Origin of the sequence: Alicyclobacillus kakegawensis NBRC 103104, from assembly GCF_001552655.1 — a bacterium.
In the GTDB taxonomy this organism is placed as follows: domain Bacteria; phylum Bacillota; class Bacilli; order Alicyclobacillales; family Alicyclobacillaceae; genus Alicyclobacillus_G; species Alicyclobacillus_G kakegawensis.
This window is the reverse complement of sequence record NZ_BCRP01000007.1, coordinates 113446-171116: the sequence shown is the minus strand read 5'-3', so window position 1 is coordinate 171116 and position 57671 is coordinate 113446. Positions and strand designations below refer to the sequence as shown.

Below are 57671 nucleotides of genomic sequence, written 5' to 3'. Positions count from 1 at the left end.
GAGTCGGTGCGGCTGATTGACGTGTTGCTGGGCTTTATGGCGGAGTGGTGTTATCTGGAATCTGTGGAGTTGGCCAAGGAGAACGGGCCGTTTGAGCGGTTTGACGCCGAGAAATTCCTGCAGTCCGGGTACATGCGGCAAATGGCGGCGGAGCGTCCGCATGTGGCTGAGGCCGTGCGGCGGCATGGGGTGCGGAACGTGACGACGATGACCATCGCGCCCACAGGCACCACCGGCACCATGGTCGGCTGTTCGACCGGGTGTGAACCGTATTATGCTTGGTCCTACTTCCGCAACTCGCGGTTGGGCATGTTTGAGGAGAACGCCGCCATCGTGCAGGAATATTTCGACACGCATCCGCAAGCCCAGGAGTTGCCCGATTACTTCGTGACGGCCATGGACTTGACGCCGGAGGAGCATGTGCGGGTGCAGGCGGCGCTGCAAAAGTGGATTGACAGTTCCATCTCCAAGACCTGCAACGCGCCCAACTCCTACACCGTCGAGGATACCAAGCGGCTGTACGACCTGGCCTACGAACTCGGCTGCAAGGGTGTGACCATCTACCGCGACGGTTCCCGCTCGGAGCAGGTTCTGTCGCTGAAGGCTGAGGAATCTGCCGAAGCCGCACTAGCGGACGAGGACGCAGAGGCGAGGCCCGCTCCGGCAGGCGGCGACGGGCAAGGCGCAAAGTCAGCCTCGCCGGCTCCGGCAGCCGTTGGCTACGTCAAACGCCGCCGCCCTGATGTGCTGTACGGCGCCACGTACAAGAAGGAGACGCCGCTCGGCAAGGCGTATATCACCATCAATGACGATCCGGACGAACACGTGGCGCTGGAGATTTTCGTGAATATCGGCAAGGCGGGCAGTGATGTGTATGCCGCCAATGAAGCGCTGGGTCGCGCCATTACCTTGTACCTGCGCGATTCCAACAACCCCAACAAAGAAGCCGAATTGGTTAAGCATTTTTCGGGGATCGGCGGATACAATTCCGTCGGGTTTGGCGACCGCCGCATCACGTCCGTGCCGGATGCGATTGCCAAGGCGTTGATTGAACACGCGGAGACGTTCCCGATGCGTCGCCGTGGATTTGCCGAATGGGCGTCGGGACAGGAAACGGCCACTTCCGAGGGAGCCGCTGCCTTGCCACTGCGCTCGTACAGTGTAGCCAAGGACCTGTGTCCAAACTGTCACCAGCTGTCGTTGGTCCGCACTGGCGGCTGCTACGAGTGTGAGGCGTGCGGATACAGTAAGTGCTGACGCCTGCGGCGGAGTCGAGGAGCCGCATGAATGTGGCAACATCATCTTGACACTGGCCGTAAGGCCATTCATACTATAGAGCGAGACAGCTTTACATAGTTAAGTTGATAACGCTCTGTAAGTTAAATCCGGTGGACAGGGAGGGAGCGTACATGGCGTTGGATCGATGGACGGTGGATGTGGACCACAGCAGCATCGATTTTTCCGTTCGTCACATGATGGTTTCAAAGGTGAAAGGGACCTTTCAACGGTTTTCGGCGGAGATTCAAGCAGACCCCGACGACCTGACCACGGCCAGCGTTCGCTTCGAGATTGACGTGAACAGCGTGGACACCCGCAATCAGGACCGCGATAAGCACTTGGTGTCGCCTGACTTCTTTGATGCTGAAAACCACCCGAAGATCACCTTCCAGTCGACGCGCATCGTCAAAAAGAGCGACGGCGAATACGAAGTGACAGGCGACCTGACGATTCGCGGTGTCACCCGTCCGGAGACGTTTCTCGTCACCTACGAAGGCCAGGGAAAAGACCCCTGGGGCAACATCAAGGTGGGCTTCAGTGGACGTGGAACCATCAACCGCGAAGAGTATGGTCTGAAGTGGAATGCTGCGCTGGAGACGGGCGGCGTCTTGGTCGGCAACGAGGTGCAGGTCTCGATTGAATTGGAAGCGTCCAAACAGGCCTGAGGGTGTTGGCATCACAGCCAAAGGACCCGGCTATGCCTGATTTTGCGGTCGTCATGACCAAGCACCCGCATGACGGTCCGACGGGTTGAATGGCGGGGGGCAGATGAACTGCCCTCCTTTTTTGCTGCTTTTTGATGGGACTGGGCTGGCGGAGGGGGGACCGGCCCTCCGCCAGCCCCGTAAACCGTGGATGGTGTATAATGAGGATGTTGTGCGCTGTTTGGTCAGGCGAAAAACGACGCCTCAGAGACGTTGAACATGACGGTTCGTCATTGTAAGGGGAGTTATACGTTGACATCATCGGCTAGGATCGTGGTAACGGGATTGGGGGCTGTCACGCCGCATGGAGTGGGAGTTGAACCCTTTTGGAACGGAATCATCCAGAATCGCTCCGCAGTGCGCACCACAAAAGACCCGGTGCTTGCGCCTTGGGCACCTGTGGTGGCCGACGTGCCGGACTTCCAGCCATCCGATTTTCTCTCCCGAAAGACGGTCCGGGACACGGCCCGGTTCAGTCAGATGGCGTTGGTCGCGGCCATGGAGGCGGTCCGTGACGCAGGTTTGACTGCCGATGAGGGGTGGAATCCCGGGACGAGTCCGGAGAGGACCGGGGTTTTCATGGGCACGAGCTTTGGTTCCATTCGCAACATGGACGACGCCGCTACGGAGCTGGCGAAGGACGCGCTGGCGAGGGTGGAGCCGAGGTTGGTTTCCAAGTCCATCCCGAACGCGGCCGGCAGCTCGGTAGCGATTCATTTTAATATTCAGGGGCCTGTTCTCACCTACACCACGGCCTGCGCCTCCTCGGCCAATTCGATTGGTGAGGCGGCCAGCTGGATTCAAAGCGGCCGCGTGGATGTGGCCTTGGCGGGAGGCAGCGATTGCCTGTTTGCGTCCACACTTCTGGCGGGGCTGCGGGCGTCGGGGGCGCTGGTGAGCCACGGCCCGGACGACCACTCGCGCTGGTCGCGCCCGTTCGACATCGACCGCTCCGGGATGGTGATGGGAGAAGGCGCGGCCATCTTGGTCTTGGAGCCGTTGGAGCGGGCGTTGGCACGAGGCGCGCACATCTATGCGGAATTGGTTGGGTACGGCACATCGAACGATGCATTCCACCAGATTGCCCCGCATCCCGAGGGAATCGGGGCGATGGCGGCGATGCGGATGGCTCTGGCGCAGGCGGGGGTGCAGCCGGCAGACATTGATTACATCAATGCCCACGCCACTTCCACCAAGGCGGGAGATACAGCCGAGATTAAGGCGCTGTCGGCGTTGTTCGGCGAGGCGCTCGACCATATCGCGGTCAGCTCCATCAAAGGTTCGATTGGCCACCTGCTGGGGGCGGCGGGAGGCGTGGAGAGCTTGGCCTGCGTGAAGGCCTTGGAAACGGGATGGCTGCCGCCGAACTTGCACTGTGACCATCCGGAACCCGGGACACCCAGAGGGCTGGTTCAGGAGGCACGCCCGCAGGCCATCCGCTACGCGTTGAGCAATTCTTTCGGATTCGGCGGGCAAAATGGCGTTCTCTTATGGAAACGGTACGAGGAATAAAGTGGGGAACCACAAGCAGGGCAGGGCATTATGCCTGCCCTGCTTGTGTGTTCTGAGTGATAGAGGTCCGATCTCAAACCATGGTCAATCCGCCGGAGACAGACAGCACCTGTCCTGTGATCTGGGAGGCTGCATCGCTGGCCAGGAACACGATAGCCTCCGCCACGTCCCGTGGCTCGGCAATCTTGCGCAGGGGAATGCGGCGTATCATCTTGTCAATCAGCTTCTGCGCGTCTTCATGTTCGCTGTTGATCTCCAGGATGCGCGTACGCGTGGGACCAGGGGAGACGCAGTTGACTCGGACGTGGTATCGCGCCGCCTCCTGGGCAATGGATTTGGAAAACGCCACCACACCGCCTTTGCTGGCTGCGTACACTGCTTCGCCCGCCATGCCGACGCGCCCGGCATCCGACACCACGTTCACGATGCTGCCAGATTCGGCCGCCACCATATCGCCCAGCACCGCCCGCGTTGTATAGATGACGCCCCACAGGTTGGTATCGACAACGCGTCTCCAGTACTTGGAATCTTCGTCAAGAAACCGGGATGTCAGGGTGTAGCCGGCGTTGTTGACTAAAATGTTGACGATGCCGAACTCGTCCACCAGCTGCTGATAGGCTGCCTTTACCTGCTCTTCACTGCCGACGTCGACGGTCTGTCCGAAGACCCGTTCACCGAGGGCCGCCACCGCCCGCTGCACGCTGTCCGCGTGCAAGGCCCAGATGGCGACCTCGTACCCTCGTTCCAGGAACAGCTCGGCGGCCGCAAAGCCGATGCCCTGGGCTCCTCCGGTGATGAGAACTCGTTTTTTCTGCGTCATCAGCCAAGCTTCCCTAATCGCGGCCAGGCGGCATGCAGTGCCTGGCGCTCTCTTTCATAGATGCTGACAAACCGCTCGGCGGCTTCGGGCCCAGAGAGAAGCTCCAGCTTGCGGACCTCGAGCGGATCGGCATCGCGGATGATTTGCACATCTTCCTCAGTCGGGGGGTCTGTCACCGGTATCGAGCCGGGGGCGTGGATCTCGAAACCGCTCTTCTCCTGCACTTCCTCCAACGTGACGCCGGGATGCAGGGAGCGGACGGCCATGGTGCCGCCAGGGCCGGTGAAGTCAAACACGCCCAAGTCGGTTACCAGGACGCTTGGGGCCCCGTGCGCTCCCAGCGTAGCGTCCCGATCCGGCCCCGTGCCGGCCCCGCTGCGGAAATCGACCTGTTCCACGACCGTGCGCCTGCTGTGCGTCAGGACGTAGTAAAAAATCTGCGACAGGTGGCTCGTATCTTCCGGGATGCCGCGCGAACCGACCATTGCCACCTTCGGCTGGTGCCAATCGCCAATCACGCTGATGTTCGTGTTCCCGTGCCGGTCAATCTGCGCCGGGTTAATCCAGATGCGAAAGTGGTCGGTGAAGATGGCGTCGAAAATCTCTTCCATGGTCAGGGGAATGCCACGCTGGGCGTCGGTGAGAAACTGCCCCAAGCTGAGCGTGGGCATCGGTGTGACCTCCATCCCTGATTCCGGCGTGGCCAAGACGGCCAGGTCGGGCGCATAGCGAGCCTTCGCCAACAGCGCGGCCAGCGCCCCGAAGGCCGTGACCGAGCTGACCATGACCTCGCCGCTGAACTGGCGGGCCATGGTGGTGATGAGGAATTCGTCGAGCGCGTACCTCTCATCCAGTGGCATCGTGATTCTCCTTTCCAGACGGGTGTGCCCTAACCTCAGACCTTCAGGCGGGCGAGCAGCGCCTCGACGCCGCCCTGCCGTTCGAGGTAGCGGGACGGGTCTGTGTAGATGTATTGATCCGCATACTCACGCCACGCATCCTCGTTGGCTGAGTGCTTCAGGTAGTCTTGCAGGTGGCGCAGGTCCGCTCGGTAGTCGGGTGCGCAGCCGGTGGGATGCGCGCCCCACGGGAGCTCGACGACGCCGGTGGTATGCACGCGCAGGATCTGGACGTCACGCCCGTAACGCTGCAGCTCGTCGGAGGAGATGATGCGTTCGCACGACATGTACGTCCGGCGCGCCGCCTTCGCGCAAAGCACATCCACGTGGCCATCGCCAAGGATCACGCCGTTGCCCTTGGCGTCCGCATAATTCACATGGATGAGAGCGACGTCCGGCTTGAGGGCGGGCACCGCGACCAACTCCTCGCCGTGGAACGGGTCTTGGAAGCGCCGGAAGGAGGTGTTGACCGACAGTACGTCGGTAGCCAACCCGGCGTGGGTGGGGAGAAAGGGGACCCGTTTGATGGTGGCATCCAGCCCCGCCATCACGGTGTATTCGGTCCACTCCTCGAAGCGGAGCGCCTGTTGTTGACGGGCGCGGCGAAAGTGGGGGGCGAGCCCCAAAACCTCAAAACCGACGAACGCGTAAATGACTTCGGATACAGATCCAGTGCCAATCAGCAGGTCCACATCCGGTCCGCCGACATCGACGATCAGGCGCAGGTCTTTCACGGAGCTGCGCGCGAGTGCTCGTATCAGGGCCATCGGTTTGCGGGAGAGCGACGACCCGCCGATGGCCACGGTGGATCCGCTCGGTATATCGGCCACCACCTGGTCAACGGTCATCCGCTTGTCCAATCGGGTCACCTTCCTTGGCACACTGAAATATCGGCTGTTGCAGGGCGTGACAGGTTGGCCTGCAACAGCCATAGGCTGTCGAGCAGCCGTTTTACGGGCGCAGGTCCTTAGTGGTCTCAAACGGCCCGGAGGTATGGGTCAGTCCACCGTCCACCCGTATCACCTGGCCGGTGATGAAGCGGGACAGGTCGCTGGCCAAAAAGACGGCGACGTCGGCCACGTCTTTCGGTGTGGCCAACCGTCCGAGCGGGGTCTGCCGGCTCACCTCGCGCTCAAACTCGGCGTACGAATCGCCCATGTAGTAGCGGGCCGAATCGGTTGCCACGACACCAGGAGCCAATGCGTTGCAGGTGATGCCGTGCGGCCCCAGTTCATAGGACAGGTAGCGAGTCAGGGCCTCCACGGCCGCCTTGGCCGATCCGATGGATCCGTACAGCGGCAGGGTGAAGTCGGTTCCGTGCCCGGTGACGGTGATGATGCGGCCTTCCCGACCCTGCATGAGCGGTACCGCCAGTTGGACAGAGGTTACGAGTGCGTTGATCAACAGACGGTAGGTTCGGTCGATGTGATGCGGCTTCATCTGCAGCACCGGTTTGAACGCGGTGGCGGCGGCGTTGGCCATGAAGACATCAAGCCGGCCGTAGGTTTCGCCGACCACCTGAAACATCCGCTCGATGTCCTCGCTGGATTCCAGGTTGGCCTGGACCGCCACGCTGCGCCGGCCTAGGGATTGAATCTCCTGGACAACCTCCTGCGCCAAGTCGGCCTGCCGATTGTAATGCACCACCACGTCCGCGCCCGCCTGCGCCATGGCGATCGCGGAGGCGCGGCCAATACCGCGTGAACTCCCCGTGATCAGGGCAATCTTTCCAGTCAGCAAGTCGTTCATGAGGTCAAACCCTTTCCGAGCCATTCTCCACCGTCAATCACAAAGACCTCTCCGTTGACAAAATCCGCGTAGGGAGAGAGCAGATAGGTGGCGGCGTTGGCGATTTCGGACGGATCGGCAAAACGGCCGACCGGGATCTTGGCCTTCAGGCGCTCTTCGTCGGCCGGATCGGCCCACAGCGGACGTGCGCCTTCGGTGTCGGTCGGACCCGGGCAAACGGCGTTCACTCGGATACCATAATGCGCCCACTCCACAGCCAGTGTGCGCGTCATGGCGACGACCCCCGCTTTGGCCGCCACCGAATGAACGGTCCGCGGGCCGCCGGTCCACGCGTAGCTGGCGACGATGGAGAGGATGCGGCCTCCGTTTTTCGACTCAATCATCTTGAGGCCGGCCGCCCGCGTGCAGTAAAAGGTGCCGTTGAGCACGGACCCCACGACGGCGTTCCAGCCGTTGACGGAAAGCTTCTCGCTGTCCACGATGAAGTTCCCGGCTGCCGAGTTGACGAGGATGTCCAGCCGTCCGGTTTTCTCCACCGCCGTGTTCATCAAGCGGTCGACCTGCTCCGGGTCGCGGACGTCGGTCGGTACGGCGAACGCTTCGCCCCCGGCGTCCTGGATTTCCGCGACGGCTTTGTCCAGGTGTTCGGCCTTGCGACTGGCCAGGACCACGCGCGCTCCCAGGTTCGCCAGATATTTGGCGATTGCGAAGCCGATGCCCGTGCCGCCGCCGGTAATCACGGCGGTCTGGCCACGGAACGTGTCATTGGGCAGCATGGGTTTGTGCATGTGATTTTCCCCTTTCCGATGTGTTCCCCGCGTTGGGCGATGGTTCATTGGCCCGTGAAGTGGGGCTCGCGTTTTTCCAGAAACGCCCTGACCGCCTCTTGGTGATCCTGTGTCCTCGCCAGTCGGTCTTGGGCTTCCCGTTCGAATACCACGGTTTCCTCCAAGGAATGTGCAGCTGCCAGGTCGTACAAGCGGCGGATTTCTGCATAAGCCCGAGTCGGACCAGCCGCCAGCTCGGCCAGCAGGGTGCGCGCCTCCTCCCACGCCTCATCCAGAGAAGCGTTGACTTGGGCCGCGAGCCCCAGATCGACAGCCTCCTCAGGCTTCAGTGCGCTGCCACGCAGCGTGAGGGACAGGGCGCGGGCGTAGCCGATGGCACGGGAGAGCAGGAAGGTGACCGCCGTGTCGGGGGCCAGTCCCACTTTCACGAACACCGGCGAGAGAAGGGATTTGCTGTGCAGGATGCGAAAATCTGCGGCCAACACCAATGCCAGGCCGCCGCCGACAGCCGCGCCGTTGACCAGAGCCACAGTGGGTTGTGGCAGCGAACGCAGGCGCCGGACAATCGGTATGTACTCCTCCTCGACCACGCGGCCCAGCTCCGGACCGTTGGCCTCGTAATAGTCAGCCAGTTCCCGCACATCCTGGCCGACGCAAAAGGCGCGTCCGGCTCCCGTTATGAGCACAGCCCGAATATTCGGGTCCTTGGCCACCCGGTCCAGCGCGTGCAGCAACTCGCGGCGCATGGTTTGCGTCAGCGCGTTCAAGGCGTCTGGACGGTTCAAGGTCACAGTGGCAACGGCGCCATCGACCTGATATTGAATTTCCTGATAATCCATTCGCAACCTCCCCAACATGACAGACGTGCACCCAACGGCTTGTCCCCTGGCCGCGCGAACGCGTTCGAAGGGCTCGGGGAACCATTCCTATTTTATTATAAAAGCCGGGCCCGTGGACAACCCGGGGGTCGAGGGGCAAGCAGCGCCTTGGGCGGCCTGTGCCTTGCCGAGGCCGGACCGGCCGACGCCCCGGGCCAATCCGCGGCCGGGCCGCGGGGTCAGGTTTGATAGGCGGGTTCCCCGAGCAGTTCGGAAATGGTGGAAAACGTATAACCCTCTCGACGGAGCACCTGAACGATATGGGGCAGAGCGTCCACTGTGCCCTGCAAGCTTTCCCCTCGTCCACCGGCGGAGTGCATGAGGACGATGGCTTCTGGCGTAATGTGCGACAGCACGTTGCTCGCCACTTGGGCGCTGGTTAACCCCGACCAATCGAGACTGTCGACATTCCAGAACAGCAGTTTCATGTCCAGTTCCTGAATCACGTCGATCACGGTGCGATTGATGGCCCCATAGGGCGGACGCACAAATCGTGGGCTCAGGTTGACTGTGCGCATGATGGCCTCGTTGGTTGTGGTGATTTCAGTGCGAATACGCTCTTTGGGCAGTTTGGTCAGGTTGGGGTGGTGATAGCTGTGGTTGGCCACCACGTGTCCCGCGCGCACGATTCGTTTCAGGACATCGGGATGGTCCTTCACCCGCTGTCCGACACAGCAGAACGTCGCCTTCACCCGCAAATCGGACAACACAGACAAGATGCGTGGGGTCCATTTGTCGTCGGGTCCGTCGTCGAAGGTCAGGGCCACGGTCCGCCGCTGGTCGGGGCCGTTTAGCAGGACCAGACCGGGATATCGGCCGTGCCAGTCAATGTGCTGCGACCTGGGAGGGCGCTCGCTTGAGCTCTCTGTGCCGTGTTCATGCGGCACGGGCTGCTGATGGTGCCATACCCATCCGTCGCCTGTGACCAATTGCAAAACCTCCTTATTATCGCCTTTAGGATATGGGCGTTTTCCTGGCGAGGTTCCACACTTTTTTGTCTGAACGCTAATTTTTCTCTCGACCGGCCATGGTCTGAGGTAGTAACCTATACACGTGTGTGACGCAGGTCGCGGTGGACACCGAATAGGGTTCTGAAAGATTTCCGGAATGGTGGGTGCACGAAGACATGGAATGGATGCATGGTGGCGTGACGGCGCCGCAAGGGTTCTTGGCCGCGGCCGCGCGGGCGGGAGTCAAGGATTCGGGGGCAGATGACCTGGCTGTGGTCTTGAGCGAGGCAGAAGCGAGCGCAGCAGGCGTGTTTACGACCAACGTTGTACAAGCCGCGCCCGTTCATTGGTCCCGCTCCATCGTCCATAGGCGCGGCCGCGCGCGTGCCGTGCTGCTGAACAGTGGCAACGCGAACGCCTGCACGGGCCGGCGAGGCGATGCCGACGTCCGGGTGATGGCGGAAACAGCGGCCCGTCTCCTGTCCGTACAGCCGGAGGAAGTGTTGGTGGCCTCCACCGGCGTGATTGGCGTGCCCCTGCCCATGGATCTCGTATTGGAAGGAATGGGACGTTTGGGTGCTGCCTTGGCGCGGGGGCCGGCTGTAGACGCCCGGGCGGCGGACGCGATTCGCACGACCGACACGGTGATGAAGCAGGCGGCCATCCGTTTTCCGCTGCAGGGCAGAACCGTGACCATAGGGGGGATGGCCAAGGGGTCGGGGATGATTCATCCCAACATGGCTACGATGTTGGCCGTTCTCACGACGGATGCAGAGGTGGCGCCCGATGTGCTGCAGACAGCCCTGGCGGACGGGGTCGACGTTTCCTTCAACATGCTTTCCATCGACGGCGACACCAGCACCAATGACACTGTGTTTGTCCTGGCCAACGGCGCGTCCGGGGTGGCCATTGCCCGAGAATCGGAGGCCTATGCGGAGTTTTCGCGGGCGTTGACAGCGGTCATGGTCTCGTTGGCGAAGCAGATTGCCCGCGATGGGGAGGGAGCCACCAAGCTGCTGGAGGTCAAAGTTGTCGGCGCCCAGGACACCGAGGCAGCGCGGCGTTTGGCCAAATCGGTGGTGTCCTCGAATCTGGTCAAGTCTGCGATGTTTGGTCGCGATGCCAACTGGGGACGGGTGCTGGCGGCTCTCGGATACAGCGGGGTGCAATTCAACCCGCAGCGGGTGCGCGTGGAGTTTGTGAGCCCCTATGGCCAGGTTTTGCTGCTGGAGAAGGGGGAACCGGTGCCCTTCTCGGAAGCAGAGGCTACGCGGGTATTGAGCGCCGACGAAGTGCAGGTGTGTGTGACGCTGGACGCGGGGGACGGGACGGCCGTCGCCTGGGGGTGCGACCTGACTTACGACTACGTGCGCATCAACGCCGATTATCGCACGTGAGCAGATGGTCCCGAGGTTTGACGGCAGCCAATAAGGCAGAATATAATGTCGAAATGGCAGCAATACGAGGAGGCGAGGTCCATGATCAAGACTTATTTTTACAACCATCAAGATCAGCGAATGTATCATGACGTGGACCTTTCGCGCCTGCAGGATTTGCTCGCCGACGAAAACAGCTTGTTATGGATAGACCTCTACAATTGCACCCTGGATGAACTGAAGTGGGTGGCCGCCAAGTTTGATTTCCATCCCTTGGCCATTGAAGACTGTTTGCACGATTCGCCGCGATCCAAGGTGGATCGGTATGATGAATATTATTTTTTTACGTTTCACGCCCTGAAGTACGATGAAGAGAGTGAACGCGAGGTCACCACGGAAGAACTCAACGTATTCTTGGCGAAAAACTACATTGTCACCGTGCATCGGCACCCCGTTCAGCCTATCGGCCGCATTGCCGCCCAGTCGCTGCGGGATTCGTTCCACATGAACAAGGGACCGGATTTTCTTCTGTACTCGATTGTCGACGGGATAACCGATGAGTACTTTCCCATCATGGAACGGATTTCCGCCCGTATCGACGAGTTGGAGGACGAGATGTATGAGCACCCGGCCATGGAAATCACCGAGGAGTTTCTGTCTCTAAAACGAACGATTGTCCTGATTCGTCGGGTGGTGCAGCCCAAGAAGCGAATCTTTCAAAACGTGGGTTCGGCATACTCGTTCGCGGTCAAGGAAGAGAACATTCCTTACTATATGGACCTCACGGATCATCTCGAACGGATCTCCGACTCTATCGAGGTGTTCGGCGACTTGGTTTCAGGCGCGTTGGACACGTATTCGTCGTTGGTCTCGGCCAAGACCAACGAGACGATGCGGGTGTTGACGGTCATTACCACGGTGACTGCCACCCTGACGCTGATCACGGGTTACTTCGGCATGAACGTGCCGATTCCGTTCCAAAGGCGTTGGCTGGCAACTGTGATTGTGACCGCCGGGCTCCTGGTCATCACCTGGATCATGATTCGGGCATTCCGACGGCGGAAATGGATCTAGCCCAGGTTCACTTTGCGGGTATCAGGCCGTCGTGGACTGCCATACTGGAAATAAGCGCTCCCGGCTCCTCGTGTCTGGAGCCGGTCTTTTTTTGTCGTTCCTGTCCCCGGAGGGACGTGGGACAGTTGCTTCCAGGATTGTTTGGTTGCTAAAATATATAGCGAGAAAGCGTGGGAGTGGTGAACGCAAATGGATGCGGGGGCATACTGGATTCGCCAGTTCGAGGACATCATGTCTCGGTTTCAGCAGATAGCGCATGTACACTCGCAGGTGAAAAAGTTCGGTTTGACGACCAGCGAGATGTTCATCTTGCGCTATCTCGACGCGTGTGACCGAGCCAAGGCTTCGGATTTGGCCCGTGTCGTCGGGTTGAGCCCGGGCGCTGTCACTCAGGTATGCGACGAGTTGGTGAAGTCGGGCTTTGTCGACAGGACGCGGTCCGAGGAAGATCGACGCGTGGTATACATCGCCATAACCAATCAAGGCAAGCAAAAGCTCGAACATATCCGATCCGTTCGCATCCAAAAGTGGCGCAGTATCTTGGAGCAACTGGGGCCTGATGACGCGGCGACGCTGCTCCGCATCCTGCAACGTGTGGTCGATTTGATAGAAGATGCCGTCAAGGAGAATGAATGGGAACAAGATGGTGTGCGTTCGGAGGCGCCAGAGTATCCGTGCAAGTGATGTGCGCGCGATTTGTGCCGGCCTGCGTAGGCTCGGGGAACCCGATTGCCGTCTCCTGACATAGGCTACAGAGAAACTGACCCATCGCTCGCCGCGATGGACAGGGAGGCGCAGGGAATGTTTAAGGTTCGTCCGGGCTGGGCTACCGGGTACATGCCGGAATCCAATGAATGGGCACCCACCTGGAGTTATCCGTACTGGTACGGGCGACCGGTGGATCTGATGCCTTGGTGGCTGCGCGCCCACGCCTATGAACCCCATCGCCGGGACGGGGCAGCCGCCCAGTGGGCGCGAGCGAAGTCCCTCGCGAAGGCACAGGCGGCTGCTGCCTATCCGGTGGGGGGGCCTTGGTATCCGCTTCCGGTGGTTCACCCGGAATGGTTGGACCCATGGAGCATGCAGGTGTATCACGGGAGCTGGTGGCCGTGAGGCCTCTGGCGCCTGCATCGCGTTGTTTGACGGGACGGCGCGCCAAGAAAGCGGTGGCGGCAGGGCTTGGAGCGTGCTATCGCTTTCGTGCCCCTGTCACGGGCTTGGTCGCAGCAACCAGCTGGCCACGTAGCCGATAGCTCCCTCGGGCAGTTGAATCTTGTCCCATCCGTTGAACTCCTCGAGTTTCCAAACCACTTCCCCGGCCGCGGCCGACGCCACCACCGCATAATTGGTTCCCGGTCCTGAACGCACATTAATGGCTTGTCCGGTCACCACCATCTTGACCGCCCCTGGATACGGCGGAGTTCCTCCCGCCGCGTTTGGGTTGTCGTTGGAAGCGTCTGAATTTGTGCTGACCGAGGTTGTGTTACCATTTGGCTGTGTTCCAGCGGTTGTGGCAGCCGAGCGGAGGCGGGCCTGTGCGCCCATTCCGTCCGCCGGGCTCCAATGCTCTGTGATGTACGGGTCTTGCACCGGGTTCGTGACATGTATTCCGTTGTCCAGCAGGCCCTTGGCGGCATAGCGCGCTTCCGCCGGATTGACAATCCAATAGCTGGCGTCATGGGGGATGTTGGGATCTGGGTTGTGGAACGACCCCGGCAGGGTTTCACTGACCACTGGATACTGCTTGAAACTTGTCGCTTGGGTGGCTAGGTGTATCACCTGGGCCAGGCTCATGTCGGTGTCAATCGTTCCCCAAAACTCCCGGACCAATTGCGGCAGACGCACGATGTTGGCTGGATCCATAAGCTTGTGGGAGAGTGCCTTCAAGAATTCCTGCTGCCGCTGGGTGCGCCCGATGTCGCCGAGACGGTCGTGGCGGAAACGGACGAACCCCAAGGCTTGGGCGCCGTTGAGGGTTTGCACCCCGGGTTGAAGATTGATGACGCCGTATTCTTTGTCTCCCGTGCGGTAGTACATGCGCTCCGGGACATCAATCCGGATGCCGCCGAGCGTGTTGATGATTTTTACCAGGCCGCCGAAGTGGGTGAGCGCATAATTGTCAATATGTACGTCTAACAGTTGGCTTACCATTCGTTCTGTCAGGGCGGGGCCGCCGAGAGAAAGGGCTTCGTTGATCTTGCCCTGCGTGCCATCGGGGAAGGTGACCTTCGTGTCCCGCGGGATGGAGAGCATCTCAATTCGGTGATGGGCCCGGTCAATGCTGCATAATATCAAGACGTCGGTGTTGCCACCCACCTGACCCGGGCGCGTGTCGGAACCGATGAGCAAGATGTTGGTTCTATTTGGATCCGCAGGGATTTTTGGTTGTTCCGCCACGTCCGTGTATTTCGAACCGCTCGGAGCGGAAACTGTTTTCAACGGCCGGTGCAGCGCGTAATACGCCCCGCCGGCCACACCGGCGCAGGCCGCCACAGTGACGAGGACGATTGCGCGCTTCCACCGACCGGATCGGCCGCGGCCGGTGGAATGGGGGGAATTGTGCCGCCGTGGACGGCCTGCCATGATTCAGTCACTCTCCCAACATGACCAAAGTCGAGAACTGTCGAAACCGCGTTCAATCCATATGATACACGACACAAAAAATTGAGTATTATGATAATATGCCCCCAGTGCAAACCTGATGACGGGGAAAGGACGGCGGGGCGCCGTCTGGAACCGGTCCGACGGCCCTATACCGTCGGACATGGCTTCGGCTCCTGTCAATCGTGGTGCCCTTTCCAGGGCTCGTCCAGGATTTGATTGCAGTTCACGCAGACGTATCGATACGTCACATTGGTTGTCCGTCCCTCGACAGGTAATGACGATTGAATGACGACGCTGGCGTCGAGCTGAACAATTTTTTCTTCTCGGAACCATGTATGGTTGCAGTTCGGACAAGCGTGCACGTGTCCGTGATGGGCCATTCTCACTCACCTCGTTCATGATTATATAGAAGGAACTGGCATGCACGCAAACCCATGTGAGGATGTGCAGAGTGTACATAAGTCGATGGCCGCCTGAGCTCTCCCTATCCGTGTTATAATGTGGGCAATGCTAGGGTACGGTCATTTGCATGGGTCGCGATGTGGGGAGGATGTCCTTGAATCCTTTTTTGCCCGATTGGATGTTTGCTGCCTTCGCTATTGGCGGCTGGGAATTGTGCCGAACGTTGGGGCGAATGTTTCACATGATGGCGTTGATGACCCGCATTGGGGCCGCCATTGTCGGTGTGTGCGCCATGGTACTGGCGATCCGCTATGCGGTGCGGCTGCTGCGCAGGATTCGACACCCGGAACAGCCAGATCCCGATGAATGGAAGCGGTATTGAGCAGTCGGTATCTTCGTCCTTTGTGGCGCTCTCCGATAGAACTGCGCGCGGCATACATAATCAGGGAGAGGAGATGCCAAAGTGGCTCAGGTACATATGGAAACCCGCGACGGTGTGGCGGTGTTGACGCTGGATAACCCGCCGCTCAACGTGCTGAGCGCGGAGATGGGCGATAAAATCCGTGCGGAGGTAGCGCAGGTTGCGGCAGCGGAGGATGTGTTCGCCGTGGTCGTGACAGGTCAAGGTGAGCGGGCTTTCATGGCCGGCGCGGACATCAAAGAGTTTCCGCAATATGTGGAGCAGGGTATCGCCGAGGAGATGGCGCTGCGGTTCGACGAGACGATGAACCAGCTCTCTCGATTGGGCAAACCCACCGTGGCGGCGCTCAACGGTGTCACGCTCGGGGGCGGGTTGGAGCTGGCCTTGGCGTGCGATTTTCGCATCGCCGAGCAACATATCGAGCTGGGGTTCCCAGAGGTCAAGTTGGGGGTGTTCCCGGGCGCGGGCGGTACACAACGGCTGCCCAGACTCATTGGGCCGTCACGGGCCAAGGAATTGATCTTGACGGGTCAGGCGATTGGTGCCGACACAGCCTTGCAAATCGGACTGGTCAACCAGGTGGTTCCGCGCGGGCAGGCCTGCGCTCGGGCAGTGGAGTTTCTGCAGGTGTTTCGGGAACGGAGTCAAGCCTCCCTGCGGCTGGCGAAGATGGCGATTGACCAAGGCCTGGATGGCAGCCTGGAAAGCGGTTTGCGTTTGGAGGCCAAGTTGTTTGGCCAAGTCTTTGAAACAGAAGACGCCCGGGAAGGGATTACGGCTTTTATCGAAAAACGCAAACCCGTTTTTCGCCACCGATAAGCCGACGATAGCGATGTGTAGACACATCGTCTCGCATGGCAGGGGAGTGAGAATATGGGCCATCCCGCCGCATTTGCGCTGGGTGCTTGGTTTCTGCTCGGATTGCTGGCGATTGTAAGCTCGTTTGGGGTCGGGGCATTTCTCAACATGGTTTTGCGCCGTTGGTGGGTTTCCTTGTGCCTGGACGGGTTGGTGACGGTCTATGTGTTGCTGCGAACGGGGGGGCATATGGCGGCGGCCGAATGGGGATTGTTTGCCGTCGGTTGGCTGGGCGGTCTGCTTGCCGCCTGGCTCGTGCGCGGGCTGAAAAAGCGCGGCTACCCACTGTTTTCTTGAGGCTGTTTGGGCCTGCCCGGCATAGGCATCTCCCTCCTGGGCCAAGCGTATGAAAAAGGACGACTTGTCTCGCGTCGTCCTTTTTCAGCATTCGGATGGGGACTCATCCGGGTGGGGCTTGGGTTCCCAAGCGCCTGGACCCAGACGTTCCCGGCCGTGCCGAGGGCTGTCACTTTTCGTAGCGTGCCAGCGCTTCCTGAAGAATGCGCTGCGCGTCGTCCGCGCCTTTCCACCCGTCGATGCGGGTCTCCTTGCCCTCTAGGTCCTTGTACACTTGGAAGAAGTGGGCAATTTCTTTCAGGATGTGCGGAGGGATGTCTTCCAAGCTTTGCACGTGCGCGAAGCGCGGGTCCTTTGTGGCGACGCCGATGAGCTTTTCGTCCTGGCCTTTGTCGTCCGCCATCAGCAACACGCCCACAACCCGCGTCTCAATCACACAGCCCGGGAAGGTGGGATTGCTGACCAAGACGAGGACGTCGAGCGGATCGCCATCCTCGGCCAGGGTGTTTTGTATGTATCCGTAATCAGCCGGATAATGCATCGGGGAGTACAGGACGCGGTCAAGCCGGAAAACGCCAGCCTCTTTGTCGAATTCATATTTGTTTTGGCTGCCTTTGGGAATCTCAATCAAGACGTCGACATGAAAAGTCTCATTGGCCATCAGGTTTACCTCCCTCGCCGGGGGCGTACCAAGCAGCGCCCGCCGACTGTCTTTACCAATCCATTATAATGGATTGTATGCGAGGTGGAAACTGAACCGGGGCGACTGTACAAGACCGACGGGCATAGAGCGTACGCCCGTCGACGTGAATCAGGAGGTTGCGGCAAATTGAACAAATGGATTTGGCCAGTCACGGCCGTCCTCGTCGGTGCAAGCGCCATCGTGCAGTACATGCACGCGGCGGCCATCTGGGTGTTTTTGCTTTCGTGTATGAGCATCATTCCCTTGGCCGGAATCATGGGCCGGTCAACCGAATCCATCGCCGCCCATGCCGGTCCGCGCCTGGGCGGGCTGTTGTCGGCCACATTTGGGAATGCGGTGGAACTCATCATCGGTGTGATGGCCATTAAGGACGGGCTGGTCGATTTGGTCAAGGCGTCCATCACCGGGTCTATCCTGGGCAACTTGTTGTTCGTACTGGGCGTCAGCTTCTTTGTCGGCGGTATTCGCCACCCGATTCAGCGGTTCAACATTCGGGCGGCTCGCAGCAACTCATCGATGTTGGTGGCGAGCATCGGGGTCGCGTATATCGTACCCGCGATTTTCGCCACGGGGGACCACGGATCGCACATCCTTTTGTCGAGCGTCGTCGCCGCCACATTGTTCGTACTGTACATAGGTGGGTTGTACTTTTCCCTAATCACGCACCGGGACCTGTTTGAGTCCATCAACACGGTTGCGGCCAATCCGGAGGAGGACGAGCCGTGGCGGCTGTGGCCGGCCGTCCTGATCTTGTTCCTGACCACCATTCTGGTCAGCTTCGAGAGCGAATGGCTGGTGGACACCGTGAAAGAGGTTGGCCATACGTTTGGTTGGAGCGAACTGTTCCTCGGCGTCATTGTCGTGGCGATTGTCGGCAACGCCGCCGAGCACGCCTCAGCCGTACTCATGGCGTGGAAAAACCGGATGGACCTCTCGCTTGAGATTGCGGTGGGCAGCAGTCTGCAGGTGGCCATGTTTGTGGCGCCGGTGCTGTTTGCTGCCAGCCTCCTTCTGGGGCATCCCATGTACTTGGTGTTCAGTTGGCCGGAGTTGGCCTGTATGGGAGCCGGGGCGATGCTCATCGCCATTCTCATGATGGACGGGGAATCGAATTGGCTGGAAGGGGCGCTCGCGTTGTCCGCGTATGTCATCATGGCGGTCGGATTCTATTCGTTGCCCAGCTTCTGAGGGCGGCCCGTGCAGGGCCCGGTTCTAAGGCCCCACACTGGGTGCGTACGGGAGTTAGCTCAGTTGCTTCGGAAGATATCCGTGCTCATGCAGCGATGCCATCACCGCATCGATGTGCGCCTGGTCCCGCGTCTCCAGGTCGATTTCAACCTCGGTCTGTCCGAGCGCGATGCGCGTACCGACACGGTGGTGGTGAATGCTCAGGACGTTGGCCCCCAGACCGGCAAACACGTCCAAGAGGCTGCGCAGTGCGCCAGGCTTGTCGGCGAGTGTTACGGACAGCCGCACAAACCGGCCGGACTCAACCAGTCCGTGTTCTATGATGCGCGAGAGCATGGTTACGTCCACGTTTCCCCCCGATACAATGACCACGGTATCTCCCATGCCAGCCGGCAGCTTGCCATAGGCGACTGCAGCCACCGCGGCCGCGGCGGCACCCTCGGCGACGACCTTGGAGCGTTCCAGGAGCAGCACCATGCAGCGGGCAATCTGTTCCTCTTCCACGGTGATCACGTCGTCCAACAACTGGGCGGCCAGCCCGTATGCAAGGCGCCCGGGTTCCGCGACTGCGATTCCGTCTGCAATCGTGGGCGCCACCGGCACTGGCGTGCGCCTGCCGGCGTCCAGGGATATCCGAAAGGCCGGAGCGGAGGCTGTTTCAACCCCGATGACGCGGATGTCGGGCCGCAATGACTTGGCCGCCACCGCGATGCCGGCCGCCAACCCGCCGCCTCCAATCGGGACCACGATGGCCGCCGCGCTCGGCACCTGCTCGAGCACCTCCAGAGCAATCGTTCCTTGGCCGGATATCACGGCCGCATCGTCAAATGCGTGAACGAATGTGGCGCCCCGCAGGGACTGCAGTTCGCAGGCGCGGATGTACGCCTCGTCGTATGTGGCTCCCGCCAGCACCACCTCCGCGCCGTAGTGGCGGGTGGCGGCCACCTTGGCCAGGCTGGCTGATTCGGGCATGACGATGGTGCAAGGGACGCCGTGTACTCGAGCGGCATAGGCCACTCCTTGCGCGTGGTTCCCGGCCGAGGCCGCAATGACGCCGCGGCGCCGCTGTTCAGCAGTCAGCAGGGCAATCTTGTTGTAGGCGCCGCGCAGCTTGAATGATCCGGTTGTTTGCAGGTTCTCCAGCTTGAGAAAGACGCGGTTGCCGCACATCTCTGAGAAGGTCTGCGAGAGGTCCACCGGGGTCGTCTGGATGACCCCGGCTAGCCGCTTTCGTGCGGCTTGAATCTGGGCGAGGTCGGGTGTTTCGGGTTTCTGTGGTGTGGTCTGCACGGTGACGGCCCCTTTTTGTGCGTGCATGCCCGGCTTTCGGCTGGGCATGCGCAGATTGTCGACGTTTTTCCAGGTGTGATAGAATCGGATATTATTGTAGCAGAGGAATCGGCGGCGCGACAGGCCGCCGAGGCGAGGGGGCGGCAGGATGTTGCAGGTGGCAGAGCGTGTCCGACCCGGGCTGGATAAGATCCAGCCGTATGTGCCGGGATTGACGGATGACGATATCAAACGGATGTTCGGTGTGCAGCGAGTTGTCAAGCTGAACGCGAATGAGAACGCCCTGGGTCCGTCGCCCAAAGCCCTGGAGGCGATTGCGGCGGAGACCAATACCCTGCATCTGTACCCGGACGGGGGCAGCGGCTTTCTGCGCCAGGCCATCGCCCAGTTCCATGGCGTGGGAGAAGACCATGTGTTGGCCGGAAATGGATCGGATGATATTATCAAACTCTTGGCCGAGACGTTTTTGGAGCCTGAGGATGAGGTGGTGGCGCCGACGCCTTCCTTCTCCCAGTACGGGTTCGGAGCGGCGATCATGGGAGCGCGAAACGTGACCGTCTCCCTGAAGAAGGATTTCACGTACGATGTGGAGGCACTGCGAGCCGCCGTCGGGCCCAAAACGAAGATCGTGTATGTCTGTTCTCCCAACAACCCAACCGGCACCCTGTTCACGGCGGAGCAAGCCGAGTGGCTGCTGGACTCCCTGCCCGAGCGGGTGCTGCTGGTGTTCGACCTGGCGTACAACGATTACTCTGAGAACCCGGCTCGCGTGCGCGAAACGCCGCGGCTGTTGGCGGACCCGCGGGTGATTATCCTGCACACATTTTCGAAGCTGTACGGTCTGGCCGGCCTGCGTGTCGGCTATGGGCTGGCGCACCCGGATGTGTGGCGTTTCGTGCACCGCGTGAGGGAGCCGTTCAATGTCAATCGCATGGCTCAGCGTGCGGCCGCGGCCGCCCTGACGGATGAGGAACACAGGAAGAAGTCGCGTGAGCATGCGGCCCGGTGTCGGGAATTCTTTCGTTTCGCGGCGGCCGACCTGGGGTTGGAGATGGTGCCAAGTGAGGCCAATTTTGTCTTCCTTCGCACCGGCGACGGTATGGCCACGGTGCGGGCGCTGATGGCGCACGGGGTTTTGGTGCGGGCAGGCTTCTCCGGGGCTGAGGAGTATATTCGGGTGACGTTTGGCAAGGACGAAGACAATCGAGCCTTCCATCACGCGATGCGAGCTGTGCTGGCAGAGTCTCGCAAGACAGCGCCTTAATCCGTCTTCATGCACAGGGGACTGCCGCCGTTCGGCAGGTGTGAAGAGCCGCTGGATGTGCCAGCGGCTCTTGATTTGAAGCGGAATGGTGCTTTCAGCCGCGGACGGGGCCGCTCACGTGTCCCGCTCCGCGGCCACCTGACGTCGGTCGCGGATGTACAGGTAAATGGCCAGGCCGAGGCCGATGATGACCAGGGGCGCAGCCGTCCACTGGGCCGCATCCCAGTGAAACAGGAAACGAGGAGAATCTCCCCTCAACATTTCGAGGAAGAAACGCACGGCATTGTAGCCCACCAAGTAGTAGGCAAACAGCCAGCCCTGCGGCCAACGCCTCTGTTTCATAATGAGCATCAGCGCGAACAAGATGATGTCGGCCTGCCCCTCCCAGACTTCGGCGGGCCAAAGAGGCTGGTCGCCGTACGTCTGGTAGGCCAGGGTAGAGGAGGGATAAATCAGCCCAAATCCGCGATGGGTCGGATCGCCAAAGGCGTCGCCGTTCATCAGGTTGGCGTCGCGGCCAATGCTTTGTCCTAGCAACAACGCCGGTGCAAAGATATCGGCCAGCACCCAGAAGTTAAGATGGTGTCGCCATATGTACCAAGCCCCGGCGACGAGGGCGCCGACAAATCCCCCCTGAATCGACAGGCCTCCGTGCCAAATCGCGATGATCTCGCCGGGATGCTGCGAATAATAGCCCCAGTCGAAAAAAAAGACCTGCCAAAAGCGGGACCCAATCAAACCGGCAATCAAAAGCATTGGGGCCAGATTCCAGATGTGAGGGATGTACTCCTTACGCCCGTCCGCGCGCGCAAAGTAGAGGGCGGCCCCCAAACCCAACAAAAACGCTGCCGCGAAGATGGTGCTGTACGCGCGTACCGGAAAATTGCCAATCCAGAACCAGTATTGATGCAAACTCCATCACGTCTCCTTGCGCGCCGAGACGGACCGCCCGGCTCGACAGTAGGGCGATCCATCTGCGGATGGCCTGTCCAGCGTCCCCATTATAACACAGCCCAGAATCGACAGGGTTCGCGGCGGTCTCACGCAACATCTGAAAGGCTCAATTTTCGCTCTCTATGGTGCCTTCGGGAGCATTCGCCGGGGGTTTTTGGCGGGCGACCTTGCGATCTCCGCTAACCGGATTTTGGTCTCTTAGATGGGATACGCTCTGTTGGCCGGGACGCCATGGCGTCGACTTGCCGAGCCGCTTTGGGTGGGTTGTGGCCAGGTACGCGCCGTCAGGGAACTCTTCCAACTGCAGGTCGTTTCTCCAGGCTTCCACCACATCCGTATCCGCCGCTTCGACGGGGCCGGGGTTGTAGGCGCCCGACGGGGAGGATGCCTGGGATCGATTCGGATTGCGCTCAAATTTGTCCTCGCGGGTCCGGGAAGTGGACATCCGTATCACCTCGTGGTTATAGTTTCATGGAGGCGGTCGGCCTATCCACCCGCGGTGCTCAATTTGCAGCCAGCGGGGAATCTTTCAGGTGAGGAAGGATGTTCATGTCAGAGACTGTGCGGGTGCGGTTTGCGCCCAGTCCAACTGGGGCTCTGCATATTGGAGGAGCCCGTACCGCGTACTTTAACTGGTTATTTGCCCGGCAGAACCAAGGGGTTTTTGTGCTGCGCATCGATGACACTGACAGGACGCGCTCCACCGAGGCTTCTTACCGACAGATTCTCGACAGTTTTCGTTGGCTGGGCATCGACTGGGACGAGGGTCCCGACACGGGTGGGCCCTACGGTCCCTACCGGCAGTCCGAGCGGCTGGCCATCTACCGTCGCCACCTGGAGCGATTGCTGGCTGAAGACCAGGTCTATCCGTGTTTTTGCACACAGGAACAATTGGCTCAAGACCGAGATCAGATGCAGAAGCAGGGATTGGCGCCGCGTTACACGGGGAGGTGCCGGAACTTGTCTCCGGAGGAGCGGCAGCGGCGGTTGGCAGCGGGCGATCCGCACGTCTACCGCCTGCGCACTCCATCTGAGGGAGAAACGGTGGTGCACGACCTCATCCGCGGCGATGTCACATTTGCCAACAGCGAACTGGACGACTTCATTGTGTGGAAGGCGGACGATACTCCCACGTACCACTTTGCCAGCTGTGTCGATGACAGCGAGATGCGAATTACGCACATCATTCGGGCGGAGGAGCACCTGTCCAACACACCGAGGCACATCGCGCTGTTCCGCGCCCTGGCGGCGCCGGTGCCCGTGTTCGCGCACGTGCCCATGATTCTGGCGCCGGATAGAAGCAAATTGAGCAAACGGCACGGCGCCACGAGTGTGGAGGAATACCGTGAGCAAGGCATTCTTCCGGAAGCGTTGGTGAACTATCTGTTGCTTCTCGGCTTTGCCCCTGGTGACGATGTGGAGGTCCTGGACCGTGAGGAAGCGTTGCGCCGCTTCGACTTGACACGCGTGACCAAGCACGCGGCCGTGTACGACGTCAAGAAACTGGAATGGATCAATGCCCAGTACTTGCGTCGGTTGTCTCCCGACGAGGTGTTGCATAGGGTTTGGCCGGAACTCCTGCAACGCGGCTGGGCTCGTCCCGACATGGACGAGCAGGCGTTGGCCTGGCTGCGCACGGTCATCCAGGCTGTACAGGCGCGCGCCCGCAACCTGCCTGACCTAGTCGACAGCATGGCGTACTTCTTCACGTCGGATTATGACTACGACGAAAAGGGGGTTAAGAAACACTTTGCGGACAGCGTGACGGCGGCGCGACTGGAGTCGGCGGCGGCTGCGCTGCAGGATGTCAAGCCGTTCACCGTGGTGAATGTCGAGTCGTGTTACCGCCGCTTGATAGCGGAGTGGGGCATCAAAGGTGGTCAGCTGATTCATCCCACCCGCCTTGCGATCACCGGTTTGACGGTGGGGCCCGGTTTGTTTGACGTGATGGCGCTCCTGGGCGCTTCCGAATGTCAGCGACGCATGCGCAAGGCGGCCGACTGGATCCGATTGCACCAATCGTAAACCCCGTGCCCGGGTTGTGCGGGCGGCCTGCGCCGGGGCATCCCACATAGATGCCCCGGACTCCGCGGCTGCTGTGGCCAAATGAGCAGGTGCGCTCAATCGAACCCGGTATCGCGAACTCGGTATTGACAAGCGCTTTGCAACCCAGTATACTAGCCATCGTCGGCGGTCGGATCCGGAAGGAAGAGCCGCAAGGCATGTGATGCCGGATGGTGTAATGGTAGCACGACTGACTCTGGATCAGTTAGTCTAGGTTCGAGTCCTAGTCCGGCAGCCATGGCCCTATCGTCTAATGGTTAGGACGCCGCCCTCTCACGGCGGTAATCGGGGTTCGAATCCCCGTAGGGTCACCATAGGGGTCATTAGCTCAATTGGTAGAGCATCCGACTCTTAATCGGCAGGTTGAAGGTTCGAGTCCTTCATGACCCACCATGACAGCCAGAAACCCGCGTTCCCTTGCAGGACGCGGGTGGTTTTGATCTACAAATCCTCTACAAGTCTTTTCTCGTTAAAGATTATTTGATGAATTCATCGGGCGGAGAAATGTTTTGATGAACCGTTCAGTCGACTTCCCATCGCGGTGATCGAAAAACTTCTTCGAAAAGTGTTCCACCACATCCAACGGGAACTGCCCTTTGATAATGTAATCGACCACCTCAGCCGTCGTCCTTGCAATCGGGCCGGGGACAAACGTTTCGTATTCATAGTAAAATCCACGCTCACTGAGATATGATTCTAAGTCGTAGGCATAAAACACCATCGGACGACGCAGCAAGCTGTAATCAAAAATAATAGAAGAGTAATCCGTGATCAGCAGATCCGAGATCAACAGCAGTTCCCTGATGTCTGGGATTGTGGAAAAATCTATTGCAAAATCCGTCAAATGCTCCGGTATCTGTACGGCTTGTCGGACCGCCGGGTGGAGCTTGAGCAACAGGATGTGATTTTTACTGAGGTATTCCTTCATGTATTCGAGGTCCAGCTGTAATTGAAAGCTCCGGCGTTCTTTCGGCGTGCCCCGAAAAGTGGGCGCGTATAACAGGATCTTTTTGCTCCTCATATCCGGGTAGTGCGATAAATAATACGCCTTGATGGAACGCATGTACTCGGAATCGAAAAACACGTCCGTCTGCGGAACCCCTAGCGGCAGTACTTGATCTTGCCGGAGATTGAATGCTTCCGCGTAGTGCGGGATGACGGTGGCTGAGCTGACGACAGCTTTCGTAATTGCTGAGTGAGCGCGCATCTCAAAGTCAAGTGAGTTGGAATCCCGGCTTCCTACCGAACTGATTCCGAACTTCTTAAAAGCGCCAGATGCGTGCCAGACTTGAACCACCTCAGCCCCTGGTCTTGGATGAAGCCCGTACAGCTGTGGATAATAATCGTCAATCACAATCACCCTCGCGGTTCCAAGGTGGTAGTATTGTTTGCATTTGTTCCAGAAATTTCTCCTCTGTCTCAAGACAAGGCATGGTCGCCAGCCCGTCTCCGACAGCTTGTTGTAAATTGCCAGCAGATTCCCCTGCAGTTGTTCCGATTTGTTGGACGCGAGCACGATCTTCTGTGAGCGCGATGGCAATCGCTTTGCAACGGGAAACACCGCTCGGCGGAGAATGACGTTTTGCGACTTGGTCAATCTCTGTTTCAAGGGGTTGCGAACCCGCCGATGGTACCAGTTTTTCGTTTTCTTGCGAACGCGAATGAACCCTGTTGCAAACAAGTGTTCAAAGTTGCTTAGGTCCATCTTGGACAGCACCGTCGCAAGCAGCCGCCCATACGCACGATAGGCGCGGGGGCTCAGGTGCTTGAACTTAATCAGGCTTCCCGCCAACAGGACGTAGGCGATACTGGGCGCCTGATTGAACAACCTATCGTCCATCGAGCGGATCCAGTCGCATATCGAAGTCAAAGCCTCCGCCTGGTTGTCAGGGGTCCCAGACACGATGGCGGAACGGCACCTTGGCCAAATGTCACACCGAATGACTCGCTCCAAGTAGCAGGCCTGCAAATCGGGATAAGGTCCAAGTTGCTTACCGGCTATTGCTACCATTTCGTACAGATCATTGAGCGACTCGAGTGGGTTGTGCAGTGCGGTTTGCGTCAGCGACGCGTTATCCCCTTCCCGCGCGCGGTAATGGTAGACGACAGAATCAACTGTGTAGATTCGTTTCGCATTGAGGTATGCGTGTAGAACAAACGGTTGGTCTTCACCCAGTCGAATGTGCTCTGGGAAATAGATGTTCTTCACCAGTTCCTTTTTGTACAGTTTGGCACAAGGTCCCATCGAATATAATAATCCAGGACTTGAAAAAATCGTCTTTTCCCCTGGTTCATTGACGCCTTTCTGCACGTGAATCGAGATCAACCATCGCCTCTTGCTGTTGAAGCGAACCATGATCCCCGTCACTAAGTCGGCGTCATGCTCAATGGCTGCTTTGTACATGATTTCGAGAGCGTCTTCAGGCAACACATCATCGGCATCGACAAAACAGAGGTAGTTCCCTGTCGCTAACCGCAGGCCGTGGTTGCGAGCTGCAGAAGGACCTTGGTTTCGCTGCGTCACTACGCGAATCTGTGGGTATTGTGTCGCGTAATAAGACGCAATATCATAGGTTCTGTCTGAAGAACCATCATCAACCAAAATGTATTCCACGTTCTTATACGTCTGCTTTAAAAGTCCCCCTATCGTGGTCTCAATGTATTCCTCAACATTGTACAAGGGAACTATTACGCTAATTTTTGCGCCGACGGTGTTCGGATGATTCCATGTGCTTGTTGCTCGTTGCAATTGTGTTTGCATTGCGTGTCAAAGCCTCCCGGAAATCCCGCGTACGTCCGGTGCTCATTGACTGCTCCCCAACTGTCGACCATCATCCGACCCCGGCAGGCTTTATCATCTTCACGATATCATGACGGCACGAAGATAGTCTGTCAACCCTAGTTCATGATAATTATTTTACTTAAATTGTAAATTTCTATTTGTGTGTTTAAGTATTGCATTGTATCCAAATCATGTTCTATCCGAGGCAAGCGAACAATGTCGACTTTTGAACAAGTTTTGAGCTAAGAGGCCTAACCTATAGGCGTTCAAGGCAGGACCATGTCGGCCAAAATTCCGCAGCGCAGGCAAGGCAAGGCGGACCACAAGCTCGACCAGTTCTCGTTTGTAGATAAAACGTATCATATTGATGAAATCCCGCGACCTGCTCATTGACTATGCTTTGGATTGCGTGATGAGTAGCCAAGGTGCCATTCACCTACCATCGACTGCATCCGCCCGGAGGGAGGCGTCACCATCCTGGGAACTGAATATCCGATTGTGATGAACACCGGAATGGTTCTGGAAAGGGGAATTACCGTTGTGGGCATCGGCTGCAGCGGGCGTGCAGATTTTATGAGTGCCATGGAATTTTCTAGATAGCACCTGACCACTTCATGGGGGGGAGACCATCATGCAATGGCAGATTTGACAGCTGTAAGGAGTGTACATCCATGAAGTATAAATTGACGTCGAACTTGCTCGCAAAGCTGTGCGTTCAAGCCGCCTTTCTGGTGACGAGCTGGATATGCTCGGTGGATCCGAACAAAGTCACCTTTGCCTCTATCCGTTCGGCGAACCCGGAAGGCAATCTCCTCTACCTGTATCGGGAGTTGAAGACGCGACAATGGCAGGGCAAGTGCGTCTTGCTCTTTCGTAAGTATCGAGGTTCGGCGTTGGACAAACTGTCTATGCTGTTTTATATGATACGTGCCGGCCATCATTTGGCGACTTCTCGGTATTTCGTGATTGATGACTATTATTTCCCGGTATACGTGATTCGGGCCCGGAAGGGGACGGAAATCGTACAATTGTGGCATGCCGCCGGCGCTTTCAAGAAATTCGGTTACAGCACTGTGGGCAAGTCGTTTGGACCCAGCCAGGAGTATCTCAAACACGTCAGGATCCATTCCAATTACGACAAAGTTTTCGTCAGCGCGGCCGAGGTGGTTCCTCACTACGCAGACGCCTTTCAGATGCCGGAAGAACGGATTTTGCCGTTGGGGTTGCCACGCACGGACATTTTTTTTGACAAGGACAAGCACGCCGAGATCTGTGTGCGGTTTTACCAATCATTTCCAAAACTCAAAGGCCGTAAGCTGATCCTGTATGCACCTACGTTTCGCGGCCGGAGCTATCAACAGAAACGATTTGAATGTCCCATCAATGCCCGTTTCATGCGGGAAATTCTTGGACGCGATTACGCGTTCATTGTACACTTGCACCCGTTCATGAAGACACTCGACTGGAAACCAGGCCAGTATGACGAGGAATTCGTCTGTTGCGTTTCGGATCAGTTCTCGATAGAGGAACTGATGATTGTATCTGACATCTTGGTAACCGATTATTCGTCCGTCATCTTCGACTATAGCTTGCTCGGCAGGCCTATGGCGTTTTTCGCCACAGACTTGGAGGAGTATATGTCCGAACGTGGTTTCTACTATGACTACACCTCCTTCATCCCAGGTCCGATGTTCACGGAAACCGAACCGCTCGCCAATTGGATCAAACAGGGGGATTTCGACGCTACAGTGATTGAGCGGTTTCGGGATCGATTCTTTGACCATCGGGACGGAAAAGCTTCCAAAAGAATAGCCGACTATCTGCTGGAACATTGGTGAGTTCCTACATGTGAAGCGTGGGCAAGCTGGGCACATTAGGCCATCCCGGAGGGCATCGGGGTTATTGTCAGGTGCATGGGTAACAGCGTCACGTTTTGGGAGGTATCGAAGACTGATGGACGTGAGTATTGTGGTCCCCACTTTCAATGAATCTGAAAACGTTCGTGAACTCACCCGGCGGATCGACGCGTCCATGGCGGGCGCCGGGTACTCCTATGAAATATGGTTCATCGATGACAGTACGGATAGCACTCCGGAAGTGCTTTGGGAGTTATCCGAGGTTCATCCAGAGGTCAGGTATATCCACCGGACGACGAATAAAGGTTTAGGCACCGCTGTGGTCGAGGGATTCCAAAGGGCGCAAGGTCAATATTTGGTCGTGATGGACGCGGACCTGCAGCATCCGCCCGAGTTGATTCCGACCATTATCGACCGTCTCCACGATGGAATCGATGTGGTGATTCCAAGTCGCTTCATTGAGGGCGGATCAGACGGTGGTCTGAATCTTTTCCGGAAATTTGTTTCTTGGACGGCTCGAACCATTGCCAGGGTCTCCATTCATAAACTCAGGAACATTTCTGATTGCACGGGAGGGTTCTTCGGGGTTCGAAGGGGTGTGGTGGAAGGAGTTGATCTGGACCCGATTGGCTGGAAGATATTGATTGAGGTCCTGGTGAAGGGCAAGTATTCTCGCGTACACGAGATTCCCTACGGTTTTGAGTCCCGCACTGCCGGAGAGTCAAAAATGAGTCTCCGGGAACAGTGGAACTTTCTGCGGCACATTGTAAAACTGGTTCGCAACAATCCAGAGGACCGGAGATTTTACCTATTTTGTTTTGTCGGGGCATTAGGTGTCGTAGTCAATCTGTTGGTCATGACCCTGTGTGTGCGCGTATTTCACCTTCATCCGGTGGGGTCCTCAGTGGTCGCTTCGTTAATCGCCATGGCTCACAATTTTCTGTGGAACGATAGAGTGACGTGGCGGGGCACGGATTCGGTCGTAGCTTGGCGCCGTGTACTCAGGTTCCCTGTATTCGTCGCGATCTCAGCAATCGGCATCCTTGTGACCGCGGCCTCTGTTGAACTGTTCCTGTGGTTGCGCTGGAGCGAGTTGATGGGCCAATTATGGGGGATTGTGTGTTCGACAATCTGGAACTTCCTTGCGAATAACAGGTGGACATGGAGGGAAATCAGCGCGAAGTCTTCGAGGCGGGTTATCGTCACACGGGAACGGACGAATCTGCTCTAAGGCGAGTTGGGTTTCTCAGAATCGTGCATGGGGGAAGTTTGATGACTCGATGGCTTTCCAGAAAGGTTATACTTGGGTCGCTGTGTCTGTTTTACTGTGCAGTGGTCATCGGCATATTGGTTCACGGGATACACAACCGTGAATACAACTGGGACATGGTATTTTATATAGGGATTGCCATGTCGTTCTCCAACCCGGATCCCGTGGCCACCCACCACCAATTGTTTACCTATCTCGCGCACAGCATTCCCCCTTCTCAGTTTCATCAACTGATTGGTACTCGGTACACCACGGCCGTGTATCACAGTTATGAGCTGTACGAGAAAATTGTCCCCTTCTATAGTGTGAAGCCTTTGTATATCTGGCTGATATACATTCTCCATCGACTTTCCGTGCCGTGGATTGTGGCTCCATTAGTGATCAACGTCGCTTCTGTCGCCATCACAGCGATTGTAGGCCTGATCTGGTCACTGAGACGGCGGGACGTCTCCCTCAGCAGCTATTGTGTATTGGCCGCGACGGCCCTCATGGCCAGCTCCTCGGTATTTAGGGTCCTGACGGTTATGACTCCGGACGCGTTGGCCCTGTGTCTGATTACCTTGTTTGTGGTTTGTGTCGCGGCACATAAGTTAATAGGGGCTGGTGTCTTTTCGGCGCTGGCAGTGCTTTGTCGACCTGACATACTCATTTTCGTTTGTGGAGTTTTATTTCTTTACGGGCTGTATCATTCACGCACGGCTCGATGGACGGTCTGGTTATCTACCGTCATTGATGTGCTTCTGTATGGCACGGTTTCACGCCTTCAACATGGATACAGTTGGGGAACTTTGTTCGTGCACGCGTTTTACTCATCAGGGGAATTCGATCCGACGAAAAACGCCTCCCTGATGACTCCGTCCTTCTACTGGAGAACGGTTGTTCAACAAGTTTGGGCGTTTATCACAAACACTTCGGTCATGGACTTCTTGATGGTGGCCATCCTGCTGTTAGCGGCAGGGCTTTCTTGGCGAACGACCGGCGCAAGCCGAGGCGTGGATCATCGGGTACCGTTATGGATCCTGGTCGTGTCTTCATTCAGCATTATCATTCATGGACTGTTATTCCCAAATGCGGATGACCGGTTTTTCGTATATGAATACGTCGCGATCTTTCTAGCCGGGACGGAGATCGTGTGCCATCGATCGACACCCGCCGATTCGGCGCACATAAAGGCATGACGGAGAAGTGGTGATGTGGTCATGGGCGGGAAATGGGGGCGGAAAATCGGTATCTCATCGCTGGTAGTGATGTTCGCCGTCTTCAGTTTGGGAATTATCGTATCCGGAAACCATCGTCAGGAGGGGGGGCACGTCCGGCCTATCATCTCCAGCCCCACGCGTGCAGATTATCGAACTTACTCACTGGGGGCCTGGCGGTCGGACATGATGGTCAACCGAACGGCCATGTTGATGTTGAAGGAATATTACGATTTCAGACGCGGACACATCACAGCGGATCAACTTCGACAGTATGCGAAAGAATCTGAGGCGAAATTGAAAGACCTAGAGCAGCATTCGGCACATCAGAAGGTACCGGCTGCATATATCCCATTCAATCGAGATGTAAGATTGGTAACACATGCCGAGATTCAGACGATAGGATATTTGGCGCAAAGTCGCGGCATCTTGACCGATGCCTTGGCCGACCAGTTGTATCGGATCATCGTTCAATTTGATGGACTGGAGCGGCATCAGCCAAAAGTGATACAGCGGGGGTAACGACATGGAAGGTGTGATCCGGGTCGCGCGCTATCGAGCCCTTGGCCGGAGGGTAGTAGCGGACCGTGAAGGGATGTGGATATGGTTCGCTTTTATCGCACATGATCTCCTGATCTTGTCTGCCACGTTCTGGCCCGTATTGCTTCACCACCCGGCTTATCAAAGAAGGCCTGGACATTTATGGTTTCAATGGGACTCCCTCTATTACGTAATTGTCGGGGATCTAGGCTATACGCACCTTCCTGGAATCGCTAAATATAAGAATACGGCGTTCTTCCCGTTCGTTCCCATGCTGGTGCGAATGTTTGGGGCATGGGGCGTCGTTGTCATTGAGCAGCTGACCTTGGCTGCGACGCTGGCGCTGATGTATTGGTACGGGAAGAGGATGGGGCTCAGCCAAGCGGCCAGGATTCGGAGCGTATGGTTATTTGCTCTCTGTCCTGCGGCCATATTCTATTCCACCATCTATGCAGAGCCCTGGACGGTCTTCGGAACCTTGGCGAGCCTGTTCCTGGCGGTCAACCAGCGGTGGATTTTGGCCGCATTTTCAGCGGCCGCCACGTCGTTGACGCAAGGGACAGGGGTATTGGTAGGGGTGTTTCCGCTAGTTCTGTTTTTCCGTTCTCTTCTCCAGAAGAATTACCGACTCCTTTCCATGGCACTGATTTGGGGACTGGGTGCTGCATGCGGGCTGGGACTGTATATGGCATATCTAGGTTGGGCTTATCATGATCCCCTTCTATTTTCGAAGGTGCAGCCGCAGATGTGGCATTCGTACTGGCGGTGGCCATGGTTTCAATTCATCCAGGGCTTAGAACCGAAAAAATTTACCGCTACAGCGGTGCTTCATCTGGCATACGAGTGCACGGCGGTCATTTACGTGGCCGGGGCATGCTTCATTTGGGCTCGGAGCATCCGTTCCACTGAGCACTGGGAGCTTACCGCTTCCCGATTGTACACCATCATGGGGCTTTTGGTAGCGTTCAGCTTTTATCCTGGCCATACCCCATTTTACAGTGCAATTCGAATTGCTTCGGTTTACTTTCCCATGTACACAGGATTGGGAGTTGGGATGAAGAAAACGTGGTTCACGGTGATCCTGGTGGTGTTTGTCGTCATCGCGTATCTGGGCACCTCACGTTTTACGCATGGGTATTTCTTTCAATGAAAAGGCGGGTCTTTGCACGCACATCCGATTGATTCGCGTTGTATCCTTATGCTCCTTTCGAAAAGCAAAATGGGGACCAAAATGATTTTTCTCCTCCCGCGCTCTCCGTATCAATCCGGATGCGGTATGATGAAAGGAGATGTGAGGATGGGGGCGGGACCATGGACGCCAAACTGAACGCGTGCCGCCGGCAGATTGAACAGTGGCTGGAGGATTACGGCGAATCGGTGTTCACCTTGTGCACAGAACAGTGCGAGGATGCGGCGGCAGCCCGCGATTGTTTTGTTCATGTGTTCCTGGCAGCCTTCCGCGCGCTTTACCATCAACGCGACCGCAAGCTGCAGGATGCGCCTCAGGCATGGTTGTTGTCCGAGGTGTCCTCGTGGACGCCTGGAGCGCGGAGATTGGCGTCAGTGCCGGCTTATTGGGAAGCCCATTCTTCTTATGAGCACTTGCGGTGTCAAACCCAGAAGCTGCTCAAGGCGCAAACGGTGGCCGAGTGGGCACGACAACGACAGCAGGGACCGCGCTGGACACGCTACGCTCTGGCTCTCACCGGGGTGTTTGGGGTGTTGGCGGTAGCGGCCGCTGAGTTTGGCAACGCCTGGATGCATCCAGCCCATGCCGCTCTGGACCATAACAGCAAGTCTCCGGCATTGCCGCCGGTGCTCTCCAACCTCCCCACCGCGACAAGGGCCCAGTTCGCCTTGGGGAACACCAGCGTGTCCCTCGACCATTCGGCTTCCAACGACCATGCGTTGTTTTTGCCTCGCCTGCAGACCACGGACACGAAAGGCACACGCGAGATTGACGTGTACGGGTATCGCTACCGTGACAGCGGACGTGCCCTCGACAGCGCCCAAAACATGTTCGGTCGCATTCGACTCCACTCGCCGGGGGCGAAAAGTTTCACCGAGTCGGCTTGGTTGGTGGCTTCGTGGTCGTTTCAGCCTGCCGATGAACGATGGGCCATCGCCACAGTCGAGTGGCAGCCCCGGGATGCGAAGACCACGGACCGGGGCGTGCTGCAGGTGTACGCGCTGAATCTCAGCACAGGTCAGTCGGCGCTGGTCAAGACATTGGCCTTGGGCGGCAACGGGGCCGACAGCTACACTGTCGCTGCCGGTCATGGGCGTGTGGTCATGGAAGGCGAGGTTGGGAGCGCGGGCAGCACCAGCGGGGCAGGGGCGCCGGTCGCTCTGCCCATCCAGGTGTACAACTTGGAGGGGACGTACCCGCAGCACGCGCTGGTCTTATGGAAAGAGTTGCGGGCGCCTGGGATGCCGCTGGCCCATCCGGTTGTCACGCAGACAGGAATCATCAGCGAGGCAGCGGATGCGACTTCTTCCGGCAACTCGGCGTGGTATTTTCTAAATTGGAATGGCCAAGTATCGGACCTCTTGGGTCCGCCGTCCGACGGTCAACCGCACTGGGCGCTGCAGGGGGAGGATGGACGCATGTGGTGGGTCGAGACGACTCCGGACGCGCGCCAGGGCCATGCACGGCAGCAGGTCTTGATGGGGTCCATGAACCAGAAATCGAGCGTGGATCAATCGCCTGCGCTCACCCTCGACGGCTCGGTCTCCGGACTGGCCGTCAGCAATGGAAACTTAATTTGGCTGCAGGATGTCGGGAACGTCCGGCAGTTGGTGGTGGCTGAAGTCAAATGAACAATCAAATTCGCGATAAATTGCAGTTGTTGCCGGATAAGCCCGGCGTCTATCTGATGAAGGACGCCACCGGCCGGGTGATTTACGTCGGCAAGGCGAAGGTGTTGAAAAACCGGGTGCGTTCGTACTTCACCGGATCTCATGACCGCAAGACGCAGCACATGGTGTCCAACATCGCCGATTTCGAATACATCGTCACCGACAGTGTGGTCGAGGCGCTGGTGCTCGAGTGCAACTTAATTAAACAGCATTCGCCGCAGTATAACATCATGCTGCGGGATGACAAGGCCTACCCGTACATCAAGATTACAAACGAGGAGCACCCTCGGCTGGAGATCGTCCGACGGGTGAAAAAGGACAAGGCGAAATATTTTGGCCCCTACCCGAATGCGACGTCGGCGTCTGAGACGCGCCGCTTGCTGGATAGGCTGTACCCGCTACGCAAATGCAGGCGACTGAAACCCAAGGTGTGTCTGTATTATCACATTGGCCAGTGCCTGGGGCCGTGCGAGTTCCCCGTCGACAAGGCCGCATACGACCAGTTGATCCGCGAGATCACGCGTTTTTTGAACGGAGGTCACAAAGCGGTTCAGGACGAACTGCGGGAGCGAATGGAGCGTGAGGCTGAACAGTTGAATTTCGAGCGGGCGGCCGAGTTGCGGGACCTGATTGCCCACATCGAGCGGGTGATGGAACCGCAAAAGGTGTCCGTTTTGGACGACGCGGACAGGGATGTGTTTGGGTATTACGCGGACAAAGGGCTGCTCTGCGTGCAAGTGTTCTATGTGCGCTCCGGGAAACTGATTGAACGCTCGGTCAACATCCTCAAGCACTACGGCGATCCGGCCGACGATTTCATGTCCTTTGTGGAACAGTTTTATTACGAACAGGCGGATGTTCCTAAGGAAGTCCTGCTGCCCCAGGGAACGAACAGCGACGTCTTGAGCGAGTGGTTGGGCGCCCGCTGCTTGCACCCGAAACGCGGGCAAAAGCGCCAGCTTGTGGACCTGGCCAGCGAGAATGCCCGCTTGGCCTTGTTGGAACGGTTGAAGCTGCTTGAGAAAGACATGGATAGGACCCTGGGGGCGGTCATCTCGTTGGGCGAGCAGCTGGGAATTCCGGAACCGCGGCGCATCGAGGCCTTTGACAACTCCAACTTGCAGGGTGCGGACGCGGTGGCGGCGATGGTGGTGTTTCTCGATGGCAAGCCGGCGCGCAGCGAGTACCGTAAATACAAAATCCGATCCGTACGAGGTCCGGACGATTACGAATCCATGCGGGAGGTCATCCGCCGGCGCTATTCCCGCGTGCTCAAGGAGAAGCTGCCGCTGCCCGACCTGATTGTGATTGACGGCGGAAAAGGGCAGCTGCATGCGGCACTCGACGTCTTGGAGAACGAACTGGATCTGGAATTGCCGGTGGTCGGCCTGGCGAAGGACGACCGACACCGTACACACCAGCTGTTCTTCCGCGACGAAGATGAACCCATCCCAATGGATCGGCATTCCAGCGCCTTCTACCTGTTAGAACGGATTCAGGACGAAGTGCATCGGTTTGCCATCACGTTTCACCGCCAACGGCGCCAAAAGACCGGGCTCGCTTCGCGCTTGGACGAGATCCCCGGTATTGGACCGGAGCGACGCCGTCGCCTGTTGCAGCATTTTGGTTCGCTGAAGGCCATCCAGGAAGCAGACCTGGCCGCGCTGCGAAAGGTCGGCATCGGGGAAAAATTGGCGAAGAAGATTCAGGAGCATCTCGCCGATTCCGACAGCGCCAAGGATGGCGTTTCTTGACGCTGTCTGTCGCAACCAGTACAATTTGCTTTGGACCCGTCGCCAACCGGCCAGGCAGTCGTGCTACGACTGCCCTTACATATGTATGGCTTTTTTCCGGGGGGACACGTGGGCCCGCGGATGGCGCCGTCGGGGATAGGCATTGAAGGGAGGCACAGGCGTGGCTACTACCAACGCCCACACAGAGTTCATCCTGCGTCGCTTACATACGCTGGCAGGTGTGATTCCAGTCGGACTGTTCTTATTGGAACACCTGTTCACGAACGCAATGGCTACTTCGGGGCCGGAGACGTTCAACAGTGCGGTGTACACGATTCAGCACATTCCATTTCTGCATTTCATTGAGTTCATCTTTATCTTCTTGCCGCTGGTGTACCACGGTGTGTTTGGCCTGTACGTGGCGTTCACGTCTGGTTACAACGCCGGTCAATACTCCTGGGGGCGCAACGTGATGTTCGTCCTGCAGCGAGTTAGCGGGGTCATCACGTTCGTCTTCATTATCTTCCACCTGTGGACAACCCGGTTCTCCGGCAAGGCGCCAACCTTTCAGATGGTACACGACCTGCTGGTCAACAATCCAGCATATTTCTGGTTCATGATCATCGGGGTCGTGGCGGCGACGTTCCACTTCTCCAATGGTCTGTGGTCGTTCTGCATCCACTGGGGGATCACGGTCGGACAGCGGGCGCAGCGGGTGTCGGCCTACGTGTTCTTTGTAGTTTTCATCGTGCTGGCTGCGGTCGGTGTTGATGCCTTGATTGCGTTCACGACACAAACCGCGTAGGCTGGAGGAGGTAACGTTATGAGTGATCAGCGGATCATCGTGGTCGGAGGCGGTTTAGCCGGCCTGATGGCGACGATAAAATGTGCCGAAGCCGGGGTGCCGGTGGACTTGTTTTCCCTCGTACCGGTCAAACGGTCGCATTCCGTGTGTGCGCAGGGGGGTATCAACGGAGCCGTCAACACCAAGGGCGAAGGCGACAGCCCTTGGGAGCACTTTGACGACACGATTTACGGCGGCGACTTCTTGGCCAACCAGACCCAGGTACTGGGGATGTGCGAAGCGGCGCCAGGCATCATCCATCTGATGGATCGCATGGGCGTCATGTTCAATCGCACCCCTGAGGGTTTGCTGGATTTTCGCCGATTTGGCGGGACCAAGCATCACCGCACCGCCTTTGCCGGAGCTTCCACCGGGCAACAGTTGTTGTACGCATTGGACGAACAGGTGCGCCGGCATGAGGTCGCTGGTCTCGTCCAAAAATATGAGGGATGGGAGTTCCTGTGCGCGGTGCTGGACGATGCGGGTGTGTGCCGGGGCATCATTGCGCAGGACCTGCGGTCGATGGAGATCCATGCCTTTCGTGCGGACGCGGTCATCATGGCCACGGGCGGCTTGGGCATGGTGTTCGGCAAGAGCACCAACTCGATGATCAACACCGGTACCGCTCTGTCGGCCCTGTATCAGCAAGGGGTGTACTACGCCAACCCGGAGATGATTCAGGTGCACCCGACAGCCATCCCCGGCGACGACAAGCTGCGCCTGATGTCCGAGTCAGCCCGTGGCGAGGGCGGACGGGTGTGGACCTATAAGGATGGAAAGCCATGGTATTTTTTGGAAGAATGGTATCCTGAGTACGGCAATCTGGTGCCGCGCGATGTGGCCACTCGCGCCATTTTCAAGGTCTGTGTCGACATGGGGCTGGGTGTCGACGGGAAAAACCAAGTGTATCTGGATCTCTCGCACATCCCCGCAGACGTACTGAACGTGAAGCTGGGCAACATCCTGGAAATCTACGAGAAATTCGTCGGCGACGACCCACGCAAGGTTCCGATGCGCATTTTCCCCGCGATGCACTACAGCATGGGCGGCATGTGGGTTGATATCAATCAACAGACCAACATTCCCGGCTTGTTCGCCTGCGGCGAGTGCGAGTACCAGTATCACGGGGCCAACCGTTTGGGCGCCAATTCGCTGCTGTCCTGCATCTATGGCGGCATGGTGGCAGGTCCCAACGCGGTCAATTATGCGCGCAATCTCACCAAATCCAGCGCTGACCTGGATGCCTCCTTGTTTGAGCGGTATCGCCAGCAGCAGCAGGATAAGTTCGAAGGCCTGCTGAAGATGGAGGGGGACGAAAACCCTTATCAACTGCACAGGGAATTGGGCCAGTTGATGACCGACAACGTGACCGTCGTCCGCTACAATGACCGGCTCAAGAAGACGGATGAAAAGATTCAGGAACTGATGGAACGCTATAAGCGGATTGGCATGGCCGATACGTCGCGGTGGGAAAACCAGATGGCTCCGTTCACCCGCCAACTGTGGAACATGTTTGAGTTGGCCCGCGCCATCACCCTTGGAGCACTCAACCGCAACGAAAGCCGCGGCGCCCATTACAAGCCGGAGTTCCCGGAGCGTGACGACGAGAACTGGCTTAAGACCACGAAGGCGAAGTGGACGCCGGATGGCCCGAAGTTCGAATATGAGGATGTCGATGTGTCCCTCATCAAACCTAGGCTGCGCAACTATGCCGTGAAGAAGGAGGAGACTACCTGATGAGCGGGAGCGCGACGGCAGAACGGCAGACGGCTGCGACGACAAAGACGGTGCACCTGATCATCGAACGGCAGGATGGGCCCAACTCTCCCAGCTACACCGAGGAGTTTGAAGTGCCGTACCAGCCGGGGATGAATGTCATCGCCTGTTTGATGGAGATCCAGCGCAACCCGGTGAATAAGGCGGGCAAACGTGTGGCGCCGGTAACCTGGGAGATGAATTGCCTCGAGGAGATCTGCGGCGCCTGTTCGATGGTGATCAACGGCAAACCACGGCAAGCGTGCACGGCCCTGGTCGATAAGTTGGAACAGCCCATTCGCTTGAAGCCGATGCGCACGTTTCCTGTGGTGCGGGATTTGGTTGTGGATCGCAGCCGCATGTTTGAGGCGCTGAAAAAGGTGAAAGCCTGGATTCCGATTGACGGGACCTACGACCTTGGGCCGGGGCCTCGAATGAACGAGCGGGATCGGCAGTGGGCTTATGAGTTGTCTCGCTGCTTCACCTGCGGCTGCTGTGTGGAGGCCTGCCCGAATGTGAATGAGCGCACCTCGTTCATAGGGCCTTTTGCGATTTCGCAGGCGCGCCTGTTCAACGCACATCCCACTGGGGCCATGCATCGGGCGGATCGGCTGGAGGCGTTGATGGAGGAAGGCGGCATTCACGAATGCGGGAACGCACAAAACTGCGTACAGGTTTGCCCGAAGGGCATCCCCTTGACCACTTCGATTGCCGCCATGAATCGCCAGGTCACCTATCACGCTATTGGGGCTTGGTTGAAGAAATAAACCACTTTGGAGCTTGGACGCCCACTCGCGGGCGTTTTTTCATGAGGTTGCTGCCACCTTCACTAGGCCATACTGAAGTTGTGGAGGTGGCGGCATGAAACGTTCTTCCGAAGCTCCGGTCCTTGTAGCCTTGGTGGCGCTGATGCTGACAGCCACGGTGGGAGTGTTCACCTCTTCGCGGACCCAAGATGAGTTCGGACATCTGGCCACAATCGGGCGGTCCGTCCAGCAGTGGTTGTTGTCCCACCGTATTGGCCAGGGCCTGCGCCAGCACTTTTCGGTTACGGACGGGCAACCGGACAAATACGGGCAAGGACCAGCCGCCGGCAGCGCGAGGCCCTATGGGGCCGCCAGCGGTGGGACAGCTGGAAGCGAGCGGGCTGCGGGCAGTCCAGCAGCGGCCCCGGCCAGCACGTCCTCAGTCATGGCGGATTCAGAGGATATGGGGCGCCTGTCGGGGATTGCGCAGCGATTGGTACACTCATTGCGTCCCAAGGATTGGAAACTGTTGAGTGAGGCGTTGGCCACGCCCGATGAGCGCGAAGCGGAACAGGTTTTTGCGCAGGTGCTCGGCAGCCGTCTGGCACCCGAGGATGCGCAGTGGATACGGAGCCATTTCCACGGGCGGACGGCATTCGATGCTGAGGATGTGCGTCTCCTTCGCGCCGCCTTTTCCGAGATGAAGCAGGAGTTGACCCCGGAGGAACAGCGAATGCTGCTGGCTCAATTGGGATCGTGGTTGTCGAATTAGGGCGGGGCTTGGCGTCGGTTGCGGTTGTTTGACTGTTATCTCAGCGCATGGCGTGATAGACTAGCCATGGAGCTGGACAGACCGGATGGCGGCGTCAGGTTCCTGGAATACATAGAGTGAATGGTTGTGGAGGAGGAGAACCAGCGGTGTCAAAAAGGAGCCAGCAACTGGTCCAATACCTGGTTGACATCTCAACGAACCTGCAGGATGCAGCGAATCTGTTTGGCGAGGGACTCAAAGACCTGTCCCACCCTGAGTTCCTGGCTGCCAACGTGAAGCGCCTGGAGGAAAAAGGGGATGACTTGACGAGCGAATTGCTGTCCCTGATCAATGCAACCTACATTACCCCTTTGGACCGTGAAGACTATCTTGAGCTGGCGCTGCGCATGGACGACATTGTGGACGGATTGGAGGCTTGCACGGTTCGTTTCGATTTATATCAAATCACGGAACCGACCCCTGTGATGTTTGAGTTCGCCCAAAACATCGCGGACAGCGCAGATGAAATCGCCGCGGCGATGTCCAAATTGCAGGCCCGCAAGTTGTTGGAACTGCGGGAGCATACACAGCGGCTCAACCACTTGGAGAAGACGGGCGATGCCCTCCTGCGCACCTCTTTGCGGTCGTTGTTCAGCGAATCGACCGACGCCATTCAGCTGATCAAACTGAAGGAAATCTATGAAATTCTAGAGAGTATCACCGACAAGTGCGAGGACGTCGGCGATGTGCTGGATTCCGTGATCGTGAAAAACGCGTAGGAAGGTGCGAGATGTCCGGCATCATATTACTTATCGTCGTGCTCGCTGTCGTATTCGATTACAGCAACGGGTTCCACGATACGGCGAATGCGATTGCGACAACGGTTTCCACGCGAGCCCTGTCTCCGCGCCGCGCCGTGGTCCTGGCGGGAGCGCTGAATTTTATCGGCGCCTTGGTGTTCACCGGCGTCGCCAAGACGATTGGCGGGAACATTGCCGATCCGTTCACCCTCCAGCATGGCATGGTGATTGTCCTGGCGGCCTTGATTGCGGCGATTGTGTGGAACCTGTTGACTTGGTATTTCGGTATCCCCAGCTCCTCATCCCACGCCCTGATTGGCGGTTTGAGCGGTGCGGTGGTCGGCGCGGCCGGGTTTCGCGCGCTGCACTGGATGGGTTTTCTCAGTATCATCGAGGCACTGGTGTTGTCTCCGATTGCTGCGATTTTGGTTGGGTACATCCTGATGACCCTGTTGAAATGGGGGTTCGGAAGCACGTCTCCACACAAGGCCAACCGTGTCTTTCGTACCTTGCAAATCTTCTCGGCGGCCTTTCAGGCGTTCAGCCACGGCACCAACGACGCCCAGAAGACAATGGGCATCATCACGTTTGCGCTGGTTGCCGGGGGCTTTCAAAGTGAGCTGGAAGTTCCGCTATGGGTCAAGGTGCTGAGCGCTTTCGCCATGGCTGCCGGGACGGCTTCGGGGGGCTGGCGCATCATCAAGACGGTCGGATCGAAAATCATTAAGCTGGAGCCTATCAACGGCTTTGCCTCGGATTTGACTTCGGCCACGGTCATCCTCACAGCCACCTTGTGCAAACAACCGGTGAGCACAACCCATGTGATCTCCTCGGCCATCATGGGGACAGGGGCGGCCAAACGATTTCGCCAGGTCAATTGGGGAATGGCAATCCGGATTGTCATCGCCTGGCTTATCACCATCCCTGCGACCGGAGCGCTGGCCGCGCTGTTGGCACGAATCCTTATTCTGTAGCGGGTGGTTATGGGCGACTTGGCCAGCCACACGAGGGCGAGGAGACTGTCAGGACCGTCACAGGAGTTCCTGTAACAAAAAAGGCGCCGCGTGGGCGCCTTTTTGCTTCACTCGGAGGTGGAACCGGCAGCGAGGGCTGCCTCGACTGCGCTCCATTCCGTCTCATCGGTAATATTAGACAGCGACGGGTTGCCCGCAGCGTCGTAGACGACCTTCAGCAGGGCCAGTTGATCAGCGTCCTCCGCGCTTTGCAAGAGCACGTATTGGCGCTCCTGGACAGCGAACGATTCGCCAACGTAAAAGGGATGAGCCTGCCCGTTCTCGTCTCGCAGATACAGGACAGACGGCTCCTGACAAGAACAGTGGTCGTGACCGCAGCTGCATGTCATAGTGACTTCACCTTCCCGGATATCATCATACCAGAGCGCGCGGAGCGGGTCACGACCCCAGCAAGAAACCTCTACCGCGCACTGGCGTAGAGGCGATCCGCTTGCTCAGATGGTGATTTCGCCTAGGCGCACGAGTTCGACGACAGCTTGCGAACGGCCCTTGACGTTCAGCTTTTTCATGACATTAGAAATGTGGTTTCGGACCGTCTTTTCGCTGACGAACAACTGTGCGGCGATTTCCTTGGTGGTTTTGTCCTGAACAAGGAGCTCAAACACTTCCCGCTCACGGTTAGTCAAAAGCGACTTGGTGCGCATGTCTTGGTCGCCGGACATATCTCGCTATCCCTCCTTGTCGGTCGGTCTACAAGTACGGGATACAGTCACGGTATAGTATGTTGGGGTGAGATCGCGCGTGCGAGCACGTGAAAACATGGGCAACCGGCGTAGAATCCGTTGCCTTCGTCGGCTCTCGCAAGGGCCCGTCGACAGGGCGTTCGTTGACGCCCGCCGGGGCGAGTGTTACAATGCATGCGAGCATGGGACGTTTGTCCCTCGAATGAGGTGTAGAGCGTGAACCCATCCCTGCCGGATTGCGTCGTCGAAATCGAACAGAGGCTGCGTCAGATATCCGCTCTTGTTCGACGACGTGGACGAGCCTTATTGGAACGGTATGGGATAACACCTCCACAATTTGATGCCCTCCTTATTTTGGATAAAGAAGGCGATCTTACCATCGGCGAGATGAGCACCCGCTTGGGACTGGCCTACAGTACGACAACCGACCTCGTTGACCGCTTGGAGCGCGCCGGATTTGTGGTCCGCCAGCGGGATCGGGCGGATCGGCGCGTGGTGCGAGTGTGCATGCAATCCTCAGGCGCTCAATTGATTGAGGACGTGCTGGATGCGCGCCGGGCGTATTTAGCGCGCATTTTGGAGCCCTTGGGGCCAGAGGAAAAGCGCGAGGTTCTGCGTGTGCTCGACCTTCTTTACGCCCATATGGCGCACTGAGGGCGGCCACTCCAAGAGGCGCGGACGGACGGGCTTCATTCCTGCGGGCGGCTGAATACGTTATATGCTGTCAGCATCCAGGTGGGAGAGATGAGGGGACGTGCACGTAGAGCAGCCAATCGCAGTATTTGATTCAGGAATGGGTGGACTGACAGTCGTTTCGGAGATCATGTCTGTCCTTCCGGACGAGGCGATTTTTTATTTCGGAGATACGGCTCGGTGCCCTTATGGAGACAGGAACCCGAATCAGGTGCTCGAGTTCAGCCTGCAGATAGCGGATTTCTTGTTGTCTCAACAGGTCAAGCTGCTGGTGGTCGCCTGTAACACTGCGACGGCCGTGGCATTGCCGGAGCTGCAGCGGCGTTCGCCGATCCCGGTGTTGGGTGTGATTCAACCGGGCGCGCGGGCGGCGGTGAACAGCGCGACGCCGCGCCGGCGTCGGATTGGCGTCATCGGCACGGCGGTGACCATAGCCAGTGGCGCATATGCGGACGCGGTCCACGTCTTGGATCCGGCCGTCGACGTGGTGAGTCTGGCTTGTCCGCAGTTCGTCCCGCTGGTGGAGTCTGGGCGTTGGGACGGACCCGATGTGGAACAAGTGGTACGCGAGTCGCTGCTGCCTCTGCTTTTATACGATATCGATGCCCTGATCCTCGGCTGCACGCACTACCCGTTGTTGTCGGCTCCGATTGCCAGGGTGGTGGGACCTCAAGTGCAGTTGATCTCTTCGGCGGCCGAGACGGCACGCGAAGTTCGCGAAGTGTTGGCGCGGCTCCGCCTGTTGCGTCCTTCGGGTGCCCCTCCCATCCACCGATTCTATACGACCGGAGATGAACAAAAAATGAAGGCGGCTGTGCAGGGCTGGATGGGCCTGCCGCCAGACAAGGCACGGGTGCGGTGTGTGGATGCGATGGCCCTGCACGCACGTTAGGCGGAGCAGGCGCGTCTGCGGTCGCCGGAACCGTCGGCGTCCGCGGTGGTAACGGTACAATCGGTGTAAGCTGTACTGTGGGGGATTGCTGTGGAAACCGTGTTTGTGGTCACGAAAAATGCGCACAAGGTCGCCGAATTTGAGCGTCTGCTGGCGCCCTTGGGCGCGTGCGTGCGTGGATTGCCGGACGGGCTGGAGGCAGCGCCGGAGACGGGGGCGCAGCTTGTCAGCAATGCGGTGGAAAAGGCGGCCTATTACGCACCGTACTGCCACGGTTGGGTGCTTGCCGACGATTCTGGGTTGTGCGTCGACGCCCTTGATGGTAGGCCGGGCGTCATGTCCGCCCGCTATGCCGGCGTGCATGGCGACGACGCGGCCAACAATGCGAAGCTGTTGCGTGAGCTTGCAGATGTCCCGGATCCGCAGAGGACGGCGGAGTTCGTGTGTGCCCTCGCGCTGTGGCACCATGAGTTGGGCGTGGGCCTGACCGCGGTTGGGCGCGTGCGAGGCATCATCTTGAGGGCGCCCCATGGGGCCAACGGGTTTGGGTATGACCCGTTGTTTTGGGTGCCCGAACTCGGGCGCACCTTCGCCGACATGACGGTGGAGGAAAAGAATCAGTATTCGCATCGCAGGCGGGCAGTCGACAGGTTGCTGGAGCTGGCTGCACACATCCCGTTGGTTTCTTGATCTATCCCTCCGCTTGCAGTACACTTGTGGCGAATCCTTGAGGTTAGCCTGCAGCTGCGGGTGTAATTCAATGGCAGAACTCCAGCCTTCAAGCGGGTAGCGTGGGCTCAATTCCTCTTGCCCGCTCAACGTGTCTCAGTAGCTCAGCTGGATAGAGCAACAGCCTTCTAAGCTGTGGGTCGGGGGTTCGAATCCCTCCTGAGACGCCAGAGAGAATCATTGATGTGACGCGGTTTTTTTGAGATTTTGCCACCCATCGTTGGGTGGCGTTTTTCATGCGCTTGTGTGTGTATGGTGTGCGCCGTACAGGAAGGGCTCTGCCGTCCATTTATGTCGGCGCTGCTGAACGAATCGTTCTGCGGTTATCCGTCGCACCCTGTTGCTCCCGTGCTTCGCGCGAGGCGAACCGCCCGGGACGGGAAAATGCCGCTTCCCTCACAGGGCCGATTGCGTACAGTGGGGTATGTCTGTCCGAGGGGGTGTGAAATGGTGGACGGCGGATTGTTTACACGTTGGGCGATTGTATTTCTGATTATCTTCGTGTTGTTCATCCTTTTGATTCCGGAATACGGAGGCTACGTGGGGACCGATGCCTGCGGTCCGGGTGGTGGAGTCGCTGTCTCCTGAGCCGTGCGGATGGGCCTCATACCTGCTTGCTGCGGCGGGGGTTTGCATCTGTGGCGCCGCACAGGAAGGCGAAGGAATACGCAGACAAGTATAGGCAAGCGTCGCTGCGAATGGAGGTCCGATTTCGTATGGTAAATCGCACGTCAGTCTGAAAGGGGGATGATACATGGACGGGTGTTTTGGCGTATTCACGCGTTGGGCGGTCGTGTTTCTTATCATCTTCGTGCTGTTCATCTTGCTCATTCCGGGAACCGACGGAGCAGCATGTTGATCCGACAGTCTTCATTTCTCTCCTGGGGGTGACTGTGAAATGAATTGCCCGCCAATCGTATGCCCTCCTCGTTACTGTGTCCGCGACCACTACATCCCTCGGATGGTCCCTTATGTCCATCCAATTGTAAACATCAATAGGCATGTAATTGTGAACGTGCCGCAACACTTTTATCAACCTGTCACGAGGAATGTGGTCGTCGATCCAGGGTGCCCGGGATCACGTTGCAGCCGACCTGGCTATTCCGGATATCCTGGGTATTACGGATAAGGAGTCGCAAACGCAAACGCAGGCTCTGCCGCTAAGGTGGGGCCTGTTGTTGGGTTGCGCGCGTGACTGAGCGGACACCAACCGGTTTTGTGGCGTGCACGTCCCGCAAGCTCTTCTCCAACGGCCAAGCCCACTGGCAGACCTATCCACACGCCGTTTCCAATCACGACATCTCCTTTCGACTGTGGGTATCCTCGGAAATGTCTCGCAATCGATTGGCTTGTTCTTTCCATAAAAATCTGCGGATCGCCATAAGTCCCGGCGCCGATGTCAAACTCGCGGTACCGAGGTAATAGATTCATGAATTTGGATTGTCATTGGATTGTGGATACCCCTCCAGTTGATTGCGAGTCCTGCGGCTGTGGCAGCAGGGCTCAGAGCGCCGCCTTGGGAGTCAGCTGCTGCACCGGCACGCTAGAGAGTATGCGGCAACCGTGGCCTGCGTGAGTTGAGCGGGCACGACCACAAGTGGTACGATAAGGCACGACGATGTGCGCGGCTTGCGCGCGGAACGAGCCGTTCGGGATAATGGATGTCTTTTATCGGTTGTCGCTCGTGTAGAACATGGTATAATGAAACGGCTTATGATTGCCTGCAGGCGTGCGTGCAGCTTGTGGGAGGCAGGGTTGGCAGAATGACCGCGGCTGCTGTTGGCCGAAGGATTTGGGGAGGAACCGTGCATGACAGCGAAATGGGAAAAAACTGAAGCCAATGTCGGTGTGCTGGAGGTCGAAGTTCCCAGCGACCGATTTGCAGAAGCATTGGACTATGCATTCAAACGCGTCGTCAAACGCGTTAACGTTCCAGGTTTTCGCAAGGGCAGGGTTCCACGCAAGGTGTTTGAGATGCGCTTCGGCGTCGAGGCCCTGTACCAGGACGCAGTGGAGTACCTTTTACCGCGCGCCTACGATGAAGCGGTGCAGGAGACGGGGATTGAGCCGGTGGCGCAGCCTGATGTCGATGTGGTACAGGTGGAGTCCGGGAAGCCGTTCATTTTCAAGGCGACGGTCACTGTGAAACCTGAGGTGGTCCTCGGTCCCTATAAGGGCGTCGAGGTGGAGGATAAGGCGTTTGAAGTGACGGATGAATTGCTGGAAGAGGAATTGACCAACATCCGCAAGGCTCATGCCGAACTTCAGGTTCTGGAGGACGGGGAGGTCGAGCAGGGGGACCTGGTCAACATCGACTTCCGCGGCACCGTCGATGGGGAACCGTTTGAGGGCGGGGAAGCGGAAAACTATCAGCTTGAAATTGGTTCTGGTGTGTTCATCAAAGGCTTTGAGGAACAGTTAATTGGTATGAAGCCGGCGGAGGAGCGGGACATTACCGTTACTTTTCCGGGGGACTATCATGTCAAGGCGCTGGCTGGCAAGGAGGCTGTGTTCCACGTCGTGCTCCATGACATGAAGCGGAAGGTCCTGCGGGACTTGGACGACGAATTCGTCCAAGAAATCAGCGATTTTCAGACGGTGGACGAATTCGTCGCCGATGTTCGCAAGCGCCTTGAGGAGAGGATGCAACAAGATCACCAGCGGTATTTGGAAGATCAAGTGGTCGAGAAGGTAGCCGCCAATGCGACGATTGATATTCCGAGCGTGATGATTGACCACGAGATTGACCATCAATTGGGGCACTTTGCCGAGCAGTTGTCCATGCAGCAAATCCCGTTGGACGGCTACCTGGAATTCACAGGACAGACCCGGGATGAACTGCGTGAGCAGTTCCGGGAGGCGGCGGAGCGGCGGGTGCGCACCAGCCTTGTCCTGGAGGCGATTGCGGAGCAGGAAGGTCTCACCGCCACGGATGAAGAAGTGAAGGCGGAGGTCGCGAAGATGGCGGAGTCAGCCGGCGTCGAGCAGGAGCGCGTGGAGCAGATTTTGTCCCTGCGCGATCCGGGGTTGTCAGGGCTGCGCAACGACCTCACGACCCGCAAGACGGTTTCCTTCCTGGTTGAGAATAGCGTTCGCAAGTGAATTGATGTACAATGTCGATGACAGCAGGGGAAACAAGGCACGTATTCGTGCCTTGTTTTCTCAAAGTCGCAGGCCCGGTTACATGGGCAGGGAACGGCGAAGGAGGGCTTGGCGATGAGCTTGACGCCCATTGTCATCGAGCAGACGAGCCGCGGCGAGCGGTCCTATGACATTTACTCAAGGCTGCTTCGAGATCGGATTATCATCCTTGGGACCCCAATTGACGACTACGTGGCCAATTCGATTGTCGCGCAGCTTTTGTTTTTGGCAGCGGACGATCCGGACCGAGACATCCAACTGTACATCAACAGCCCGGGTGGTTCTGTGACAGCCGGATTGGCGATTTACGATACAATGCAGCACATCAAACCGGATGTTTCCACCATGTGCGTTGGCCTGGCGGCCAGCATGGGGGCATTCCTGCTGGCGGCTGGCGCCAAAGGCAAGCGCTACGCGCTGCCAAACAGCGAGGTCATGATTCACCAGCCCTTGGGCGGCGTTCAAGGACAGGCGTCAGATATCAAGATTCATGCCGATTGGATTTTGAAGACCAAGGAAAAGCTCAACCGGATTTTGGCGCATCACACGGGGAAACCTTTTGAACAGGTGGAGCAGGATACCGACCGTGACAACTTCCTGTCCGCAGCTGAAGCCAAGGCCTACGGCATTATCGACGAGGTGCTTCCAGGCGCGGGCCTGCAGGTATGAGGAGGCCGGGAAGTTGCCGTTCTTGCATTCGGAAGCGGTCGATCGCGTGACTTGACCCTCCGTTGTCGAACACTTAGCCAGAGGGAGGGATTGCGATGTTCAAGTTCAACGAGGAAAAGGGCCAACTGAAGTGCTCTTTCTGCGGGAAGACCCAGGAGCAAGTGCGCAAACTGGTGGCCGGTCCTGGTGTGTATATCTGTGACGAATGCATTGAGCTGTGCAATGAAATTGTCGAGGAGCAGTTGGGTGAGGACGAGGAGTTCGAGCTCAAGGACATCCCGAAGCCGACGGAGATCAAGGAAATCCTGGATCAGTACGTGATTGGCCAGGAGAATGCCAAAAAATCGCTGTCGGTGGCGGTTTACAATCACTACAAACGGATCAACTCGGGGGCCGCGAAGAACGATGATGTGGAATTAGCCAAGAGCAACATTTTGCTCATTGGGCCCACTGGCAGCGGGAAGACGCTGCTCGCGCAGACGCTGGCCCGCATCTTGAACGTGCCGTTTGCGATTGCGGACGCAACCACGTTGACCGAAGCGGGGTATGTGGGCGAAGACGTCGAGAACATTCTGCTCAAGCTTATCCAGGCAGCCGATTACGATGTCGAGAAGGCGGAGCGCGGGATCATCTACATCGATGAAATCGATAAGATTGCCCGCAAATCGGAAAATCCGTCCATCACCCGCGATGTGTCGGGCGAAGGCGTCCAGCAGGCCTTGTTGAAAATCCTGGAGGGCACTGTGGCGAGCGTTCCTCCTCAGGGAGGCCGCAAGCATCCACATCAGGAGTTCATTCAAATCGACACGACCAACATCTTGTTCGTCTGCGGCGGCGCGTTTGACGGCATCGAGCCGATTATCAAGCGTCGCTTGGGACGCAAGGTGATTGGCTTCGGGAACCGTACAGAATCGGTCGATCTGCGATCCGATGAGGACATACTGTCCAAGGTCCTGCCAGAGGATTTGATGAAGTTCGGGCTCATTCCCGAATTCACAGGGCGTTTGCCGGTGGTCACCACTTTGACCGCATTGGACGAACAAGCGTTGAAACAGATCCTGGTGGAACCGAAGAACGCCTTGGTGAAGCAATACCAGAAGCTGTTGGAAATGGACGGCGTGAAGCTCGAGTTCGAAGACGAGGCTTTGTCGAGCATTGCCAGGGAAGCCATCAAGCGGGGAACCGGGGCGCGCGGTCTCCGATCCATCATTGAAGGGATTATGCTGGACGTGATGTACGAGTTGCCGGCGCGGGACGATGTGCAGAGGTGCCTTATCACCAAAGAGGCGGTCACTCGTGAGCAAGGTCCCGTGCTTATCGGGAAGGATGGGAAACTCTCCCAGATTGTGCGCACGTCCGAGGAAACCGCGTGACGTCATGAACGCCTTTTGGTCCGGTAGGAGCTCTTTGCGAAACCGCGGCGGTGAAAATGGTGAAATGTAGAAATATAGAGGAGCGGTGCGATGGCGCCTGACGATGAGTCGGGCGCCATCGTTTTGTTTACGTCCGGATAGGGCCGGGAATACTGGTTGCATCGGTGTTTTTTACAAGGGAGGGGTCATCGATGAGCGCCACCATCCTGGCCGTAATCCAACTCTTCTTTGCTGTGGTTATCGGGTTGTATTTTTGGAACCTGTTGAAGACCCAAAACCACAGCCGGCACGCGATCGAGCGGGAGTCCCGCAAGGAGCTTGACAAGCTCAAGAAACTGCGGGCCATCTCGTTGACGGAACCGCTGGCAGAAAAAACGCGTCCCAGTTCACTGGACGACATCGTGGGCCAGGAAGACGGATTGCGGGCTTTGCGGGCAGCCCTGTGCGGTCCGAATCCTCAACATGTCTTGATTTACGGCCCGCCTGGGGTGGGCAAGACAGCCGCCGCCCGGGTCATCCTGGAGGAGGCGAAGAAGAACCCTGCGTCGCCGTTTCAAGGTGACGCGAAATTCATTGAGCTGGATGCCACCACGGCCCGTTTTGACGAACGGGGGATTGCAGATCCGCTCATCGGCTCCGTCCATGATCCCATTTATCAGGGAGCGGGTGCCATGGGGATGGCCGGCATTCCCCAGCCCAAACCGGGTGCTGTCACCAAGGCGCATGGCGGGTTGCTGTTCATCGACGAGATTGGGGAACTGCACCCGATTCAAATGAACAAACTGCTCAAGGTGCTGGAAGACCGTAAGGTGTTTCTGGAAAGCGCCTATTACAGTTCCCAGGATACCAACATTCCGCCGCACGTGCACGACATCTTCCAAAATGGTCTGCCGGCGGATTTTCGCTTGGTGGGGGCGACCACCCGGCTGCCGGAAGACATCCCGCCCGCGATTCGCTCCCGTTGCCTTGAGATTTTCTTTCGGCCGCTGTCCCGTCCCGAAATCCGCCGCATCGTGCGCAAGGCTTGCGACAAGATTGGTTTACCGATGCCGGATGAGGCGGTGGAGGAGGTAGCGAAATATGCGACCAACGGCCGCGACGCAGTGAACATCGTCCAGACAGCCGGCGGTATTGCGCTGACCGAGGGCCGCCAATCCATCGCTTTGGGCGATGTGCAGTGGGTGGTGCAGTTCAGCCAGTTAAACCCGCGTCCAGACACCCAGGTCGCGCACCAGCCTCAGATTGGCGTGGTCAACGGACTGGCGGTCTGTGGCCCCGGCGCGGGGACGCTGCTCGAACTGGAGGCTACGGCGGTGCCAGCGGCGCCCGGTGAGGGACGGCTGACGATAACCGGATTGGTGGAGGAGGAAACGTTGGGCGGCCGGGATCGGACCGTCAGGCGGCGCTCCATGGCTCGGGCTTCGGTAGACAACGTGCTGACGGCGCTGCGGCGCCTGACGGGCTTGGATGCGGCCAACTACCACATTCACCTCAACTTCCCCGGCGGCGTGCCGGTGGATGGGCCGAGTGCGGGGGTTGCCATGGCGACGGCCATTTATTCGGCGGTGCGCGGGATCCCAGTATTAAGCAAGCTGGCGATGACGGGGGAGATCTCCATCCGCGGCCTGGTTCGGCCCGTGGGCGGCGTCCCGGTGAAGATTGAAGCAGCGAGGGACGCCGGCGCCGAGATTGTGCTGATACCCAAGGACAACTGGCAAGAATCGTTTCAACGTCTGGACGGCCTGAAGGTGATTCCGGTGGAGCGATTTGAAGACGTGTTGCGGCTGGCGCTCGTTGGTGGAGTCGACCTGAGCCTGTCGGCAAAACCGGCTCCGTTGTCTGTCAATCCCGCCGTTCCGTCCGTCCAGACTGCTCCCTGAGGGGACGCGGTTAGACTTCTCCCTGTGGATTCAGTAAAATAAATTCCTATCGAGTGGCATGGATGGGCCGCGCGCCGGTTGCGCGGCTCACCCACCCTAGAGAAGGCGGTGCAATCGCGGAGGTGGGACGTTGAGCGCATACGGGGATGCACAAGAGCTGCTTCCGTTGTTGCCCCTGCGGGGATTGCTGGTCTATCCAGGAATGGTGCTGCATTTCGATGTCGGAAGGGACAAATCCGTAAAGGCGCTGGAGCGTTCCGCCGCGTCGGACCACCGGATGGTGTTGGCTTCTCAGAAGGATGGTCAAATGGACGATCCGACCGCGGATGATCTGTACCGCACGGGTACCCTGGTAGAAATCAAGCAGTTGATGAAGCTGCCCAACGGAACCATTCGGGCGTTTGTCGTCGGGGTGCAGCGGGTACGCATCGTCCAGTTTACGCGCGAGGACCCATGGTTTGAGGTGCGGGTGGATGCGTTGACGGAGCCCCCGGTGGACGCGACCACATCGGAGATGCAGGCGTTGATTCGGTCGGTGACCCAGCAGTTTGAACAATACGTGAAGCTGTCGAAAAAAATCGATGAGGATACATTTTCCGCCGTCCTCGACATCGAGGACCCCAGTCGGTTGGCCGACACGGTGGCTTCTCATCTGCCGCTTAAGATCCGGGACAAGCAGGTGCTGTTGGAGACCATTGATGTCAAACTGCGCCTGGAGAAACTGCTCGGCATCCTGTCTGACGAGCGCGAGGTCCTCGAGCTGGAGCGCGCCATACACCAGCGCGTGCGCAAGCAAATGGAGCGCACGCAGAAGGAGTATTACCTGCGCGAGCAGATGAAGGCGATTCAAAAGGAACTGGGGGATCAGAACGGACGGACAGCCGAGATTGAAGAACTGCGCGAGAAGCTTGAGCAGCGGGCGCTGCCCGAAAGCGTGCGGCAGCGTGTGGAAAAGGAGATCGACAGGCTGGAGCGCATCCCTACGGCCGCCGCCGAGGGCACGGTGGCGCGCACGTACATCGATTGGCTGCTGGCGCTGCCGTGGCTGGACACGGCCGAATCGGTCGTTGATTTGCGCCGGGCGGAACGGGTGCTGAACGAACAACACTACGGATTGGAGAGGGTGAAGGAGCGGATCCTGGAATTCCTGGCCGTTCAGAAGCTGACCGATCAACAGCGGGGTCCCATCATCTGCCTGTATGGGCCGCCCGGAGTGGGGAAGACATCCCTTGCTCGGTCCATTGCGGAATCGCTAAAGCGACCCTTTGTGCGTGTGTCGCTGGGAGGAGTGCGCGACGAGGCGGAAATTCGTGGACACCGCAGGACGTATATCGGAGCCCTGCCGGGGCGCATTCTCCAGGGCATGAAACAGGCCGGCGTACGCAACCCTGTGTTTTTGCTCGACGAGATCGACAAGATGGCGAGCGATTTTCGCGGTGATCCAGCTTCAGCCATGCTAGAGGTGCTGGATCCCGAGCAAAACCATTCGTTTTCCGACCACTACATAGAGATTCCGTTTGATCTGTCGGACGTCCTGTTCATCACCACCGCCAACGACATCTATCAGGTTCCCGGTCCCTTGCGGGATCGGATGGAGGTCATTCAACTCTCCGGTTACACCGAATGGGAAAAACTAAAAATTGCCAGGCATCACCTGCTGCCGAAACAGAAACGAAATCACGCCCTGTCTGGGGACCGGCTGCGGGTAGGGGATGCGGTGCTCCAGTCGCTGATTCGGGGATACACGCGGGAGGCCGGCGTGCGTCAATTGGACCGGCTGCTCGCCGCTGTTTGCCGCAAGGCCGCGCGGGAAATTGCCGGCGGCGGGAAAAAACGGGTGGTGGTGAGCGAGTCCCTGCTGCAGGCCTATCTGGGGCCGCCCGCGTACCGGTTTGGACGCATTGAGGAGCGGGATGAAGTCGGGGTCGTGACCGGTCTAGCCTGGACGGCCGCAGGCGGCGATACCTTGACCGTGGAGGTCTCGGTCGTTCCGGGCCGTGGTCAGCTGGTTTTGACCGGGCACTTGGGCGACGTGATGAAGGAGAGTGCCCAAACCGCGCTCACCTATGTCCGCTCGCGCGCCCGGGTTCTGGACATATCCAGCGACTTCCTGGAGCGCGTCGACATTCACATTCACGTCCCCGAGGGAGCCATCCCCAAGGACGGACCTTCTGCCGGCATCACTATCGCCACGGCTATCGCGTCGGCACTGACCAATCGTCCCGTCTCCAGGCTGGTTGCCATGACGGGCGAGGTAACCCTGCGGGGGCGCGTGCTGCCGATTGGCGGTCTGAAAGAGAAAGTGCTGGCCGCCCACCGGGCGGGCATTCAAACCGTTCTGTTTCCCAAGGAGAACGAGCGAGACCTGCGCGACATCCCGGATTCGGTGCGCAAGGACCTGACGCTGCACATGGTTCGGCATATGGACGAGGTGCTGGAGGCTGCGCTCATTCCGCCCCTCTCGCGAGGCGAGGCTGCGTTTGACCCAGAGCACGCGTTCATCGCGTCCTTGGTCCAGGAATCGGCGGAAGGGGAGCAGACGCATCAATGAAGATCCGCTCGCTCGCTTTCGAATTGAGTGCCGTGCGGCCGGCGCAGTGGCCGGCCGACGGATTGCCCGAGTTTGCGTTTGTCGGCCGCAGCAATGTCGGGAAGTCTTCCCTGCTCAATCGGCTGCTTGGCCGGCGCCATCTGGCGCGCGTCTCCAGCAAGCCGGGGAAGACCCAGCAGATCAATTTCTATCGCGTCAATGAAAGATTTCGATTTGCCGACTTGCCTGGGTACGGCTATGCGGCGGTCGGCAAGAGTGAGCGGGCCACGTTTCAGCGCATGATTCACACGTATCTGGAGCGGCGCGATCCGCTTGTCCGCGTGCTGCACCTGGTGGACATTCGCCACAACCCGTCTCGCGACGACCGGGCGATGCATCGCTGGTTGCTGGATCTTGGGCTGCCGACGCTCATCGTGGCCACCAAGGCGGACAAGGTCAAGCGGTCCGAATGGATGCAGGCCCCGGCGCGGATTCGTCGCGAGCTGGATTCTCCCTGGGACGTGTTGCCCGTTTCCGCTGAGAAGAATACGGGCATCGATGCCCTTTGGGCGGTCCTGGAAGATGACTTGGGTGTCACGGATCGTCCATCCACGGATCCTGCGGACGGGTGATATAATGAGGGCGAGCCAAGGCAGGCCGTTCGGTCTGCGCGACATTCAAGAGAGATCTGGTGATTGGGAATGCACATCCTCGGCCTTGGTTTGAATCACCGCACAGCCCCGGTGGCGCTGCGTGAACGGGTGAGCATCGGGGACGCCGAGTTGGCTGATGCGCTGGCCGAGCTGTTGGAGCGAAGCACTCTCCTGGAGAGTGCCATTGTCTCCACTTGCAATCGCACCGAGGTTTACGCGGTGGTCAGCTCGTACAAAGCGGGCGAGGATTTCTTGATAACCTGGTTGGCCCGGCGGGCCGGGCTGGATAAGTCCGACATGTTGCAGCATGTCTATGTCCACCATGGCGCCGAGGCGGTCACCCACCTGATGGAGGTGGCCGCTGGGTTGGACTCGATGGTGCTGGGAGAAACCCAGATTCTCGGGCAGGTGCGGTTGGCCTTTCTGGCAGCGAAAGAGGCTGGCAATACGGGCATGATGCTCAACCGCATGTTTGAAATGGCTCTGCAGCTGGGCAAGCGGGCACAGACAGAGACCCGTGTTGGGCAACTGCCGGTCTCGGTGAGCTATGCAGCGGTGCAGTTGGCCCGCAAGGTGTTTGGTTCCCTGCATGACAAACGCGTGTTGGTCATCGGGGCCGGGCAAACGGGAGAACTCACGCTGCAGCACCTGGCCGCCCACGATGCGAAGCGTCTGATTGTGGTCAATCGCACGATGGAGAAAGCGCAGGAACTCGCGGAACGTGTCGGCGCGATGGCGGCCCCGTGGAGCGCACTTGAGCGGGAACTGGCCCGGGCTGACGTGGTCATCTCCTCCACGGGGGCATCGGAGCCGGTGGTATCGGTGGAGATGGTACGGCGCGCGACCGGACACCGACCGCGTCCACTGTTGCTGCTGGATATCGCGGTGCCCCGCGACATCGATGAGAGGGTGCGCGGACTGGATCATGTGTACCTTTATGACATCGACGATCTGCAGGGTGTGGTGACGGCGAATCGGCGGGAACGGGAACGTCAGGCCGACATTGTGCGTGGAATGATTGCCGAAAGCCTGCAGGCGTATTCGCGCTGGCTGTCCGAGCAAGAGGTGGTGCCCGTCATCGCGGCCATTCGAGCCAAGGGCGAGTCCATTCAGGCGAGCGTGATGGAGAGCCTGCGGAACAAGCTTCCCGAGTTGGAAGAACGGGAGTGGAAGCTGATTCAAAAGCACACGATGAGCATCGTCAACCAGCTCTTGCGCGACCCGATTCGCAACATGAAGGAGTTGTCCGCACATCCCGGGGGAACGAGACATATGGAGGTCTTTGCCCGGTTGTTTGGGATTGCGGACGAGGACTTGGCGGAGTTTGGGAGGCAGGTCATGCTGGAGAGTGACGCGAACGGGTCCGCTCGCTTGACCTTCGCTGATTTTGTCCAGCGATGGAGCGAAGCGATGGCCAAGCCTAGCCGCGCCACGACCGATTCCTCACTGCACCCCGTGCTCCGTTAGGATGGTCGGCCGTGTCTAGCCTGCGGCTTCTGTTTGACGCCCTGACGGTAATCTACGCCCTGAGTCTCATGCTCTTCTTTGTGGACGCGATGCGGCCGCGCCGGCTCGTCAACCGAACGGCGCTGGTTTTGTTGTTTGGGGTGTTTGTGCTTGAGACGGCGTTGCTCTGGCAGCGCCTGTCTGCGTTGAAAAGGGTGCCTGTGTACAGTTCCTTTGATTCGTTGCTCCTGCTGTCCTGGTTGATCCTGTTGGTGGCTTTGGTGGTCGACAGTGTCTTTCGTTTCGACCTGATCCTGTTCTTCGCCAACGCGGTCGGCTTCGTGCTGGTGGTTGTAGACCTGTTTGTGTACCCGCGGCCGCTTCCATACCCGACGGGTAGCGGAGACTTGTTGGTCTTACACGTCGTTTTGGCGGTGGCGAGCTACGCCGCCTTCTCCTTTGCGTTCGTGTTTGCCGTCATGTATCTTGTGCAGGAGTGGTGCTTGCGGCAGCGCAGGTGGAATGGCTGGTATTTCCGGCTGGGTTCCCTGGAACACCTGGACCAGTTGACCTTTGTCGGCGTTCTTGTGGGTTTTCCGCTGTTGCTGTCGGCGATGGTCCTAGGTGTCGTGTGGGGGGAACTGCGCTTGGGCCGCGTCCCCGTGCAGGACCCTAAAATTATCGCCACCGTTGTGCTCTGGTTCATGTACGGGGTCTATCTCCTGCTGCGTGTACGGCGCGGC

53 protein-coding genes and 4 tRNA genes (2 of these 57 only partly in view) are annotated in these 57671 nt (G+C 58.4%); 42 read left to right on the top strand and 15 right to left on the bottom strand.

What is annotated here, in order from left to right:
- The 3 genes from AK2_RS07960 to AK2_RS07950 form a co-directional block, all read left to right on the top strand.
- A protein-coding gene (locus AK2_RS07960; protein ID WP_067933118.1) for an adenosylcobalamin-dependent ribonucleoside-diphosphate reductase crosses the window boundary here: on the top strand, window positions 1–1257 show its end. Its footprint begins 1959 nt before the window's first position; 1257 of the gene's 3216 nt are visible here — the last part of the coding sequence; its start codon lies off the left edge, out of view; the stop codon is at window positions 1255–1257.
- 152 nt (window positions 1258–1409) lie between these two features.
- Window positions 1410–1943 carry a YceI family protein gene (locus tag AK2_RS07955; RefSeq protein ID WP_067933116.1) on the top strand — a complete coding sequence of 178 codons (534 nt, stop codon included), beginning with the start codon at window positions 1410–1412 and terminating at the stop codon, window positions 1941–1943.
- Window positions 1944–2234: 291 nt separating this feature from the next.
- Window positions 2235–3494: a beta-ketoacyl-[acyl-carrier-protein] synthase family protein gene (locus AK2_RS07950; protein ID WP_245632824.1), complete on the top strand. Its 1260-nt coding sequence runs from the start codon at window positions 2235–2237 to the stop codon at window positions 3492–3494.
- Window positions 3495–3567: 73 nt separating this feature from the next.
- On the opposite strand, the gene AK2_RS07945 is transcribed toward AK2_RS07950, so the two are convergent.
- The 7 genes from AK2_RS07945 to AK2_RS07915 all read right to left on the bottom strand — a co-directional run bounded on the left by AK2_RS07945 (window position 3568) and on the right by AK2_RS07915 (window position 9557).
- Window positions 3568–4314 (bottom strand): SDR family NAD(P)-dependent oxidoreductase, encoded by a 747-nt coding sequence (locus AK2_RS07945; protein WP_067933112.1) that lies wholly within the window; start codon window positions 4312–4314, stop codon window positions 3568–3570.
- Window positions 4314–5174 carry a CoA-transferase gene (locus AK2_RS07940; protein WP_067933110.1) on the bottom strand — a complete coding sequence of 287 codons (861 nt, stop codon included), beginning with the start codon at window positions 5172–5174 and terminating at the stop codon, window positions 4314–4316. Before AK2_RS07940 ends, AK2_RS07945 begins: the two co-directional genes overlap by 1 nt.
- A 35-nt stretch (window positions 5175–5209) precedes the next feature.
- Window positions 5210–6073: a CoA transferase subunit A gene (locus AK2_RS07935; protein ID WP_217994679.1), complete on the bottom strand. Its 864-nt coding sequence runs from the start codon at window positions 6071–6073 to the stop codon at window positions 5210–5212.
- Window positions 6074–6164: 91 nt separating this feature from the next.
- A complete protein-coding gene (locus tag AK2_RS07930; protein ID WP_067933108.1) occupies window positions 6165–6962 on the bottom strand; it encodes an SDR family oxidoreductase in 798 nt (265 codons plus the stop codon).
- Window positions 6959–7750 carry an SDR family oxidoreductase gene (locus AK2_RS07925; RefSeq protein ID WP_067933107.1) on the bottom strand — a complete coding sequence of 264 codons (792 nt, stop codon included), beginning with the start codon at window positions 7748–7750 and terminating at the stop codon, window positions 6959–6961. Before AK2_RS07925 ends, AK2_RS07930 begins: the two co-directional genes overlap by 4 nt.
- 44 nt (window positions 7751–7794) lie before the next feature.
- Window positions 7795–8589 (bottom strand): enoyl-CoA hydratase/isomerase family protein, encoded by a 795-nt coding sequence (locus AK2_RS07920; protein WP_067933104.1) that lies wholly within the window; start codon window positions 8587–8589, stop codon window positions 7795–7797.
- Window positions 8590–8807: 218 nt separating this feature from the next.
- Window positions 8808–9557, bottom strand: coding sequence for a polysaccharide deacetylase family protein (locus AK2_RS07915; RefSeq protein ID WP_245632823.1), 750 nt, complete (start codon window positions 9555–9557; stop codon window positions 8808–8810).
- 197 nt (window positions 9558–9754) lie between these two features.
- Between AK2_RS07915 and argJ the strand changes: the two genes are divergently transcribed.
- The 4 genes from argJ (at window position 9755) to AK2_RS07895 (ending at window position 13141) form a co-directional block, all read left to right on the top strand.
- Window positions 9755–10975: a bifunctional glutamate N-acetyltransferase/amino-acid acetyltransferase ArgJ gene (gene argJ, locus AK2_RS07910; protein ID WP_157076269.1), complete on the top strand. Its 1221-nt coding sequence runs from the start codon at window positions 9755–9757 to the stop codon at window positions 10973–10975.
- Window positions 10976–11056: 81 nt separating this feature from the next.
- Complete coding sequence (locus AK2_RS07905; protein ID WP_067933101.1) at window positions 11057–12028, top strand: magnesium transporter CorA family protein; 972 nt, start codon at window positions 11057–11059, stop codon at window positions 12026–12028.
- 189 nt (window positions 12029–12217) lie between these two features.
- Window positions 12218–12712 (top strand): MarR family winged helix-turn-helix transcriptional regulator, encoded by a 495-nt coding sequence (locus AK2_RS07900; protein WP_067933099.1) that lies wholly within the window; start codon window positions 12218–12220, stop codon window positions 12710–12712.
- 117 nt (window positions 12713–12829) lie between these two features.
- On the top strand, window positions 12830–13141 hold the full coding sequence (locus AK2_RS07895) for a hypothetical protein (protein ID WP_067933097.1): 312 nt from the start codon (window positions 12830–12832) through the stop codon (window positions 13139–13141).
- 96 nt (window positions 13142–13237) lie between these two features.
- Here the strand turns inward: AK2_RS07895 and AK2_RS07890 are convergent, their stop codons facing one another.
- On the bottom strand, window positions 13238–14611 hold the full coding sequence (locus tag AK2_RS07890; protein ID WP_067933095.1) for an LCP family protein: 1374 nt from the start codon (window positions 14609–14611) through the stop codon (window positions 13238–13240).
- Window positions 14612–15188: 577 nt separating this feature from the next.
- Between AK2_RS07890 and AK2_RS07885 the strand changes: the two genes are divergently transcribed.
- The 3 genes from AK2_RS07885 to AK2_RS07875 all read left to right on the top strand — a co-directional run bounded on the left by AK2_RS07885 (window position 15189) and on the right by AK2_RS07875 (window position 16610).
- Complete coding sequence (locus AK2_RS07885) at window positions 15189–15416, top strand: hypothetical protein (protein WP_067928897.1); 228 nt, start codon at window positions 15189–15191, stop codon at window positions 15414–15416.
- 81 nt (window positions 15417–15497) lie between these two features.
- Window positions 15498–16274 (top strand): enoyl-CoA hydratase/isomerase family protein, encoded by a 777-nt coding sequence (locus AK2_RS07880; protein WP_245632822.1) that lies wholly within the window; start codon window positions 15498–15500, stop codon window positions 16272–16274.
- 54 nt (window positions 16275–16328) lie between these two features.
- A complete protein-coding gene (locus AK2_RS07875; RefSeq protein ID WP_067933093.1) occupies window positions 16329–16610 on the top strand; it encodes a hypothetical protein in 282 nt (93 codons plus the stop codon).
- A 169-nt stretch (window positions 16611–16779) separates the two neighbouring features.
- Here AK2_RS07875 and AK2_RS07870 read toward each other — a convergent pair whose 3' ends face one another.
- Window positions 16780–17271 carry an inorganic diphosphatase gene (locus AK2_RS07870; RefSeq protein ID WP_067933092.1) on the bottom strand — a complete coding sequence of 164 codons (492 nt, stop codon included), beginning with the start codon at window positions 17269–17271 and terminating at the stop codon, window positions 16780–16782.
- A 168-nt stretch (window positions 17272–17439) separates the two neighbouring features.
- Here AK2_RS07870 and cax point away from each other — a divergent pair, with 168 nt between their 5' ends.
- The gene (gene cax / locus AK2_RS07865; RefSeq protein ID WP_067933090.1) at window positions 17440–18501 is read left to right on the top strand and encodes a calcium/proton exchanger; all 1062 of its coding nucleotides are present in this window, start codon (window positions 17440–17442) and stop codon (window positions 18499–18501) included.
- A gap of 54 nt (window positions 18502–18555) precedes the next feature.
- Here the strand turns inward: cax and ilvA are convergent, their stop codons facing one another.
- Entirely contained in the window at window positions 18556–19791 is a 1236-nt protein-coding gene (gene ilvA, locus AK2_RS07860) for a threonine ammonia-lyase (protein ID WP_245632821.1), read from the bottom strand.
- Window positions 19792–19939: 148 nt separating this feature from the next.
- Between ilvA and hisC the strand changes: the two genes are divergently transcribed.
- The gene (gene hisC, locus AK2_RS07855; RefSeq protein ID WP_067933087.1) at window positions 19940–21055 is read left to right on the top strand and encodes a histidinol-phosphate transaminase; all 1116 of its coding nucleotides are present in this window, start codon (window positions 19940–19942) and stop codon (window positions 21053–21055) included.
- Window positions 21056–21169: 114 nt separating this feature from the next.
- Here hisC and lgt read toward each other — a convergent pair whose 3' ends face one another.
- Both lgt and AK2_RS07845 read right to left on the bottom strand, forming a co-directional pair.
- A complete protein-coding gene (lgt, locus tag AK2_RS07850) occupies window positions 21170–21967 on the bottom strand; it encodes a prolipoprotein diacylglyceryl transferase (RefSeq protein WP_067933085.1) in 798 nt (265 codons plus the stop codon).
- A gap of 148 nt (window positions 21968–22115) precedes the next feature.
- A complete protein-coding gene (locus tag AK2_RS07845; RefSeq protein WP_067933083.1) occupies window positions 22116–22454 on the bottom strand; it encodes a hypothetical protein in 339 nt (112 codons plus the stop codon).
- A 104-nt stretch (window positions 22455–22558) separates the two neighbouring features.
- Here AK2_RS07845 and gltX point away from each other — a divergent pair, with 104 nt between their 5' ends.
- From gltX to AK2_RS07825, 4 genes are all read left to right on the top strand, one after another.
- Window positions 22559–24034 (top strand): glutamate--tRNA ligase, encoded by a 1476-nt coding sequence (gene gltX / locus AK2_RS07840; RefSeq protein ID WP_067933171.1) that lies wholly within the window; start codon window positions 22559–22561, stop codon window positions 24032–24034.
- 203 nt (window positions 24035–24237) lie between these two features.
- Window positions 24238–24311: transfer RNA gene (locus tag AK2_RS07835), tRNA-Gln, on the top strand.
- Window position 24312: 1 nt separating this feature from the next.
- Window positions 24313–24387, top strand: a tRNA-Glu gene (locus AK2_RS07830).
- Between the two features lie 3 nt (window positions 24388–24390).
- Window positions 24391–24466, top strand: a tRNA-Lys gene (locus AK2_RS07825).
- A gap of 76 nt (window positions 24467–24542) precedes the next feature.
- Here the strand turns inward: AK2_RS07825 and AK2_RS07820 are convergent.
- The gene (locus AK2_RS07820; RefSeq protein ID WP_083520970.1) at window positions 24543–26834 is read right to left on the bottom strand and encodes a bifunctional glycosyltransferase/CDP-glycerol:glycerophosphate glycerophosphotransferase; all 2292 of its coding nucleotides are present in this window, start codon (window positions 26832–26834) and stop codon (window positions 24543–24545) included.
- Between the two features lie 692 nt (window positions 26835–27526).
- Between AK2_RS07820 and AK2_RS07815 the strand changes: the two genes are divergently transcribed.
- The 13 genes from AK2_RS07815 to AK2_RS07755 all read left to right on the top strand — a co-directional run bounded on the left by AK2_RS07815 (window position 27527) and on the right by AK2_RS07755 (window position 42179).
- The gene (locus AK2_RS07815) at window positions 27527–28693 is read left to right on the top strand and encodes a CDP-glycerol glycerophosphotransferase family protein (RefSeq protein ID WP_067933079.1); all 1167 of its coding nucleotides are present in this window, start codon (window positions 27527–27529) and stop codon (window positions 28691–28693) included.
- Window positions 28694–28808: 115 nt separating this feature from the next.
- On the top strand, window positions 28809–29942 hold the full coding sequence (locus tag AK2_RS07810; RefSeq protein WP_067933078.1) for a glycosyltransferase: 1134 nt from the start codon (window positions 28809–28811) through the stop codon (window positions 29940–29942).
- 41 nt (window positions 29943–29983) lie between these two features.
- Window positions 29984–31159, top strand: a complete 1176-nt coding sequence (locus AK2_RS07805; protein ID WP_067933075.1) for a glycosyltransferase family protein — start codon at window positions 29984–29986, stop codon at window positions 31157–31159.
- A 204-nt stretch (window positions 31160–31363) separates the two neighbouring features.
- Window positions 31364–31699: a hypothetical protein gene (locus AK2_RS16845; RefSeq protein ID WP_157076268.1), complete on the top strand. Its 336-nt coding sequence runs from the start codon at window positions 31364–31366 to the stop codon at window positions 31697–31699.
- Between the two features lie 4 nt (window positions 31700–31703).
- Window positions 31704–32867 (top strand): hypothetical protein, encoded by a 1164-nt coding sequence (locus tag AK2_RS07795; protein ID WP_067933071.1) that lies wholly within the window; start codon window positions 31704–31706, stop codon window positions 32865–32867.
- A gap of 161 nt (window positions 32868–33028) precedes the next feature.
- Complete coding sequence (locus AK2_RS07790; RefSeq protein WP_067933070.1) at window positions 33029–34537, top strand: hypothetical protein; 1509 nt, start codon at window positions 33029–33031, stop codon at window positions 34535–34537.
- Complete coding sequence (gene uvrC / locus AK2_RS07785) at window positions 34534–36330, top strand: excinuclease ABC subunit UvrC (protein WP_067933067.1); 1797 nt, start codon at window positions 34534–34536, stop codon at window positions 36328–36330. Before AK2_RS07790 ends, uvrC begins: the two co-directional genes overlap by 4 nt.
- A gap of 160 nt (window positions 36331–36490) precedes the next feature.
- Window positions 36491–37114: a succinate dehydrogenase cytochrome b558 subunit gene (locus AK2_RS07780; protein ID WP_067933066.1), complete on the top strand. Its 624-nt coding sequence runs from the start codon at window positions 36491–36493 to the stop codon at window positions 37112–37114.
- An 18-nt stretch (window positions 37115–37132) separates the two neighbouring features.
- Window positions 37133–38890, top strand: a complete 1758-nt coding sequence (gene sdhA, locus AK2_RS07775; RefSeq protein ID WP_067933063.1) for a succinate dehydrogenase flavoprotein subunit — start codon at window positions 37133–37135, stop codon at window positions 38888–38890.
- Window positions 38890–39675, top strand: coding sequence for a succinate dehydrogenase iron-sulfur subunit (sdhB, locus tag AK2_RS07770; protein WP_067933061.1), 786 nt, complete (start codon window positions 38890–38892; stop codon window positions 39673–39675). Before sdhA ends, sdhB begins: the two co-directional genes overlap by 1 nt.
- 94 nt (window positions 39676–39769) lie before the next feature.
- Window positions 39770–40426, top strand: coding sequence for a hypothetical protein (locus AK2_RS07765; protein ID WP_067933059.1), 657 nt, complete (start codon window positions 39770–39772; stop codon window positions 40424–40426).
- A gap of 146 nt (window positions 40427–40572) precedes the next feature.
- Window positions 40573–41184 carry a DUF47 domain-containing protein gene (locus tag AK2_RS07760; RefSeq protein WP_067933057.1) on the top strand — a complete coding sequence of 204 codons (612 nt, stop codon included), beginning with the start codon at window positions 40573–40575 and terminating at the stop codon, window positions 41182–41184.
- 11 nt (window positions 41185–41195) lie between these two features.
- Window positions 41196–42179, top strand: a complete 984-nt coding sequence (locus AK2_RS07755; RefSeq protein WP_067933055.1) for an inorganic phosphate transporter — start codon at window positions 41196–41198, stop codon at window positions 42177–42179.
- A 107-nt stretch (window positions 42180–42286) separates the two neighbouring features.
- Here the strand turns inward: AK2_RS07755 and AK2_RS07750 are convergent, their stop codons facing one another.
- Window positions 42287–42568, bottom strand: coding sequence for a DUF1292 domain-containing protein (locus AK2_RS07750; protein WP_067933053.1), 282 nt, complete (start codon window positions 42566–42568; stop codon window positions 42287–42289).
- Between the two features lie 105 nt (window positions 42569–42673).
- Window positions 42674–42901, bottom strand: a complete 228-nt coding sequence (locus AK2_RS07745; RefSeq protein WP_026961157.1) for a helix-turn-helix domain-containing protein — start codon at window positions 42899–42901, stop codon at window positions 42674–42676.
- Window positions 42902–43138: 237 nt separating this feature from the next.
- Here AK2_RS07745 and AK2_RS07740 point away from each other — a divergent pair, with 237 nt between their 5' ends.
- The 13 genes from AK2_RS07740 to ccsA all read left to right on the top strand — a co-directional run.
- Window positions 43139–43576 (top strand): MarR family winged helix-turn-helix transcriptional regulator, encoded by a 438-nt coding sequence (locus AK2_RS07740; protein WP_245632820.1) that lies wholly within the window; start codon window positions 43139–43141, stop codon window positions 43574–43576.
- A gap of 100 nt (window positions 43577–43676) precedes the next feature.
- Window positions 43677–44507: a glutamate racemase gene (gene murI / locus AK2_RS07735; RefSeq protein WP_245632819.1), complete on the top strand. Its 831-nt coding sequence runs from the start codon at window positions 43677–43679 to the stop codon at window positions 44505–44507.
- Window positions 44508–44597: 90 nt separating this feature from the next.
- Window positions 44598–45197 (top strand): RdgB/HAM1 family non-canonical purine NTP pyrophosphatase, encoded by a 600-nt coding sequence (gene rdgB, locus AK2_RS07730; RefSeq protein ID WP_067933051.1) that lies wholly within the window; start codon window positions 44598–44600, stop codon window positions 45195–45197.
- Between the two features lie 132 nt (window positions 45198–45329).
- A tRNA-Arg gene (locus tag AK2_RS07725) sits at window positions 45330–45406 on the top strand.
- Window positions 45407–45686: 280 nt separating this feature from the next.
- Window positions 45687–45824 (top strand): hypothetical protein, encoded by a 138-nt coding sequence (locus tag AK2_RS17125; protein WP_169794744.1) that lies wholly within the window; start codon window positions 45687–45689, stop codon window positions 45822–45824.
- A 1221-nt stretch (window positions 45825–47045) separates the two neighbouring features.
- Entirely contained in the window at window positions 47046–48338 is a 1293-nt protein-coding gene (gene tig, locus AK2_RS07720; protein WP_067933048.1) for a trigger factor, read from the top strand.
- Window positions 48339–48452: 114 nt separating this feature from the next.
- Entirely contained in the window at window positions 48453–49046 is a 594-nt protein-coding gene (gene clpP / locus AK2_RS07715) for an ATP-dependent Clp endopeptidase proteolytic subunit ClpP (RefSeq protein WP_067933046.1), read from the top strand.
- A 95-nt stretch (window positions 49047–49141) separates the two neighbouring features.
- Complete coding sequence (gene clpX, locus AK2_RS07710; protein ID WP_067933044.1) at window positions 49142–50419, top strand: ATP-dependent protease ATP-binding subunit ClpX; 1278 nt, start codon at window positions 49142–49144, stop codon at window positions 50417–50419.
- Window positions 50420–50610: 191 nt separating this feature from the next.
- Window positions 50611–52299 carry an ATP-dependent protease LonB gene (lonB, locus tag AK2_RS07705; protein ID WP_067933042.1) on the top strand — a complete coding sequence of 563 codons (1689 nt, stop codon included), beginning with the start codon at window positions 50611–50613 and terminating at the stop codon, window positions 52297–52299.
- Window positions 52300–52429: 130 nt separating this feature from the next.
- Complete coding sequence (gene lon / locus AK2_RS07700) at window positions 52430–54850, top strand: endopeptidase La (protein WP_281180633.1); 2421 nt, start codon at window positions 52430–52432, stop codon at window positions 54848–54850.
- Window positions 54847–55461 (top strand): ribosome biogenesis GTP-binding protein YihA/YsxC, encoded by a 615-nt coding sequence (gene yihA, locus AK2_RS07695; protein ID WP_067933040.1) that lies wholly within the window; start codon window positions 54847–54849, stop codon window positions 55459–55461. The genes lon and yihA overlap by 4 nt, the downstream gene beginning before the upstream one ends.
- A 69-nt stretch (window positions 55462–55530) precedes the next feature.
- Window positions 55531–56949, top strand: a complete 1419-nt coding sequence (hemA, locus tag AK2_RS07690; protein WP_083520967.1) for a glutamyl-tRNA reductase — start codon at window positions 55531–55533, stop codon at window positions 56947–56949.
- Window positions 56950–56960: 11 nt separating this feature from the next.
- Window positions 56961–57671: the 5' portion of a cytochrome c biogenesis protein CcsA gene (gene ccsA, locus AK2_RS07685; protein WP_067933038.1), read on the top strand. It continues 105 nt past the right edge of the window; only the first 711 of its 816 coding nucleotides appear in the window; it begins with the start codon at window positions 56961–56963; its stop codon lies off the right edge, out of view.

Excerpts from the sequence above, each read along its gene's own strand:
- AK2_RS07815 (WP_067933079.1), top strand. The coding sequence starts at position 27,527 with ATGAAGTATAAATTGACGTCGAACTTGCTCGCAAAGCTGTGCGTTCAA.
- sdhA (WP_067933063.1), top strand. The coding sequence starts at position 37,133 with ATGAGTGATCAGCGGATCATCGTGGTCGGAGGCGGTTTAGCCGGCCTG.
- AK2_RS07755 (WP_067933055.1), top strand. The coding sequence starts at position 41,196 with ATGTCCGGCATCATATTACTTATCGTCGTGCTCGCTGTCGTATTCGAT.
- AK2_RS07905 (WP_067933101.1), top strand. The coding sequence starts at position 11,057 with ATGATCAAGACTTATTTTTACAACCATCAAGATCAGCGAATGTATCAT.
- clpP (WP_067933046.1), top strand. The coding sequence starts at position 48,453 with ATGAGCTTGACGCCCATTGTCATCGAGCAGACGAGCCGCGGCGAGCGG.
- AK2_RS16845 (WP_157076268.1), top strand. The coding sequence starts at position 31,364 with ATGATGGTCAACCGAACGGCCATGTTGATGTTGAAGGAATATTACGAT.
- AK2_RS07940 (WP_067933110.1), bottom strand. The coding sequence starts at position 5,174 with ATGCCACTGGATGAGAGGTACGCGCTCGACGAATTCCTCATCACCACC.
- hisC (WP_067933087.1), top strand. The coding sequence starts at position 19,940 with ATGTTGCAGGTGGCAGAGCGTGTCCGACCCGGGCTGGATAAGATCCAG.
- AK2_RS07900 (WP_067933099.1), top strand. The coding sequence starts at position 12,218 with ATGGATGCGGGGGCATACTGGATTCGCCAGTTCGAGGACATCATGTCT.
- sdhB (WP_067933061.1), top strand. The coding sequence starts at position 38,890 with ATGAGCGGGAGCGCGACGGCAGAACGGCAGACGGCTGCGACGACAAAG.
- AK2_RS07790 (WP_067933070.1), top strand. The coding sequence starts at position 33,029 with ATGGACGCCAAACTGAACGCGTGCCGCCGGCAGATTGAACAGTGGCTG.
- AK2_RS07945 (WP_067933112.1), bottom strand. The coding sequence starts at position 4,314 with ATGACGCAGAAAAAACGAGTTCTCATCACCGGAGGAGCCCAGGGCATC.
- argJ (WP_157076269.1), top strand. The coding sequence starts at position 9,755 with ATGGAATGGATGCATGGTGGCGTGACGGCGCCGCAAGGGTTCTTGGCC.
- hemA (WP_083520967.1), top strand. The coding sequence starts at position 55,531 with ATGCACATCCTCGGCCTTGGTTTGAATCACCGCACAGCCCCGGTGGCG.
- AK2_RS07750 (WP_067933053.1), bottom strand. The coding sequence starts at position 42,568 with ATGACATGCAGCTGCGGTCACGACCACTGTTCTTGTCAGGAGCCGTCT.
- AK2_RS07955 (WP_067933116.1), top strand. The coding sequence starts at position 1,410 with ATGGCGTTGGATCGATGGACGGTGGATGTGGACCACAGCAGCATCGAT.
- AK2_RS07805 (WP_067933075.1), top strand. The coding sequence starts at position 29,984 with ATGACTCGATGGCTTTCCAGAAAGGTTATACTTGGGTCGCTGTGTCTG.
- AK2_RS07925 (WP_067933107.1), bottom strand. The coding sequence starts at position 7,750 with ATGCACAAACCCATGCTGCCCAATGACACGTTCCGTGGCCAGACCGCC.
- AK2_RS07930 (WP_067933108.1), bottom strand. The coding sequence starts at position 6,962 with ATGAACGACTTGCTGACTGGAAAGATTGCCCTGATCACGGGGAGTTCA.
- uvrC (WP_067933067.1), top strand. The coding sequence starts at position 34,534 with ATGAACAATCAAATTCGCGATAAATTGCAGTTGTTGCCGGATAAGCCC.
- tig (WP_067933048.1), top strand. The coding sequence starts at position 47,046 with ATGACAGCGAAATGGGAAAAAACTGAAGCCAATGTCGGTGTGCTGGAG.
- AK2_RS07745 (WP_026961157.1), bottom strand. The coding sequence starts at position 42,901 with ATGTCCGGCGACCAAGACATGCGCACCAAGTCGCTTTTGACTAACCGT.
- clpX (WP_067933044.1), top strand. The coding sequence starts at position 49,142 with ATGTTCAAGTTCAACGAGGAAAAGGGCCAACTGAAGTGCTCTTTCTGC.
- AK2_RS07920 (WP_067933104.1), bottom strand. The coding sequence starts at position 8,589 with ATGGATTATCAGGAAATTCAATATCAGGTCGATGGCGCCGTTGCCACT.
- lonB (WP_067933042.1), top strand. The coding sequence starts at position 50,611 with ATGAGCGCCACCATCCTGGCCGTAATCCAACTCTTCTTTGCTGTGGTT.
- AK2_RS07895 (WP_067933097.1), top strand. The coding sequence starts at position 12,830 with ATGTTTAAGGTTCGTCCGGGCTGGGCTACCGGGTACATGCCGGAATCC.
- AK2_RS07765 (WP_067933059.1), top strand. The coding sequence starts at position 39,770 with ATGAAACGTTCTTCCGAAGCTCCGGTCCTTGTAGCCTTGGTGGCGCTG.
- AK2_RS07875 (WP_067933093.1), top strand. The coding sequence starts at position 16,329 with ATGGGCCATCCCGCCGCATTTGCGCTGGGTGCTTGGTTTCTGCTCGGA.
- AK2_RS07820 (WP_083520970.1), bottom strand. The coding sequence starts at position 26,834 with ATGCAAACACAATTGCAACGAGCAACAAGCACATGGAATCATCCGAAC.
- gltX (WP_067933171.1), top strand. The coding sequence starts at position 22,559 with ATGTCAGAGACTGTGCGGGTGCGGTTTGCGCCCAGTCCAACTGGGGCT.
- AK2_RS07870 (WP_067933092.1), bottom strand. The coding sequence starts at position 17,271 with ATGGCCAATGAGACTTTTCATGTCGACGTCTTGATTGAGATTCCCAAA.
- AK2_RS07845 (WP_067933083.1), bottom strand. The coding sequence starts at position 22,454 with ATGTCCACTTCCCGGACCCGCGAGGACAAATTTGAGCGCAATCCGAAT.
- yihA (WP_067933040.1), top strand. The coding sequence starts at position 54,847 with ATGAAGATCCGCTCGCTCGCTTTCGAATTGAGTGCCGTGCGGCCGGCG.
- AK2_RS07810 (WP_067933078.1), top strand. The coding sequence starts at position 28,809 with ATGGACGTGAGTATTGTGGTCCCCACTTTCAATGAATCTGAAAACGTT.
- AK2_RS07795 (WP_067933071.1), top strand. The coding sequence starts at position 31,704 with ATGGAAGGTGTGATCCGGGTCGCGCGCTATCGAGCCCTTGGCCGGAGG.
- AK2_RS07890 (WP_067933095.1), bottom strand. The coding sequence starts at position 14,611 with ATGGCAGGCCGTCCACGGCGGCACAATTCCCCCCATTCCACCGGCCGC.